The organism is Croceitalea sp. P059 (genome assembly GCF_031846365.1).
GTDB classification, from domain to species: Bacteria; Bacteroidota; Bacteroidia; order Flavobacteriales; family Flavobacteriaceae; genus Croceitalea; species Croceitalea vernalis.
Genome location: NZ_JAVRHW010000005.1, coordinates 115,344 through 162,832 on the forward strand (window position 1 = coordinate 115,344; position 47,489 = coordinate 162,832).

At 33.3% G+C, this 47,489-nt stretch carries 36 protein-coding genes (1 of these 36 only partly in view); 18 read left to right on the top strand and 18 right to left on the bottom strand.

What is annotated here, in order from left to right; translation table 11 throughout:
• The 3 genes in view from RM542_RS13970 to RM542_RS13980 are tightly spaced (at most 7 nt apart) and all read right to left on the bottom strand, a layout consistent with a single transcriptional unit that may run on beyond the window.
• Positions 1-532, bottom strand: partial view of a class I SAM-dependent methyltransferase gene (locus RM542_RS13970; protein ID WP_311386365.1) — the 5' end (the start) only. Its footprint begins 647 nt before the window's first position; 532 of the gene's 1,179 nt are visible here — the first part of the coding sequence; the start codon lies at positions 530-532; the stop codon falls past the left edge of the window.
• Between the two features lie 7 nt (positions 533-539).
• Complete coding sequence (locus tag RM542_RS13975; RefSeq protein WP_311386366.1) at positions 540-1,640, bottom strand: AI-2E family transporter; 1,101 nt, start codon at positions 1,638-1,640, stop codon at positions 540-542.
• Between the two features lie 3 nt (positions 1,641-1,643).
• Entirely contained in the window at positions 1,644-2,249 is a 606-nt protein-coding gene (locus RM542_RS13980; protein ID WP_409220567.1) for a DUF4159 domain-containing protein, read from the bottom strand.
• An 87-nt stretch (positions 2,250-2,336) separates the two neighbouring features.
• On the opposite strand from RM542_RS13980, the gene RM542_RS13985 reads away from it, so the two are divergent.
• Positions 2,337-3,110, top strand: a complete 774-nt coding sequence (locus tag RM542_RS13985) for a DUF1223 domain-containing protein (RefSeq protein WP_311386368.1) — start codon at positions 2,337-2,339, stop codon at positions 3,108-3,110.
• Here the strand turns inward: RM542_RS13985 and RM542_RS13990 are convergent.
• From RM542_RS13990 to tsaD, 3 genes are read right to left on the bottom strand one after another with little or no spacing between them, the layout of a single operon-like run.
• Positions 3,107-3,811 carry a 16S rRNA (uracil(1498)-N(3))-methyltransferase gene (locus tag RM542_RS13990; RefSeq protein WP_311386369.1) on the bottom strand — a complete coding sequence of 235 codons (705 nt, stop codon included), beginning with the start codon at positions 3,809-3,811 and terminating at the stop codon, positions 3,107-3,109. The two genes, RM542_RS13985 and RM542_RS13990, sit on opposite strands and share 4 nt — an antisense overlap.
• Before the next feature lies 1 nt (position 3,812).
• Entirely contained in the window at positions 3,813-4,145 is a 333-nt protein-coding gene (locus RM542_RS13995; protein WP_311386370.1) for a TfoX/Sxy family protein, read from the bottom strand.
• A 3-nt stretch (positions 4,146-4,148) separates the two neighbouring features.
• Entirely contained in the window at positions 4,149-5,171 is a 1,023-nt protein-coding gene (tsaD, locus tag RM542_RS14000) for a tRNA (adenosine(37)-N6)-threonylcarbamoyltransferase complex transferase subunit TsaD (RefSeq protein ID WP_311386371.1), read from the bottom strand.
• A gap of 81 nt (positions 5,172-5,252) precedes the next feature.
• Here tsaD and RM542_RS14005 point away from each other — a divergent pair, with 81 nt between their 5' ends.
• The 4 genes from RM542_RS14005 (at position 5,253) to RM542_RS14020 (ending at position 12,759) form a co-directional block, all read left to right on the top strand.
• Positions 5,253-9,689, top strand: coding sequence for a translocation/assembly module TamB domain-containing protein (locus RM542_RS14005; protein WP_311386372.1), 4,437 nt, complete (start codon positions 5,253-5,255; stop codon positions 9,687-9,689).
• A 125-nt stretch (positions 9,690-9,814) separates the two neighbouring features.
• A complete protein-coding gene (gene pfkA, locus RM542_RS14010) occupies positions 9,815-10,801 on the top strand; it encodes a 6-phosphofructokinase (protein WP_311386373.1) in 987 nt (328 codons plus the stop codon).
• A gap of 29 nt (positions 10,802-10,830) precedes the next feature.
• Positions 10,831-11,832, top strand: a complete 1,002-nt coding sequence (gene gap / locus RM542_RS14015) for a type I glyceraldehyde-3-phosphate dehydrogenase (protein ID WP_311386374.1) — start codon at positions 10,831-10,833, stop codon at positions 11,830-11,832.
• A 75-nt stretch (positions 11,833-11,907) separates the two neighbouring features.
• Positions 11,908-12,759, top strand: a complete 852-nt coding sequence (locus RM542_RS14020; RefSeq protein ID WP_311386375.1) for an N-acetylglucosamine kinase — start codon at positions 11,908-11,910, stop codon at positions 12,757-12,759.
• On the opposite strand, the gene RM542_RS14025 is transcribed toward RM542_RS14020, so the two are convergent.
• Positions 12,752-13,132, bottom strand: coding sequence for a RidA family protein (locus RM542_RS14025; protein WP_311386376.1), 381 nt, complete (start codon positions 13,130-13,132; stop codon positions 12,752-12,754). The genes RM542_RS14020 and RM542_RS14025 overlap by 8 nt on opposite strands.
• A gap of 40 nt (positions 13,133-13,172) precedes the next feature.
• A complete protein-coding gene (locus RM542_RS14030; RefSeq protein ID WP_311386377.1) occupies positions 13,173-15,875 on the bottom strand; it encodes a putative LPS assembly protein LptD in 2,703 nt (900 codons plus the stop codon).
• Between the two features lie 131 nt (positions 15,876-16,006).
• Between RM542_RS14030 and RM542_RS14035 the strand changes: the two genes are divergently transcribed.
• The 12 genes from RM542_RS14035 to RM542_RS14865 all read left to right on the top strand — a co-directional run bounded on the left by RM542_RS14035 (position 16,007) and on the right by RM542_RS14865 (position 32,389).
• On the top strand, positions 16,007-17,257 hold the full coding sequence (locus tag RM542_RS14035; RefSeq protein ID WP_311386378.1) for an N-acetylmuramoyl-L-alanine amidase: 1,251 nt from the start codon (positions 16,007-16,009) through the stop codon (positions 17,255-17,257).
• 65 nt (positions 17,258-17,322) lie between these two features.
• A complete protein-coding gene (locus tag RM542_RS14040) occupies positions 17,323-18,288 on the top strand; it encodes an MlaD family protein (RefSeq protein ID WP_311386379.1) in 966 nt (321 codons plus the stop codon).
• A gap of 3 nt (positions 18,289-18,291) precedes the next feature.
• Entirely contained in the window at positions 18,292-19,617 is a 1,326-nt protein-coding gene (locus RM542_RS14045) for a (Fe-S)-binding protein (RefSeq protein WP_311386380.1), read from the top strand.
• 9 nt (positions 19,618-19,626) lie between these two features.
• The gene (locus RM542_RS14050; protein WP_311386381.1) at positions 19,627-20,418 is read left to right on the top strand and encodes a (Fe-S)-binding protein; all 792 of its coding nucleotides are present in this window, start codon (positions 19,627-19,629) and stop codon (positions 20,416-20,418) included.
• A gap of 41 nt (positions 20,419-20,459) precedes the next feature.
• Complete coding sequence (locus tag RM542_RS14055; RefSeq protein WP_311386382.1) at positions 20,460-20,942, top strand: ABC transporter ATPase; 483 nt, start codon at positions 20,460-20,462, stop codon at positions 20,940-20,942.
• A 101-nt stretch (positions 20,943-21,043) separates the two neighbouring features.
• A complete protein-coding gene (locus RM542_RS14060) occupies positions 21,044-23,956 on the top strand; it encodes a glycoside hydrolase family 3 N-terminal domain-containing protein (protein WP_311386383.1) in 2,913 nt (970 codons plus the stop codon).
• 29 nt (positions 23,957-23,985) lie between these two features.
• A complete protein-coding gene (bshA, locus tag RM542_RS14065) occupies positions 23,986-25,128 on the top strand; it encodes an N-acetyl-alpha-D-glucosaminyl L-malate synthase BshA (RefSeq protein ID WP_311386384.1) in 1,143 nt (380 codons plus the stop codon).
• A gap of 3 nt (positions 25,129-25,131) precedes the next feature.
• The gene (locus RM542_RS14070; protein ID WP_311386385.1) at positions 25,132-25,572 is read left to right on the top strand and encodes a hypothetical protein; all 441 of its coding nucleotides are present in this window, start codon (positions 25,132-25,134) and stop codon (positions 25,570-25,572) included.
• A gap of 120 nt (positions 25,573-25,692) precedes the next feature.
• Positions 25,693-26,877: an OmpA family protein gene (locus RM542_RS14075; protein ID WP_311386386.1), complete on the top strand. Its 1,185-nt coding sequence runs from the start codon at positions 25,693-25,695 to the stop codon at positions 26,875-26,877.
• Positions 26,878-27,022: 145 nt separating this feature from the next.
• Positions 27,023-30,694: an efflux RND transporter permease subunit gene (locus RM542_RS14080; RefSeq protein ID WP_311386387.1), complete on the top strand. Its 3,672-nt coding sequence runs from the start codon at positions 27,023-27,025 to the stop codon at positions 30,692-30,694.
• Positions 30,695-30,716: 22 nt separating this feature from the next.
• Positions 30,717-32,033 (top strand): efflux RND transporter periplasmic adaptor subunit, encoded by a 1,317-nt coding sequence (locus RM542_RS14085; RefSeq protein ID WP_311386388.1) that lies wholly within the window; start codon positions 30,717-30,719, stop codon positions 32,031-32,033.
• Positions 32,034-32,149: 116 nt separating this feature from the next.
• Positions 32,150-32,389 carry a DUF3347 domain-containing protein gene (locus RM542_RS14865; RefSeq protein WP_409220568.1) on the top strand — a complete coding sequence of 80 codons (240 nt, stop codon included), beginning with the start codon at positions 32,150-32,152 and terminating at the stop codon, positions 32,387-32,389.
• A gap of 54 nt (positions 32,390-32,443) precedes the next feature.
• Here RM542_RS14865 and RM542_RS14090 read toward each other — a convergent pair whose 3' ends face one another.
• From RM542_RS14090 to RM542_RS14120, 7 genes are all read right to left on the bottom strand, one after another.
• Entirely contained in the window at positions 32,444-33,136 is a 693-nt protein-coding gene (locus RM542_RS14090) for a hypothetical protein (protein ID WP_311386389.1), read from the bottom strand.
• A complete protein-coding gene (locus RM542_RS14095) occupies positions 33,133-38,232 on the bottom strand; it encodes a PQQ-dependent sugar dehydrogenase (RefSeq protein ID WP_311386390.1) in 5,100 nt (1,699 codons plus the stop codon). The genes RM542_RS14090 and RM542_RS14095 overlap by 4 nt, the downstream gene beginning before the upstream one ends.
• Before the next feature lie 127 nt (positions 38,233-38,359).
• Positions 38,360-39,112, bottom strand: coding sequence for a glycosyltransferase family 2 protein (locus tag RM542_RS14100; protein ID WP_311386391.1), 753 nt, complete (start codon positions 39,110-39,112; stop codon positions 38,360-38,362).
• 37 nt (positions 39,113-39,149) lie between these two features.
• Complete coding sequence (locus tag RM542_RS14105; protein WP_311386392.1) at positions 39,150-40,100, bottom strand: GDP-L-fucose synthase; 951 nt, start codon at positions 40,098-40,100, stop codon at positions 39,150-39,152.
• Between the two features lie 2 nt (positions 40,101-40,102).
• Positions 40,103-41,221, bottom strand: coding sequence for a GDP-mannose 4,6-dehydratase (gmd, locus tag RM542_RS14110; RefSeq protein WP_311386393.1), 1,119 nt, complete (start codon positions 41,219-41,221; stop codon positions 40,103-40,105).
• 80 nt (positions 41,222-41,301) lie between these two features.
• Positions 41,302-42,552: a glycosyltransferase gene (locus RM542_RS14115; RefSeq protein WP_311386394.1), complete on the bottom strand. Its 1,251-nt coding sequence runs from the start codon at positions 42,550-42,552 to the stop codon at positions 41,302-41,304.
• A gap of 4 nt (positions 42,553-42,556) precedes the next feature.
• On the bottom strand, positions 42,557-43,711 hold the full coding sequence (locus RM542_RS14120; RefSeq protein ID WP_311386395.1) for a glycosyltransferase: 1,155 nt from the start codon (positions 43,709-43,711) through the stop codon (positions 42,557-42,559).
• 114 nt (positions 43,712-43,825) lie between these two features.
• Here RM542_RS14120 and RM542_RS14125 point away from each other — a divergent pair, with 114 nt between their 5' ends.
• Positions 43,826-44,590, top strand: a complete 765-nt coding sequence (locus RM542_RS14125) for a ChbG/HpnK family deacetylase (RefSeq protein WP_311386396.1) — start codon at positions 43,826-43,828, stop codon at positions 44,588-44,590.
• Here the strand turns inward: RM542_RS14125 and RM542_RS14130 are convergent.
• The 3 genes from RM542_RS14130 to RM542_RS14140 form a co-directional block, all read right to left on the bottom strand.
• The gene (locus RM542_RS14130) at positions 44,587-45,687 is read right to left on the bottom strand and encodes a glycosyltransferase family 4 protein (protein WP_311386397.1); all 1,101 of its coding nucleotides are present in this window, start codon (positions 45,685-45,687) and stop codon (positions 44,587-44,589) included. The two genes, RM542_RS14125 and RM542_RS14130, sit on opposite strands and share 4 nt — an antisense overlap.
• A gap of 4 nt (positions 45,688-45,691) precedes the next feature.
• Positions 45,692-46,906, bottom strand: a complete 1,215-nt coding sequence (locus RM542_RS14135) for an O-antigen ligase family protein (protein WP_311386398.1) — start codon at positions 46,904-46,906, stop codon at positions 45,692-45,694.
• Between the two features lie 90 nt (positions 46,907-46,996).
• Positions 46,997-47,489: T9SS type A sorting domain-containing protein (locus RM542_RS14140; protein ID WP_311386399.1), on the bottom strand; the 493-nt coding region annotated here is incomplete at its 5' end.

Consider the following 47,489-nt stretch of genomic DNA (forward strand, 5'->3'; position numbering starts at 1 on the left):
CTTGTAATAAAAACACTTTTCCTTTTACCTCATTACGTCGTGATGGATCAATAAAAATCCAATCAAAACTAAGCTCAGTTTTATTTAAAAAATCCAATCCATCTTCATTATTAAGAATAATGTTTTTAGCACCTAATACTTCAAAATTATAACTAGCTATTTTGGATAGTTTTTGGTTCAGTTCACAGTGGTAAACTTGATCTATTTTTTTTGAAAAAAAGTAGTCATCTACACCGAAGCCACCGGTAATATCGAGTAGTAATTTTCCAGTTATTAAATCCGCTTTGTATTCAGCAGTTTGTTCTGAACTGGTTTGTTCAATATGTAGCTTTTCTGGGTAGTATATTTTAGGGGTTTTGAACCAGGTGGGTAGTTTGTGCTTACATTTTTTTTTGGCTTCAAGCTGCTCAACAAGCTCTTTTTGAGTAATATCTTGAAATAATTGTTTTTTTAATAAAACTGACACGATGTCAGTACTCCAATTATTTTTTATAAACTCCTGAACACCAGTTTTTAAAATAGCTTTATTCAAATTAACACTATAGATTTTTAGTTAGCTTCTTTACAATGCTATTATCGCTTAAAAATTCTTTTAAAATTACCTTAATAGCGGTGTACCCGGGTACCGCAATTACCATTCCCACCACACCAAAAAGTAATCCTGCTATAATGATGACCAAGAAAATTTCTAAGGGATGAGACTTTACAGAATTAGAAAATATGAAGGGTTGTGAAAAGAAATTATCAACCAATTGACCGATCAATAAACCAATCAAAACATAAGAAGTTTTAGGTAAAATAATGGTGCTAAAATCAGCCCCAAGGAAGCTTGTCATTGTAAGTGTAATCATGATGACTCCACCGATGATTGGACCCACATAAGGAATGATGTTAAATAGTGAACATAGAAAGGCAATAACAATGGCATTTTCGACACCCACAATAAGCAAGGTAATTGTATAGATTACAAACAAAATAAATAGTTGTAAAAGTATTCCGCCAAAGTATCTAGATAATAAATTATTGATTTTATCAATTGATTTCACCATGCTTCCTTCTTTTGTATTTGGAACAAAAGTTAAAAGTCCGTTTTGAAATAATTTGCTGTCTTTTAAAAAGAAGAATGAGATAAATAAAACGGAGAATAATCCAATACTAAAATTGCTAAGTACGTTTAGAAATGAATTTAAAAAGTTGGGTATAAAATTTAAATTCAAACCTTCTAGAACATTTTTTTCTAAATCAGAATCTTCAATCATTTCATTAACATTCGATGTTGTGATTCCGAAATAATCAACAATTTCTAAGTAAAGCGTATTTAGGTTGTTTTTTAAATCGTCAATATCTAATAATGAAAGATTTCTACTTTGTTCGTTTATTAGCGGAATGAACAATGCCAAAATACCTATAAAGACACCTAGCATTAAAAGCATAGTTAAAATTACTGCAAGCGTATTTGGAAGTTTTAATTTTCTTCTTAAAAACAGGACAATGGGTCTGCCAAGTAAAGCAATCACAGCGGCAATAGCAAGATAAGCTAAGACAGATTGTATTTTAAGTAAAAAGTAGCCAGTTAAAACAATTGCGGTAATTATAAGAACTGCTCTAAGAATTCCGTTAGATATGGTTTTTGATTCCATTGGTTAGGTTTTAAAAACGTAAGCTATAATATTTGCCCCCATTTGTAGGGCTTTTAAACGAATCTCTTCGGGGTCATTGTGCACTGAGGGATCTTCCCATCCATCACCTAGGTCGCTTTCAAAAGTAAAAAGTAATACTAATCGTCCTTCATGAAAAATACCCAAGGCTTGTGGACGTTGTCCATCATGCTCATGAATTTTGGGCAATCCTTCCGGAAAATCATATTTTTCATTGAATATTGGATGATCACTACCCAGTTCCTCCAATGCTTTGTCAGGGAATACCTTATTCAATTCTCTTCTTATGTAGGGTTCCATCCCGTAATTATCATCAATATGCAAGAAACCACCCGCTAGAAGGTAAGTTCTAAGATTTTGGGCTTCTTCATTTGAAAAGAACACGTTACCATGCCCAGTCATATGAAGTAGTGGAAATTGAAAAATATTGACATCACCAACTTCGATAGTTTGCGGCTTATTTTCAATAGTAGTATCTAAGTTTTCATTGCAAAAACGAATTAGATTTGTTAGGGCTGTTGGATTAGAATACCAATCACCTCCACCCCCATATTTTAGAATTGCAATTTCTTGTGATTGAAGGCTGTTCATCACAAAAAAAGTTAAAAAAACTACTATTTTGGTAAGTTGCTGCATTTAAAAACGAATACTATAAGAGAATCAAAAATACAGAATAAGATGTATAAAAAAATCATAATTCCAATTGTGGTCTTGGTGGGCTTAGCAACAATGGCTTTTTATCAAAATAAAGATGAAGCTACAATTGCAAAAGAGCCTAATAATATTGATGAATTTGAATCAATTGTGGTTTTAGAACTCTTTACTTCTCAAGGATGTTCTAGTTGTCCACCGGCAGATGTTTTGTTAGAAAAGGCAAAGGATGATTTTCCGGATAAAGTTTTTGCATTGTCTTATCATGTTGATTACTGGAATTATATAGGATGGAATGATCCATACAGTAAATCGGCCTATACCTTAAAACAAAGAGCTTATAATCAAAAGTTTAAATCAAGAAATAATTACACTCCGCAAATGGTAATAAATGGTTCCGAGCATTTTGTGGGTTCTGATAGACTTACTTTAAATTCAAAGATTGCGACCTATGGAAAACAACCAGCAATGAACAGAGTGTTAGTATCTAAAATTGAAAGAACTGATTCGTTTATCAAGTTTGATTTTGAAATCGAAGGTAAGTTGACTGGTAAAAAATTAAGAACAGTCTTAGTTTTAAACAACCGAATTACATCTGTAAAAAGAGGAGAGAATAAAAATAGAACTTTGAAAAATTCAAATATTGTTATTGCAGAAAACTATTTAGATATCAAAACTGCTTTGGATGCAGGAAGTATTAATATCCCTAGCGATATAAGTATTAATGAAGAAGTAACATTAATGTTAATTCTAGAAGATGAGAATTTAAATATTACGGGAGCCGTAAAAGCTAAAATTTAATTATTTAAGATACTCACCACGGTGCAGGCATAGATAGCTGCTGTTTCAGTTCTCAGGCGATTACGGCCTAAAGAAACAGGAGAGAAATTACTTTCAATGGCTTGTTTTATCTCTTTTTTTGAAAAATCACCTTCAGGCCCAATAAGGATTACTACATCTTTATCGGCTTGTAATCTTCTTTTTAATTCTACTTTCTCTCCTTTTTCACAATGAGCAATTAGTTTTAAATTGCCTTTGGTTTGTTCTAAAAATTTATCAAATGTTACTAATGGATTCAATTTAGGCAAGACAGTTTGCAAAGACTGTTTCATAGCGGATTGTAGTACTTTTTCAAGCCTTTCTGGTTTGATTATTTTTCGTTCTGAATGTTCACATAAAATTGGTGTTATTTCACTAATTCCTATTTCGGTAGCTTTTTCTAAAAACCATTCAAAACGGTCATTCATCTTTGTGGGTGCCACAGCCAAATGTAGCGAGTAGGATTTTGGTATAGTTTTATCTTCTGAAATAAGTTGGGCTTTACACTTTTTAATATCAGCGGTAATAATTTCTGCTTCAAACAAGACACCTTTGCCATTTGTTATGTACAGTATGTCTCCAGCTTTTTTACGAAGTACTTTTACAATATGCTTACTTTCTTCAGCTGTAAAGTAGAATTGTTTAAAACTGTTATCTAATGATGGATTGTAAAAGAGCTGCATATTATTTCTTTAATTTATTCTTGGCATGTTCAACACCGAGTTCAATCCAATATTGCAATTGTTCTTCGGTGTGATAACCTTCTACCGTAACAAAGATAAATTCTTTCATAGGTTTACCCGTGAAATCCATTGGTCGGACAAAGTTCTTGCGAAGTTCATGACTAATTTTTTCTGGAATCACACGAACCATTAATTCTTTATTTATAGTTCCAACGGTCATTTTTCCTTCTAATAAAAAGGCTAAGCCACCAAACATTCTTTTTTCTGTAAACTTCTCAGGAAAAATTTTCAATGCTACATTGATTCTTTTGGCTAGGTTTTCATCGTAAGGCATAATCTATAAACTGTATCGGGCTTTAGCTGTTATGTTTTGTTCAGCAAAATCATCTTCTAAAAACTTCAAATATCCAACAATACCAATCATAGCTGCGTTATCGGTGCAATATTCAAATTTTGGAATATAAGTATGCCATCCTAATGTTTTTTCAGCTTCTTTTAATCTAAAACGTATACCAGAATTTGCGGCTACTCCACCCCCAATAGCAATTTCTTTGATTCCAGTTTGATTTACGGCAAGCTTCAACTTTTGCATTAAGATCTCTAAGATTGTAAATTGAATAGAAGCGCAAATATCTTTAAGATTTTCCTCAATAAACTTTGGATTCTTTTTTACACTTTTCTGAACAAAATAGAGAATACTTGTTTTTAATCCACTGAAACTAAAATTGAGACCCTCAACTTTAGGTTTGGGAAAAATAAAAGCCTGTGCATTTCCTTCTTGAGCATACTTATCAATTAAAGGTCCTCCAGGGTAGGGAAGGCCAAGTAATTTTGCACTTTTATCGAAAGCTTCTCCAACAGCATCATCCAAAGTTTGTCCCAATATTTGCAAGTCAAAATAGTTGTTCACCTGAACAATTTGAGTGTGTCCACCGCTGAGGGTCATGGCTAAGAAAGGAAAAGAGGGTTGAGATTGTTTTTCATCATTTATAAAATGTGCTAAAATATGGGCTTGCATATGATGAACCTCTATTAAAGGAATATCAAGACCCAAAGCTAAAGACTTGGCAAAAGAAGTTCCAACTAGCAGAGATCCCATTAGTCCTGGACCTCTAGTGAAGGCTATTGCCGATAGTTGATTTTTGTCGATATTTGCTTTGGCTAATGCTTGATGTACTACGGGTACAATATTTTGCTGATGCGCTCTTGATGCTAACTCGGGTACAACACCGCCATATTGCTGGTGTATAGCCTGTGTAGCTACAACATTGCTAAGCACTTTATCATTTCGTAGCACTGCTGCAGAAGTATCATCGCATGAAGATTCTATGGCCAGTATAAAGTTTTCTTGACTTTTCACCTATTTTGGAACAAAAGTTGACGATGCAAAGATAAAAGGTAAATCACTATCAAAAAACTTAGAAAAATACTGATTAGAATTGTGCTGGTACTTTTACTGATTCTAGTCATTTCTACCATTGTTTTTTCCTTACCTATTGTTCAAACCAAAATTGCCAAAAAAGCGACCACAAGCCTGAATAAAGAATTTGGAACCAATATCAATATTGATAGGGTTCAATTTTCGCCTTTCACTTTAGGAGCTACCATCAAAGATATTTACGTTGAAGACTACCAAAAGGACACCCTTTTTTATATTCAAAAGCTTTCCACTTCAGTTTTAAGCCTTCGTAATATGGTTAATGGAAGGTTAGAGTTTGGTGATGTTGACGTTGATGGGCTATTCTTTAAGTTGAAGACCTATGAGGGTCAAAGAGATACCAATTTAGATGTGTTTGTTGACAAATTGGATGATGGTAAACCAAGAGCCCCAGGCACTCCTCCATTTTTCATGTCTTCTTCTGAAATAAATCTTTTTGAAAGTCGATTTTCCCTTGTAGATGAAAATCTCGAAAATCAAGAAATATTACAATTTAAAAATTTAAAAGTTAATGCTACTGATTTTCAAATTATTGGCCCGGAAGTAGGAATGATGATTAATGATCTGTCGCTGCTTAGTAAAAGAAACTTAAAAATTGAAAAATTAGCAACTACCTTCAAGTACACCAAACAACAAATGCGTTTTGATTCTTTAGCTATTAAAACAAAAGAATCAACCTTAAAAGGCAATTTGCAATTTGATTATAATAGAGAAGATTTTGGAGATTTTTTAAATAAAGTCAATGTAAAGGCAAATTTTGAAGAATCTACCGTGGCCTTCAACGAAATTAATGCCTATTTCAATGAATTTGGAACGGATAAAATAGCCACCTTTTCAAGTAACGTTTCTGGAGTTTTAAATAATTTAACTGTTACAGATTTGACATTGCTTTCTGATAACACAGGCGTGCGTGGGGACTTTAATTTTAAAAATCTTTTTAAGAAAGAAGAACCTTTTATAATGACTGCCAACATGGATAATGTCACTTCAAGTTATTATCAATTGAGAGGGTTGCTACCAAACATTTTAGGGAAATCAATACCTACATCATTTCAAAAATTTGGTCAATTTACAATTCGTGGTGAGGCTGAAATAACAGATAGTTCCTTAGATGTTCAAGTTAATTTAAACACGGCTATTGGCAGTAGTTATGCTGACCTTCAAATGACGAATATCAACAATATTGACGATGCCTCATACCGCGGTTTTATTTCATTGATTGACTTTGATTTAGGAGACTTTATTGAAAATGAAAAATTTGGAAAAACAACGCTTGATGTTAATGTTGAAGGCCGTGGATTTATTGCAGAGTATTTAAATACAGAAGCGATTGGTGAGATATATAATATTGATTTTAACGGTTATATATATCAAGGTCTTAAAGTCTCTGGTATTATAAAAGAAGAACTTTTTGATGGGTCATTAATCAGCACTGATGAGAATTTTAAATTTAGTTTTAAAGGTCTTGCAGATTTTAGTGAGGCGCGTAATGATTTTAATTTTATCGCCAATGTTGATTATGCTGACTTCAATAAACTAAACTTTATAACGGATCCCGTCTCCGTTTTTAAAGGAAATGTGCGGATGGATATTGCGGGTAATTCATTAGATAATATTACTGGTGATATTCAATTTGAGAATACAATTTATCAAAATGTAAATGACACTTATAATTTTGATGATTTTGCTATTTCATCAACTTTTGAACAAGATTCAATTAGAAACATTCAAATCATTTCTCCTGACATTATAACGGGTTATATGAAAGGGAATTTTAAGGTTGCTGAATTAGGCAAGCTTTTTCAAAATTCGTTAGGAAGTATATATACTAACTATAAACCTTTTGAAATATCTGATGGTCAAGAAATAAACTTCAACTTTAAGATTTACAACAAGATTGTAAGTATATTTTTACCAGAGGTTCGCTTTGGTCCAGATACGTTTATTAGAGGAAACATTGTCGCAGATGAAGGAGATTTTAAACTAACTTTTAAATCACCTGAAATTGCAGCTTATAAGAATGCCTTAGAAAATATTGAACTAAAAATTGACAATAAAAATCCTTTGTTCAACACCTTTTTGTCAGTTGGTAATATGGAGACTGTTTATTATGATTTAAAAGACTTTAATCTAATTAATACGACCTTAAAAGACACTTTGTTTTTTAGGACAGAATTTAAAGGGGGTAGCCAGTTTAATGATAGTTACAATCTAAATTTCTATCATACCTTTAATGAAGAGAACAAATCCGTCATAGGTTTAAAAACTTCAGAGGTAAATTTTAAGGATAACAATTGGGTTCTCAATAAATCTGGAAATAGACAAAACAAGGTAATTGTTAATAGAACTTTAGATAGCATTGAAATTAAGGAAATTGTCATGGATAATGGCAAAGATGAACAGATTCGATTAAAAGGAGAATTAGCGGACTCAACGTATAAGAATCTGGAGCTTCAATTTAAAATCGTATCCCTTAATAAAATAACACCTGCCATAGATAGTTTAAAATTAGATGGTCAGGTCAATGGGTTTCTCAATATACTTCAAAAAGAGGGTAAATATCTACCTTCTTCTAGCCTTGATATCACAGACTTTTCTGTTAATGAAATGAGAATGGGTGATATGGAGGTTGTTGTTTTTGGTAATAATGACCTTACAGAATTTGGAGTGAATTCATGGCTTACAGAAGATGGGCAAGAACGTTTCAGTGTTAGTGGTAAAATTAATAATTCAAAAACCGAGACCAGTTTAGATTTGTTAGCTTCTTTAAACGAGTTTAAACTAGAGCCGTTTGCTCCTTTAGGTGAAGATATAATTTCAAATATCAGAGGCCTCCTTAACGGAAATGTTAGAATAACAGGCAATGCTAATAGTCCCGATTTTAATGGAACATTGACTTTAGATGAAGCAGGAATTGGTATACCTTATTTAGATGTTAATTATGATTTTGCACCGCAATCTAGGGTTAGGTTATATGATCAAACTTTTTATTTTGATAACATTATTTTGAATGATGTTGATTATAATACGAAAGCAACTTTAGATGGGACCATTTCTCACACAGCGTTTAGTGATTGGATTTTAGGTTTAAACATTGATACAAATGATGACCGGTTTCTAATTTTAGATAAAGAATACAATGAAGATGAGCTATACTATGGTACCGGATTTGTTAATGGAACGGGCAGTATATTTGGCTCAACAAATGCCCTTACGATAGAATTTGATGGCGCCTCCGCCAAGGGAACAAAACTAAAAATTCCTTTAAGTGATGTGACCAGCGTCGGTGATTATTCATTTATCAATTTCATAGAAAAAGATGCTACAAATATAATAAAAGGAGAACGTGTATTAGATGACTATCAAGGTCTTGAACTTGCTTTTGATTTGGCTGTTACACCTGATGCAGAGGTCGAAATTGTCGTTGATAGAGAAAGTGGTAGTACTTTAAAGGGAACTGGCGAAGGACTTTTGTTATTTGAGATTAATACAAACGGCAAATTCAACATGTTTGGAGAGTTTGTTGTGGTTACTGGAGAGTATCGTTTTAGACGAGCAGGTCTTATCGACAAAACCTTTGAAGTAAGACCGGGAGGAACCATATTATGGGAGAGAGAACCCTTAGAAGCTCAATTAAAACTGGAAGCAGTATATGCTTTAAATGCTAATCCCGCACCGTTATTAGATAATCCAGGTTTTACAAGAAGAATACCTACAGAAGTTGTGGTTCGTTTAGAGGGGGAATTAGAAAATCCAACGATTGATTTTAATATTGAGTTTCCCGGTACAAATTCTGTGATTAAATCAGAATTGGAATATCGATTATTAGATCCAACGATTGAAAGTAATAATGCTTTTTTCTTATTGGCACAGGGAACATTCTTTAATGATCAGGGGTTAAATCAACAAGCGGTAACGGGTAATTTAATACAAACAGCCTCAGGTCTTTTAAATCAAGTTCTGGGTGGAAATGATGATAGTAAATTCAATTTTGGTTTATCTTATGAGCAGGGCTATGAAGATGTTAATGCTGGTGTAAATACAGAAGATCGTATTGGGGTAACAGTAACCACTCAAATATCAGATCGTGTTTTAGTTAATGGTCGCGTTGGTGTTCCTGTTGGTGGGGCAACGGAGACAGTAATTGCGGGTGATGTTGAAATTCAAGTGCTGTTAAATGATGATGGAACCTTAAGTGCTAAATTTTTTAATAGGCAAGGAGAAATTCAACAGTATTTAAGTGAACAACAAGGCAATACCCAAGGTATTGGCTTGTCTTATCAGGTTGATTTTAATAATTTCAAAGAATTAATGAAGAAAATCTTTAGTTCCAAGAAGAGTGAAGAAGAAGCTGTAGAGAAGCCTCAATTAAATTCTAACTTTATGGGTAAAGACAGTTTAATTAGATTTTATCCAAAGAAAGTAAATCCAAGGCAATAAAATATCCCACAATTCAATAAAAAGATGATACGAAATCGTTTGCGGTATTGAGATAAGTCAAATTAGTCAGCACGTCATTTTTTTATTGGAATAAGTTTGCTAGTTTTGATCTCTCAAAATTAAAAATGACCAATAAAATCAACAAAATTGCAGTATTAACCTCTGGTGGTGATTCTCCAGGGATGAATGCAGCTATTAGATCTGTTGTACGTACCTGTGCCTTCATGAAAATGGAGTGTGTCGCTATTTATCGCGGCTACCAGGGGATGATTGATGGTGATTTTAAACCTATGAATGCTCGTAGTGTTAATAATATCATCAACAAGGGTGGTACTATTTTGAAATCTGCTAGATGTGAAGAGTTTAGAACGCCTGAAGGACGAAAAAAGGCCCATGACCAATTACTAAAAGAAGGTATTGATGCCTTTGTTGTTATTGGTGGTAATGGCAGTTTTGCTGGTGCTCTAAAACTTAATGAAGAGTTTAATTTTCCTGTAATGGGAATCCCCGGTACGATTGATAATGATATATTAGGTACTTCTTACACGATAGGTTTTGATACAGCAATTAATACCGTTGTCGAGGTTATTGATAAGATACGTGATACCGCAAGTTCGCATAACAGATTATTCTTTGTAGAGGTTATGGGGCGTGATGTTGGTCATATTGCACTTAATGCTGGTGTAGGTGCCGGTGCAGAAGAAATTCTTATTCCTGAACAAAATTTAGGTTTAGAACGTCTTCTTGACTCTTTAAAAAGAAGTAAGAAATCAGGAAAGTCTTCTAGTATTGTGATTGTCGCTGAAGGTGATAAGACGGGTAAGAATGTATTTCAATTAAAAGATTACGTAGAAGAACATTTACCTATTTATGATGTTCGAGTTTCCGTATTAGGTCATATGCAAAGGGGAGGTAACCCAACTTGTTTTGACCGCGTATTGGCAAGTAGAATGGGCGTAAAGGCAGTTGAAGCCTTAATGGAAGATAAAACGAACTATATGGTTGGTATTAGAGATAATAAACTAATATTGACGCCTATAAGTGAGGCAATTAAAGCACATACCCCTGTTGATGAAGAGTTAATCAGGGTTTCTGATATTATGACAACTTAAAATAAAAATTAAACCTTAAAAAGAATACGATGTCACAGGTAAAAATTGGTATTAACGGATTTGGAAGAATCGGACGACTGGTCTTCAGAGCTTCAGTAAAAAGAGATAATGTAGAGGTAGTAGCCATAAATGATTTGTTAGATGTTGAACATTTAGCTTATTTATTAAAATATGATTCTGTACATGGAAAATTTGACGGAACTGTTGAGGTAAAAGATGGACATCTTGTAGTAAACGGTAAAACTGTTCGTATTACCGCTGAAAGAGACCCTAAGAATCTAAAATGGGATGAAGTAGGAGCCGATTTGGTAGCTGAATGTACAGGTATCTTTACCACTCTTGAAACTGCTCAATACCATATTGACGGTGGCGCTAAGAAAGTTATTATTTCTGCTCCATCAAAAGATGCTCCAATGTTCGTAATGGGAGTTAACCATATGGACGCGAAAGCGAGTGACACCATTGTATCTAACGCTTCTTGTACAACAAATTGTTTGGCACCGTTAGCTAAGGTTTTAGACGATAATTTTGGAATTGAAGAAGGACTAATGACCACAGTTCATGCAACCACTGCTACTCAATTAACTGTCGATGGACCTTCGAGAAAAGATTATAGAGGAGGTAGAAGTGCAATGTTAAATATTATACCAGCTTCTACAGGAGCTGCAAAAGCAGTAACAAAGGTAATTCCTTCTTTAGTTGGTAAGTTAACTGGTATGGCTTTTAGAGTACCAACTGCAGATGTATCTGTTGTAGACTTGACGGTGCGTTTAGAAAAGGAGACTTCTTACGAAGAGATTAAAAAAGTATTTAAAGAAGCTTCAGAAGGAAAAATGAAAGGTGTTTTAGGGTATACTGAAGATGCCGTTGTTTCTCAAGATTTTGTTTCTGATTCTCATACAAGTATTTTTGATGCTGGAGCAGGTATCGAGTTAAATTCAAAGTTTTTCAAACTAATTTCTTGGTATGATAATGAAGCAGGTTTCTCTAATAAGATGTTAGATTTAGCATCACACGTTTCAAGTCTTTAGAAAATAATATAATTCATATATTCCTGAAAATTTGGGTAATTTCCTTATTTTCAGGAATATTTATTTTAAGTAGTTATGGTTTTAATCGTTGATAGCGGAGCAACAAAATCTGATTGGATAGCATTGGATAAAAATGGCGAGCAGCTATTTGTCACACAAACCTTAGGTTTAAGTCCTGAGGTATTGACTAGAGAGGTTATTGAAGACCGTTTGGCCAATAACTTTGAGCTTTCAAAAAATAAAGAAGAAGTTTCGCAACTCTATTTTTATGGCGCCGGGTGCGGAACCGATAGAATGAAAAAATTTTTGAAAGAAATTTTCAAAGACTTTTTTCCTAATGCGAAAACTGAGGTTCGTGAAGATACGTTTGCGGCGATTTATTCAACTACTAAAATTGGACATCAGGGGATCGTTTGTATTCTTGGGACTGGATCTAATTGTAGTTATTACGATGGGCATCAACTATTTCAAAAAGTCACTTCTTTAGGCTATATTTTAATGGATGATGGCAGTGGTAATTTCTTTGGTAGAAAATTACTTCGTGATTATTATTTTCATAAAATGCCACAAGATTTAGGTATAAAGTTTGCTAAGGAATATGAATTAGAGGCGGATGTTATTAAGCATAACCTATACAAACAACCTAATCCAAATACCTATTTAGCCACTTTTGCTCGTTTCATTATCGAGAATAAGGAACACCCTTACTGTCGAGGGGTTATTGACAAAGGTTTTCAGCAATTTGTGAATAATTATATCATGCAATTTGAACTAGCGACCAAAGTACCTATCAATTTTGTTGGTAGTATAGCTCATTTCTTAAGAGAAGAATTAACAACCGTAATTGAAAGAAATGATTTGATACTGGGTGTAATTCGCCAAAGACCTATTGAAGGTCTAGTAGAATTTCATAAAAGTACTATTTAACAGCAATCATTGAGATTTCTACATTTACGAACATTGGTAAATTAGCAACTTCTACAGTTTCTCTAGCAGGTGCTGTATCGGCATTAAAATGACTGCCATAAACCTCATTTACTTGAGAGAATTGATGCATATCTTTTAAAAAGATTGAAGTCTTTACAACATTCTCAAAATTCATTCCCGCTTCTTCTAAAATAGCTTTTAGATTTTGCATGCATTGTTCTGCTTCTATTTTCACATCACCTTGGACTAACTTACCCGAAGCTGGGTCAATAGGAGTCTGACCGGAAATATATAAGGTGTCTTTGATTAAAATAGCTTGGTTGTAAGGCCCTATTGGCGCAGGAGCTTTACTAGTTGTAATTATTGTTTTCATTTTTTTACGTTACAAATTGGTTAAAGAAAAAATTGAGATTTTAACGTTGACTTCTGTTTTCCCATTTTAAATCTTGTAATAATGAGCTACTTATTCCAATAAAGAAAAACCAGTTTTCATTAGATCCAAAAGGTACCCAATCAAATCTTAAATCAAAACTTTTTAAATTTCTTCTAAAGCCGAGTTGGGTTTGAGCAAAACCATTGTTTATAAAATCATATCCTGAACTTACCCGCACATCCCATCGTGGTGATAATGACACATTACCAGAAAACATTAGGTTAGCTCTATTAATTTCATCTTGACGATTTGTATTGTTATAACTCATTCCAAACCGCATACTTAAATCCCATGGCAGTTTATTTCCATAAAGTGGGTTTTCTATATCTTCTTCTGCTTTTCTATCATTACTTGCCCTATTATCCAATCCAAAACCAAATAAATCGTCTGTACTTCCTCCACTTGTAGCTCTATATTCATCGCTAACGGCTTTTGCTTCGTCAACGTCCTCTTTGTCTTTACCAAATATTGCGCTGGTTAAAGAATAAGAAACATCAATTCTACCAGTTGTAAAACGCAATAAACTACCACCATTTTTAACGTTTAGTGTATTTATTCTGGTGCCATTATTATCAATGGTATAAGGATCCAATGTACCTGCGAAATTGATACTCATTTTATTATCAAATAAGCTGGTAGCACCATTCATTGCTATTGGGCTAAGTTTTAAAGAATCCGCTTGAAAATTATAAGCGGTTGAAAAATTCAAATTCTTCAATATGGATACTTTTTTGGCTTCTGTAGCTGTCGAGTCTTTATCTCTTACTTTAGCTTCTAATGTATTTTGAAGCGAAAAAGTCATCGAGTTGGATTGTGTTAAACTTGGTGCTCCGTTTAAGGTGCCTTCAAATCTGCTATATTGAACTAATTCCCCATCATTGTCCTCATAGGTGTCATAGAATTGCTCAGAAGAGGGTGTATATCCCCATCCGACCTGTGGTCTGATAACGTGGCGGATTGCTTGTATTTTTTTATCCTCTCCAAAATTAAAAGTTCCATAGAGGGTTGTTCCAATACTTGCACTAAGTCCATATCTATTATACCTATCAAAACCTGCTATAGTATCTAAAACAACTTCCGTATTACTGTCAGGATTATCTGGATCAACGCCTCGCTCAAAAGTTTCAAAAGCCCATACATCTTCATAATTACCCCCAACGGTGACACTAAAATATTTTGCAACTTTGAAGTTAGTACTAATTGGTAAGGTATGTCTAGCACCTATTTTCGCGTCCTCAAACATTCTTTTTGTAAAAAATAAAGTGTCAGTTGTAGCTATTCTATTTTCTGCCCTTAAATTATATTGAAAGTTCACATTTTGAATTAGTCCTTTTTTAATCCCATCTCTTTTGGCAAATGGAAAAATACGCTCCATACTAGCGCTCAAAGTAGGTAATGTTAGATTGACTTGTTGAGTCCTAGTATTCTGATTATGAGTTGCAGTCAAACTCATATTCACTGAAGGATAATTGGGAAAAGTTTTTGAATATGAAATTGAAGAGGACAAGTTATTATTCTGGTTATTTTGAACATTAATTTGATTGAAAGAGTTCGTAAAATATTGACTACTCCCAAGGTTTACCGATGCTGAAAAACGAGAATTTGGATTAGCCTTAGCATCTTGTGAATGAGAGATTTGAAGGTTATATAAAGTAGACCGACTAAAGTCATCAAATCCTTTTTGACTCGTAATCTGATTTTCAAATCTAAAGTTTACATTCCCTCTATATTTATATCTTTTAATGTACGTAGATTGTGTTCTGAATCCATAACTTCCATTAGTGAAAAAGTCACCGAGCAAAGTGATATCAACATTGTCGTTAATTGGTAAATAGTAACCCCCGTTTTGCAAAAAGTACCCCCTATTTGGATCATTACCAAATGTAGGAAATATGAGCCCCGCTGTGCGGCCAGTCGTTAAAGGGAAATAAGCAAATGGAAGTGCGATAGGTGTAGGTACATCTACGAGATAAAAATTACTAAAACCTGCTATTATCTTTTTGCCTGGAACAAATTTGGCTTTTCTAATTTTGATGTAGTAATCAGGATCAACGGTATCCTTAGAGGTAGTTAGTCTACCATTTTTCAAAAAATAAACAGAATCATTTTCTTTTTTGGTAACCTCAGCTAATACTTTCATAGCGTCTTGACCACCTAAAGCTCCTAAACCAGCACTTTGTTCGGTTCTTGAATTCCAAATAAGTGCTTTCTGTGTATCAAAATTAAAACGAATTGAATCTGGAATTACAACTTGATCACCTTGTTTAAAATTTGGTAATTGTGAATAAGTCCCAGTTGAGTCCTTAATTCTTCCGGCATAGACTTCGTTTTTAATGTAATCCATAATGATAATACCTGCTTTTAGCTCGGTATCTTGGTAATAGATTTCAGCTTCATTATAAAGGTATATTTTCTTGTCTTTTTGGCTTAGTTTGACGTAATCTTTGGCCTTGTATTTAATCTTTCCTAACAAGAGTTGTTTTTTCCCAGATGTAGAATCTATTGTTGCGGAATCGACTGATATTGAATCTTTTGCCATACTCATGGACAATAAAGGCGCTGTTATAGTATCCTTAATAGCTTTAATAGGTAACGGTACAATAGGGTCTTCTTGAGCTACAACAGTTATCGTCGTGAAAACCAATAGGAATAGGAAAAGATAGAGATGTTTGTTTGCTTGCAACGTGATAAATCCTATTTTTGTAGTAGTTTGGCTCGGTCTTTGGAGTTCAAACTTACATATATTTTTTATTCTGTTAATCTGGCATTACAATAAATTTAACCTTGACAGGGTACTAAAATTAAGCAGTTCTTATGGCTAAAACTCGAATCATTTTCACTATTCTCTTGGGATTCATTTTTCTTAATTATTCATTTATCAAAAATAGTACTGAAGAAAACGCCAAAAATAAGTTCGTCGTTGTTTTAGATGCTGGCCATGGCGGTCATGATCCAGGAAACCTCGGAAATGGATTTCTAGAAAAAAACATTGCACTCGACATTGTTTTAGAAGTTGGTAAGGTTCTAGAGAAGAATCCTGATATTAAAGTGGTCTACACGCGCGATGACGACACTTTTGTTGACTTATTCAAAAGAGGTGAAATAGCTAATCAAGCTAACGCTGATTTATTTGTTTCAGTTCATTGTGATTCGCACAATTCAGATGCCTATGGTGCTGGCACTTTTGTGCTAGGATTACACGCAAACAAACAGAATTTTGAAGTTGCTAAAAAGGAAAACTCGGTTATTTATCTCGAAGATAATTATGAGCAGAAGTACTCTGAATATGATATTAATTCGCCAGAATCTGTTATTGGTTTAACTGTTATGCAAGAGGAGTTTTTGGACCAAAGTATTGAGCTTGCAAAACTTTTACAAACCAGTTTTACTTCTAAGCTTAAAAGAAAAGATAGAAAAGTTAAACAAGCAGGCTTTATTGTATTGCATCAAACTTTTATGCCAAGCGTGCTTATTGAAGCTGGTTTTTTAACTAATAAAAATGAAGGCTCTTATCTGAATTCTACTAAAGGGAAAAAAGAGATGGGAACTGCTATTGCCAATGCAATACTTTCTTATAAGGATGGTGTTGGTGCCAATATAGAACCTTTAACAATTTCAGAAAATACGACCGCTTCAAAAACTAAAGAAGATGGTCTGGAAATATTAACACCGGTTGAGAAAAAGGAAGATGTGGTTGATGCTGATATTTCAGTTGAGAAGATATCAGAAAAATCGGTAACCAAACCTATGATTAAAGAAGTTAAGGAAGAGTCTAAGATAACTTCTTCAACTACCAAAATCCAAGGCGCAGATGGTATAACATTTAAAGTACAATTAATGGCGAGCGCTAAGGTTCTAAATTTAGAAGCGAAAAATTTTAATGGCCTTGATAATATTTCTAAAGAAGCATTTAGCAATTTATATCGATACATGTATGGAAATACAAATTCTTATCATGAAGCAAAAGCTTTAAAATCTAAGGCTGATTCTAAAGGATATACTACTTCGTATATTGTCGCTTATAAGCAAGGTAAACGAATACCACTACAAGAAGCCTTAAAATGATTTTGACATTGTAAGGCTGTCTTAAAATTATTCCTAATTTTGTTTAGAACAGTAAAGCATAACTTTTGAAACTATCTAGAGAAGTTAAGACCGGAATTTTAGTCGTTTTAGGAATTCTAGCCGTCATCTTCGGTTTTAGTTATTTAAAATCTTCTTCGTTTTTTGATGATTCGTCTACCTTCTATGCCGTCTATGATAACGTGGGTGGCTTGCAAAGTGGGACTCAGGTTTCGATTAATGGTCTGGTAGTTGGAAATGTTACTAGTATAAAATTTAAGGACAACAAGTTTCAATCAATCGTTACTTTCAAAGTAAATAAAGGGTACGGCTTTACAAAGAACAGTTTGGCTGAAATTTATGATACCGGAATCATTGGTGGTAAAGGAATTCAAATAATTCCTGTTTTTGATGATAGTCCATTGGCGATATCAGGAGACACCTTAAATTCAGCAGTTAAACCAGGTATTACTGATTTGGTTCAAGAAAAACTCACGCCATTGCAGATGAAAGTTGAAGGAGCAGTAACTAATGCAGATTCCTTATTGATGAATGTGAATGATGTTTTGGATGCTCGGACTAAATTAGAACTTCGTCAAAGTATCGCAGGTTTAAATAAACTTGTGACATCCTTTCAAGTAAGTGCAAATACTTTAAATGATGTACTTGCTTCAAATAAAAAGGAATTGGACAGTTCTATAAAAAATGTGAACACCATAACTGAGAATTTTGCTGAATTATCTGAAGAACTGGCTAAAAGTGATTTAGCAGGAACTATAAAAGGATTACAGGGGACGGTTGATAATTTGAATGAATTATTGAGTAAAATAGAAAGGGGAGAAGGATCTCTTGGAAAGTTAGCTAATGATGATGAATTTTATAATAATCTTTCAAATGCTTCAAGAGAATTAGATTTGTTATTACAAGATTTTAGATTGAATCCTAAAAGGTATGTCAATGTTTCTGTTTTTGGGAAAAAACAAAAGGATTATGAAGTACCAGAGAACGATCCAGCAGCAACTAAAGAAAATTAATATATGGAGTATATTCCGAATATAATATTTGCAATTGCTTTGGCAATTGGCTTTGGTTTCTTTGCCAAAAACGTAAAAAAACTTTCAAGAAATATTAAACTTGGTCGTGATATTGATGCAAGTGATAACAAATCACAGCGATGGAAGAATATGGCCAGAATTGCCCTTGGTCAAACAAAAATGGTTGTTAAACCCGTTGCCGGCTTTTTACATATTATTGTTTATGTTGGTTTTGTTATCATCAATATTGAAGTTTTAGAGATTATTATTGATGGTCTTTTAGGTACCCATAGAATTTTTGCACCATTAGGAGCTTTATATGACTTTTTAATTGGTTCTTTTGAAATTCTTGCATTACTAGTAATTATTGCTGTTGTAGTTTTTTGGCTTCGAAGAAACATTATAAGGCTCAAGCGTTTTATAAAACCGGAAATGGATGGTTGGCCAAAAAAAGATGGCAACCTTATTCTCTACATTGAAGTAGTTTTAATGTTTTTATTTCTAACTATGAACGCAACTGATTTTCAGTTACAACAGCTAGGAGCCGAACATTATCGGCAGGCCGGTTCTTTTCCCGTAAGTCAATTTGTTGCACCACTTTTCGATGGCATGTCAATTTCTACTTTGGTTATTATAGAGAGAAGTGCTTGGTGGCTTCACATCTTAGGAATTTTATTCTTTCTTAATTATCTATATTATTCTAAGCATTTGCACATATTGCTAGCATTTCCTAATACTTACTATGGTAAATTAAAACCACAAGGTGAGTTTGATAATTTGGAAGCTGTAACCAATGAAGTTAAATTAATGTTAGACCCATCGGCTGATCCATTTGCCGCTCCAGCAGATGATGCCGAGGTTCCTGAAAAATTTGGAGCTTCTGATGTTCAAGATTTAAACTGGGTTCAATTATTAAATTCATATACCTGTACTGAGTGCGGAAGATGTACTTCAGAATGTCCTGCCAACCAAACAGGCAAAAAGCTTTCTCCTAGAAAAATCATGATGGATACTCGTGATAGGTTAGAAGAGGTAGGTAAAAACATGGACGCTAACAAAGGAGTTTTCGTTCCAGATGGGAAACAACTTTTAGACGACTATATCTCCAAAGAAGAATTGTGGGCTTGTACGACCTGTAATGCATGTGTAGAAGCATGCCCTGTAAGTATAGACCCCTTATCAATTATTGTGGAGATGCGCAGGTATTTAGTTATGGAACAATCGGCAGCTCCATCTGATTTAAATAATATGATGGGTAATTTAGAAAACAATGGTGCCCCTTGGCCTTTTAATCAAATGGATAGATTGAATTGGGTTCAAGAATCTTAAATTTTTGTAATGGAAAATAATATGAATGTACCAACGATGGCTTCGCTTTTTGCAGAAGGTAAACAACCTGAAGTACTTTTTTGGGTTGGTTGTGCTGGTAGTTTTGATGATAGAGCTAAAAAGATAACTAAGGCATTTGTCAAAATCTTGAATAAAGCTGGCGTTAGTTTTGCGGTATTAGGTACAGAAGAAAGCTGTACTGGAGATCCGGCAAAACGAGCTGGGAATGAATTTCTTTTTCAGATGCAAGCAATGACCAATATTGAGGTTATGAACGGCTATGAAGTAAAGAAAGTAGTCACGGCTTGCCCACATTGTTTTAATACTATTAAGAATGAATACCCCAGTCTTGGAGGTAACTATGAAGTTGTTCATCACACCACTTTTTTAAAACAATTGGTAGACGATGGTAAAATCACTTTGGAGGGTGGAACATACAAAGGAAAAAGAATTACGTATCATGATCCATGTTACTTAGGAAGAGCAAATAGTGTATTTGAGGCTCCTAGAGAACTAATTGCCAAATTAGACGCAGAATTAGTTGAAATGAAAAACTGTCGCAAACGTGGTCTTTGTTGTGGTGCTGGTGGGGCACAAATGTTCAAAGAACCCGAACAAGGTGATAAAGATGTAAATATTGAAAGAACAGAACAGGCTTTAGTTACGCAACCAGAAATTATTGCTGCTGCCTGCCCATTTTGCAATACTATGATGACTGATGGAGTAAAAAACAAAGAGAAAGAGGCTTCTATTGCCGTGCTCGATGTTGCAGAATTAATTGCCAATGTTGAAGATTTATAATTTTGGTAGAGCTGGTTTAAAAGTATTTGAAAAAAAGAATTATGCTAGTGAATTTTAAAGAACTTCCCGGGAGTGCAAGAATCTGGATTTATCAGTGTAATCGTAGTCTTTCTGAACTTGAGCTTAAAGAGATAAATGATTCTTTTTCTAAATTCTTGGAGCAATGGACGGCCCATGGCAGTGATTTGAAGGCTGGTTTTGAAATTAAGTACAAACGATTTATTATTTTAGGTTTAGACCAAACACAATCCAGTGCTTCAGGTTGTTCTATTGATGCTTCGGTTCATTTTATACAGAATTTGGAACAGAAATACAAAGTAGATTTATTAGATAAAATGAACGTTTCTTATAAACAAGGAGAATTTATAGCATATAAGACACTAGTTGATTTTAAGAAAATGGCAAAGCAACGTGCAGTATCCAAAAACACTGTAGTATTTAATAATTTGGTCGCTACAAAACAAGAATATATAGAAAACTGGGAGGTAGCTGCTTCTGACAGTTGGCATGGTCGATTTATGTGAATTTCATCCTAAATACCTTTGATTTCCCCTATTTTCTGCAGTTTCCTCGATGAAATACAATATTTTTAGATGCTATTAGTTGATTCCCTAGACAATTTAGTATGCAGAGAAACTTTTACTTGACCTTTTTTTTATTAGTCTTTTACATTTGTTCCTCACAGGTAAATCCTTTGGTTGTTTCAGATACATTAGCTCAAGAGAGCTGGGTTAATTCAAAATACGAATCTATGACCCTAGAAGAACGCATTGGGCAATTGTTTATGGTTAGTGTTGCTTCAAATCAAAATAAGAATGCTACAGATAAGGTTGAAAAATTAATTCGTGAACATCATATTGGAGGGGTTATTTTTTCAAAGGGAGGTCCAATGCGACAAGCCAAATTAACCAATGCTTATCAAAAGGCTTCAAAAACACCTTTGTTAATTGGTATGGATGCCGAGTGGGGGCTTGCAATGCGCTTAGATTCAACTTATGCCTTTCCGTGGAATATGACCTTAGGTGCTATTCAAAACGATTCAGCCATTTATGAAGTTGGTCGTCAGGTTGGAAAACATGCAAAACGTTTAGGTGTTCATATCAATTTCGCTCCTGATATTGACATCAATATTAATCCGAATAATCCTATTATTGGTAACCGTTCTTTTGGTGAAGATAAGTTGAATGTTGCCAGAAGTGGTATTGCGTTTATGAAAGGAATGGAAAGTATGGGGGTATTATCTTCTGGAAAACACTTCCCAGGACATGGTGATACGGCAACCGATTCACATCATTCTTTGCCTTATTTAGAATTCAGTAAAACACGATTGGATAGTATTGAGCTCTATCCATACAAAGAACTTATCAAAGAAGGTCTTAGCAGTGTTATGGTGGCCCACCTAGATATTCCCAGTTTAGAGAAGAAAAAAGGTTCACCATCCTCCTTATCAAAATCAATAATTACAGATTTACTAAAAACTGAACTTGGTTTCAAAGGTCTTGTATTTACAGATGCTTTGAATATGAAAGCGGTTTCAGAATTTGCTCCAGAGGGTGAAGTGGAGTTATCAGCTTTTAATGCGGGTAATGACATGTTATTAATGCCTGTAGATGTTTTAAATGCAAAAGCAAAGATTTTAAAGGCTTATCAGAAGGGCAAAATAAAAGAGGAACGGTTAAAAGAATCGGTTAAGAAAATTTTGATGGCCAAATATAAATCGGGACTAAATAATTTTACCCCAATCGATTTAAATAATCTTTATCAAGATTTGAATCACAAAGAGAATGACCTGGTTTATGAGAAGGCCATAGAAAATGCTATCACTGTTGTCAAAAATAAGTTTGGCTTATTACCAATTAGAAAACTAGATAATAAGAAAATAGCATATGTCCGTTTTGGAGAAGAATCGGGTGATAGTTTTCTTAATTCTTTAAAAAAGTATGGGGAGGTAACAGAAATTAAGGCAAAGGATATTTCCGGTTATAAAGAAAAATTAAAAGAATATAACCTTGTTATCATAGGATTACATAAAAATAATGAAAGCCCTTGGAAGAGTCATAAATTTTCAAAAAACGAACTTTTTTGGCTTCAAGAAATTTCTAGGCTACGCACTAGTAATACTATTTTAACAGTATTTACTAAACCATATGCATTACTTGATGTTGTTAATTTTGATACCATTGATGGTGTGGTAGTTGGTTATCAAAACAGTAAAATGGCCCAAGAAAAAACTGCTGAAGCCATTTTCGGTGCAATTTCTACCAAGGGTAGATTACCAGTATCTGCCAATTGGATTTTCCCAGTTAATTCAGGCGTTGATATTAAAGAAATTGCTCGTTTAGGGTACAGTTTTCCTGAAAGAGTAGGTATTGATTCTGAAAGATTAGCTGCTGTTGATAGCCTTATGTTAATGGGAATTGATTCTATGATGTATCCCGGAGCGCAAGTAGTGATTGCTAGAAAAGGTAAAGTTATTTATAATAAAAGCTTTGGTAAACCCACTTATGATGCTAAGGATAGTATTACCGATGATTATATGTATGATTTAGCTTCGTTAACTAAAATTTTGGGAACCTTACCAATGATAATGAAAATGGAAGAAGAATCAAAAATAAAACTTAATGATACTTTTCAAGATCTTATACCTGAATACGAAGAATCTGAATTGAAAGATGTCACAGTTTTAAAAGCATTATCTCATTATGGAAGATTACCGTCATGGATAGCATTTTATGTAAGTACTTTGGATAAAAATAGAAAACCATCAATTGAGTTTTATAAGAATGTTCCAACGGAAGATTATTCAATAAAAGTTAGTGATGGATTATACTTGGCCAATGTTTATAAAGATTCTATTTATAATCGAATAGGTAGACAAGAGCTTAAATCAAATCGATATCGTTACAGTGATGTAGCTTACTATGTATTTAAAAAATATATCGAAGACACCTATGATAATTCATTAGATGTTTTAGTCAATAATTTTTTATTTAAGTCAATTGGGGCTAGCAGAACTGGGTACAATCCTATAGAAAATTTTGAAAAAGATAAAATTGTACCATCTGAAGAAGATGACTATTTCCGCTATCAAACTGTTCAGGGTTATGTTCATGATATGGGGGCTGCAATGCAAGGTGGAGTAGGTGGTCATGCAGGCCTTTTTAGTAATGCGAATGATGTAGCTAAAATTATGCAGATGTATTTACAAGGTGGTTATTATGGTGGAGAGCGTTTTCTTGATGAACGAACGGTCAAGAAGTTCAATACCTGTTATTTCTGTCATAAAGATGTAAGAAGGGGAGTAGGTTTTGATAAACCTCAGTTAGAAGATAAAGGTCCTACATGTGGCTGTGTTTCAAGAAAGAGTTTTGGGCATAGCGGTTTTACAGGTACCTATACTTGGGCTGATCCCGATGAAGAAATTGTTTATGTATTTCTTTCGAATAGAACATATCCTAGTATGAGAAATAATCTATTAGTCAAATCAGGCCTTCGAACTCGTATTCAACAAGCTATTTATGATTCTCTTATCAATTAGTCAATAATTAATACCCTAATTTTACACCTATGAAAATAGCGATTGTATGTTACCCCACCTTTGGAGGTAGTGGTGTCGTAGCGACAGAATTAGGAATTGCATTGGCAGAAAGAGGACATGAAGTGCATTTTGTTACTTACCGTCAACCAGTTCGATTAGAATTATTAAACAACAATATTCACTTTCATGAGGTGCATGTTCCTGATTATCCACTTTTCAGGTATCAACCTTATGAGTTAGCTTTATCAAGTAAGCTTGTAGATACGATTAAACTTTATGGTATCGAATTATTGCATGTGCATTATGCTATTCCTCATGCATATGCAGGTTATATGGCTAAAAAAATGTTGAAAGAAGATGGAATCTACATACCAATGATTACCACGTTGCATGGTACGGATATCACTTTAGTTGGTAACCATCCTTTTTATAAGTCCGCCGTCACTTTTAGTATTAACAAATCTGATGTGGTCACCTCCGTTTCTGAAGATCTAAAACAAAAAACGTTAAACATTTTTGATGTTGAACAAGAGATTAACGTTATTCCAAACTTTATAGACCGAAAAAAGTATAGTGCTGGTTATACTGATTGTCAACGCACGTTAATGGCCAATGAAGATGAGAAGATAATCACACACATTAGTAATTTTAGAAAAGTAAAGAGAATACCAGATGTAATTAATGTATTCAATAAGGTTTTAAAAGAAGTGCCTTCTAAGTTAATTATGGTTGGTGAGGGACCAGAAAAGGAAAACGCAGAGAAATTATGTGAAGAACTAGGCATATCAGATAATGTACTTTTCTTAGGTAATAGTAATGAAATAGATAGAATTCTGTGCTTTTCAGATTTGTTCTTGCTGCCTTCTGAAACTGAGAGTTTTGGCCTTGCTGCACTAGAAGCAATGATTAATAAGGTCGCTATAATTTCTAGCAATACCGGAGGAATTCCAGAAGTGAACAAACATGGTGAAACAGGTTTTTTAAGTGATGTTGGAGCAGTAGATGATATGGCACAAAATGCAGTTTACTTATTAAGTGACGATAAAATCTTAGAAAAATTTAAAGATAAGGCTCAGAAAACGGCTTCAGAGTTTGATATTTTAAATATACTACCCTTATATGAAGATGTTTATGAAAGGGCCTATAAGTCTCGATTCAAAAATTCATATTAATCTATGTTCCGCTATGTTGTAATTTTAGGTATTCTTATTTTATCTTGTAAGAGTAAACAAAAAGCCTTGCCCGAATCAAATAATAACGATGCTCAGGACATGATTGTGATTATAGAGGATAGTTACTTTCCAACAGAAGAACCCTTCAATCTAAAGATAGATGACCAAAAATCTTTAAATAATTTTTTTTCAAAACTTAATAGGACCCGTAAGCCTGGAATTTCTGTACCCATTGTAGATTTTAAAGAATATTCAATTATAATTTCTTGTGTAGGAGAACAAAAAGATGTGGATAGAATTGAACTTTTGCGAAAAAGTGAAACTGATAATAGTATTGAAATTGAGATAGTTTTTTTTGAAAATAAGGACTCTCAGGATTTCCTTTTTTACCCTTTTGCTATTTATAAATTAGCTAAAACCAATAAGAAAATTATCTTTAAATGATTGCCATTATAGGTATTGATGCGTTTATGGTCGATGTTTTTTAACCTTTGAAAGTTTTATTGTTAGTCTTTTATTGATTTTGCCTTACATTTGCGCCCGTAATCCCCAAATTACTATATCATGAAGTCTTTTAGACTAATTCTATTTGTTTTTTTATCTACATGCGCGCAATTCATTTGGTCGCAAGGCCAGGATATTCAGCTAACAAAAAAAGATAGTATCGTTGTTAATTCATGGGTCTTTGGCTTAGGTTTTAATGCTGTTGATGATGCTGGTTCTGAGTTTGAGAACGTATTTAATTTTAGCGATAATTGGAATGCAGTACCATATCCTTCTAGAATCAGTATTGGAAGATATTTTAAAAATGGTCTCGGACTAGAGGCTGTTGGATCATACAATGTCTATAAAGAAGGTAAAATGGTTGATGGTCTTTTGAACATGGAAGATATTGATTACTATGCCTTAGACTTAAGGGTAAACTACGATTTGAATAAAATTATAGGTGAGACCGGTTTTTTTGACCCATATGTGGGAGTTGGTTTAGGGTATACTGACGCTAATAATCAAGGTAGAGGTACTTATAATGCAAGTGTCGGATTTAGAACATGGATTTCAGAAAATTGGGGTTTAGATTTTAGTTCTACCGGGAAATGGACTATGAATTCTGAAAACTCTACTAATCATATACAACATGCAGCAGGAGCGGTTTATCGTTTTGGTATAGAAAAAGGTTTGTCTACCAGAGGTTTAGAAAAGTTAGCACTGCTTGAAGAACTTGAAAAAGAAAATCAAAGAGTTCAGGATTCTATTGCAGCTGCTGATGAAGCAGAAAGAAGAGCCAAAGAACTTGCGGATCGTTTAAAAAGGGAGGAAGAAGCTGCTAAATTGGCCGCTTTAGAAAAAGAAAAATTAGAAAAAGAGAATTCTAAACGTAATTTGGTTGAAAATGAAATAAAAGAATTAGGCAATGTTTATTTTGATTTAAACTCATCTTATTTAAGCGATAATGACAAAACTCTTTTAGATAAATTGGTTGATATCTTAAACAATAATCCAACTTTAGTCATTAAAATAACATCTCACACCGATTCTAGAGGAGCAGACAAATATAATTTGTGGCTTTCCGCTCGCAGATTGGAACGAACTTTAAATTATTTAAGCGAAAAAGGAATAGCTTCAAGCAGAATTCAGAGTGAGGCTAAAGGCGAGGTTGAATTAACTAATGAATGTGACGACGATGTTTATTGTTCGGAAGAAAAGCACAGTCGAAACAGACGTTCTGAATTTTCAATAATCAAAATCTAAATGACGATTATTAATATTTGTGTAGAACCATAGGCATATGCCTATGGTTTTAATTTTTATAAAACTTTTTAAGATTGGGTTTTATCAAAAAATTGCAATTAAATAAGTCTTTTTAAGTTAATTATAAGGTGATTAACTTCATTAAATGCTGAATAGAAGTATTTCGTTTTTTGTAGACAATAAGTTTGTCGTATTTGTGACCATTCTTTTGGTCATCATCTTTGGTGTCGTGACATCACCTTTTGGGTTTGGCCTAGATTTCATACCAAAAAATCCAGTATCTGTTGACGCAATACCGAATATCGGGGAGAACCAACAGGTTGTTTTTACGGAATGGACTGGACAATCACCACAAGATATTGAGGACCAAATCACATACCCACTTTCATCTCACTTATTAGGAGTCCCTGGTGTAAAGTCAGTTAGAGGTAGTTCAATGTTTGGGTTTTCCAGTATATATATAATATTTCAAGATGACATTGATTTTTACTGGTCTCGGTCAAGGATACTAGAAAAATTAAGTGCATTACCAAAAAATCTTTTACCTAGTAATGTCCAGCCCAGATTAGGTCCGGATGCAACTGCTTTGGGTCAAATTTTTTGGTACACACTTGAAGGTAGAAATGAAAATGGCGAAGTAACTGGTGGCTGGAATCTTCAAGAGTTAAGAAGTATTCAAGACTTTTATGTAAAAAATGCATTGGCTTCCACTGAGGGTGTTTCAGAAGTTGCTTCTGTAGGAGGATATGTCAAAGAGTACCAGATTGATGTGAATCCTGAATTAATGAAACAATACGGAATTTCATTAAACCAAGTGGTTCAAGCTGTAAAAGATAGTAATCAAGATATTGGAGCACAAACAATTGAAATTAATAAAGCTGAATATTTTGTCCGAGGTTTAGGCTATATTAAGTCTTTAAGTGATATTGAAAATACTAGTGTCATTTCAAAGGATTTTACGAGTATAAATATCAGAGATATTGCAAATGTCTCAATGGGTCCTGCCGAACGACGGGGTATTTTAGATAAGGGAGGAGCAGAAGTTGTTGGTGGTGTTGTCACGGCAAGATTTGGTGAAAACCCAATGGAGGTTTCAATAAATTTAAAAAATCAAATTAAAGATATTAGTCATGGATTACCCAAAAAACAACTGGCTAACGGAACGATATCTCAATTGACAATCGTTCCTTTTTATGATCGTTCCATCTTTATTGATGAAAGTTTGAAAACGTTAGGTAGCGCATTGTATTATGAAATCTTAATAGCCATATTAGTAGTTCTGATTGTTCTTCGAAGTATAAGGGTGTCTTTTTTGGTTTCCATATTAATTCCTCTAGTAGTTTTATCAGTTTTTATTACGATGAGACTTTTTGCGATTGACGCTAACATTGTTGCCTTATCAGGTATAGCTATTGCCATAGGTACTATAGTTGATATGAGTATTATTCTTACAGAAAATATGATTAGACATAGAGATGAAAACCCTAATCAAAAGTTTAGTCATAATATTCTTAATGCGACTAAAGAAGTTTCAGGTGCTATTTTAACTGCGGGTTTAACCACAATAATAAGTTTTATTCCTGTATTCAGTCTAACAGGACCTGAGGGCAAACTGTTTATGCCTTTGGCTTTTACAAAGAGTATAGCATTGTTTTCCTCAATGATTATAGCTCTTTTTCTAATTCCCCCAATTGCAACATTTTTTCTTAAACCAAATCAAAAGGCCGATAGAAAATCCTTACTTCCATTTATTGTAACGCTTATTGGAATCTTAAGTATATATTATAATTCCCTTTTTGGTTTTGTTTTACTTGTTTTAGGTTTGATAGGTATCGCATATTACTTTGATAAAATAGATTCGAAAATTTTAAAGACTTCAAACTTAGTAGTAATCATCTTTTTTATTGCATTGCTATTAGGAATATATTGGCGTCCTCTAGGTTTTAAAATTCACCTATTAAATAATATCATCTTTGTTATTGTAGTCGTTGCACTAGTGATTTTACCTTTTTATTATTTTGTGAGATACTATGAAAACATTTTAAGTTGGGTTTTATCGAACAAAAAAGTCAGTGTTTCAATACCTATTGTTGTAGTAATTCTTGGTTTTTTGACTTTTTCTAGTGCAGAGAAAGAGTTTATGCCAAAGATGGACGAGGGCCAGTTTCTTCTAATGCCAACATCATTACCGCATTCAGGTATTGAAGAGAATAATAGGGTTCTAAAAAGTTTAGATATAGCTGTAAATGCCATACCCGAAGTGGATTATGTTATTGGTAAGGCAGGTCGTGTTGAATCTGCATTAGATCCTGCTCCGTTATCAATGTATGAGAATATGATTTCGTACAAAACTGAATATATTGAAAATGAAGAAGGGGAATTAGTCCGTTTTTCTGTTGATGAGAAAGGTAATTTTAAAACGAAATCAGGTAATTCCATTAGCTCAGGTTCTTCAGTAAATTTTAATGATTTAATTCCTGACAAGAACGGAAAATACTATCGAAATTGGAGGAATCATATTAAAAATCCAAACGACATTTGGGATGAAATTATAAAAGCTACAAAATTACCTGGAATAACTTCAGCACCTAAATTACAGCCTATTGAAACGAGATTGGTAATGTTACAAACCGGTATGCGTAGTAATTTAGGCATCAAAATAAATGGTAAAAACTTGGCTGATATCGAAAACTTTTGTCGAAGTTTAGAGGAAAAGGTGAAGACTATACCTGGTATTTTACCTGAATCAGTTTTTGCGGACAGAATAACCGGAAAACCTTATCTTTTATTAGAAATTGATAGAGAAAAAGCATCAAGATATGGATTAAGTATCGCTACTATACAACAAACTTTAGCAGTAGCAATAGGAGGAAAACTGATATCAGAAACCATTGAAGGAAGAGAGCGCTATAATATACGAGTTCGATACCCAAGAGAGCTAAGAGGAAGTCCTGAAGATATTGAATCAGTTTATCTAAATCTTGTCGATGGAGGTCAATTACCCTTAAACGAAATAGTAAATGTAAAGTACCAAAAGGGCCCTCAAAGTATTAAGAGTGAGGATGGATTTTTAGTTGGATATTTAATTTTTGATAAAGAAGATAAAATCTCTGAAGTAACAGCTGTAAAACGAGTTGAAGCGTACTTAACTAATGAGATTAAAAATGATAATTTAAAGATTCCTACTGGAGTAAATTACCAATTTAGTGGGACTTATGAAAGTCATATAAGAGCTCAAAATACCTTAAGCCTAGTAATACCGGTAGTGTTATTAATTATTTTTTTAGTCTTATATCTACAATTTAGGTCAATTTCTGTATCGTTAATGGTTTTCTCAGGAATTACAGTTGCTTTTGCTGGCGGATTCTTTTTGTTGTGGTTATATGGTCAGTCTTGGTTTTTTGACTTTTCGATTTTTGGAATAAATCTTAGAGATTTGTTTAATATTCAAACGGTAAATTTGAGTGTAGCTGTATGGGTTGGATTTATTGCACTTTTTGGAATCTCAACTGACGATGGAGTAGTAATGGCTACCTATTTAAACCAGTCATTTAATTCAAATAAACCTAAGACAACCATAGCGATTAGAGCAAGTGTTATCGAAGCTGGAAAAAAGAGAATACGCCCTTGCTTAATGACAACAGCGACGACAATTTTAGCTTTAATCCCAATTCTAACTTCATCAGGCAAAGGGTCTAGTATCATGATTCCTATGGCAATACCTTGCCTGGGTGGTATGTTAATGGCATTAATAACGCTATTTATCGTCCCATTGCTTTATTGTTGGAGAAAAGAAGTAATTTTAAATAAGGTTTAGCGAACTAAATTTTAACTCTTATATGTTAAAAAAATTAATTACATATTTTGTGTTTGCGATCATCGGGTTACTCTTGGGTTACTTCATTTTTGGGACAACTTCCGAGGTTAGTGACCTCGAAATTAATGAATCAGTAAATCCTATTGGAAAATGGTCCTGTTCTATGCATCCACAAATTGATGATGAAGAGAACGGCGTTTGTCCTTTATGTAATATGGATTTAGTATTTACTTCAGATGTTAAAGAAAAATTATCGTCTTACCAATTTAGAATGAGCGATGATGCTATTACTTTGGCCAATATTCAAACAATTAGAGTAGGCATTGAGCCCCCTAATAATAGTATTTTAAAACTATCAGGGGTAATTACAACCAATAAAGAGAATGATGCCGTACAAACTACCCTTTTTGATGGTAGAATAGACAAGTTATATCAAAACTCTATTGGGGAAAAAATAAGAAAAGGGCAAGAAATTGGTCTTATATATTCTCCTGAACTTTATGCTGCACAAGATAAATTGTTGACTTCAATATCGTATAGAGATACACATAAAAAATTATTTAACTCAGCCCGAAATACACTTGGATTATGGAAACTGAATGATAAACAAATTGAGGAAATTCTTGAGGCAGGAAAACCAATTGTTAATTTTCCTTTATTTGCTGATGTAACAGGCACAATAACTGAAATATTAGCTTCTGAAGGTGGTTATTATTCTCAAGGAGATCCACTATTTAAAACTTCTGATTTACGAACTCTTTGGGGTGAATTTGATGCCTATGAAAGTCAACTTAGTTTTTTGAAAATAGGACAAGAAATAGATATTCAATTGACTAGTTTCCCTAACGAAAAAATTAATGCTAAAATAACGTATATAGAACCTTTGGTAAACAAAGAAAAGCGAACTGTTTTGGTAAGAGTATTCATAAAAAATCAAAAGGGTATTTTAAAGCCTGGAATGTTTGCTAAAGCCCTTGTGAATCAAGTGAACTTAAACAAAGAACTGCCGATTTTGCCTAAATCAGCCGTTTTGTGGACTGGAAAAAGATCCGTTGTTTATAAAAAACCATTTTCTGATAAATCAATTTTTGAAATGGTTGAAGTTGAATTAGGTCGACGATTGGGAGATTTTTATGAAATTCAAAGTGGAATTCGAGAAGGGGACGTAATTGTCAATGAAGGAGCCTTTACTATTGATGCTGCTGCGCAGTTGAAAGGAAAAAAATCTATGATGTCGAACAAAACTATTGACTCAGAAATTCATCATCACGAGAATATGAAGATGGAATTAAAAGATGTTCCAGAAAAAAAAGATTTAAGCGCTCATTATAATAGGTAGATATTGATTTCATCATTAAAAATTATTTTAGGCTAAAAGAGTTATTTGTTAGTGGAGGTGCCGTAAAGTAAGGTTATCTTCAGTTTTAATTTTAAGGGATTTGAAAAAAATTCAAATTGACTACTTCATTTGATTCGATAGAGACTCACTTAGCTCAAATAACGAAAAAACTGGCCAGTATAAAGTCACTAAATGAAATCGAGCATCAAAGAGAAGAATTTAAGTTTCTTTCGGATTCAATGATTAATCTTATGTTTTCTTTCAAAAATTTTGGCCATCCTTTATATGTTCAATATTGTCATTGTGTTGATGATTTTAAAGGGGCTAGTTGGCTGGTTATAAATGATAAAGTATAATCCTTACTTTGGTGTGGCAAGGCATAATTGCGGTAGAGTAGCATTAATTCTAAACTAATCTGCAACATTAAAAGTAAATGTATCTGAAATGGATTCATTGCCATTTTGGTCGCGAGTTACCACTTTCCAAAAATATTCGGTTCCAGACATAATCGTTATATTAGATAATGACGTTGTATTCAAATCAGTAGCAAACAGTTCAGGAGGGTTATTAGAACTGAAATAAACATCATAAGCAACAATATCATTGTCTAAATCTTCCGCAGTCCATTGAAGTGTAATTGCCGTCGTTGTAGATTCAAATACCTCGCCATTAATTGGAGAAACATTAGTGGCAGGAAAGGGAATAAAAGATTCTATTCCAGGACCAGCATTGTAAAACACTTCGGTATTGCTCTGTATTGTTTCGTCTGAATTATTTAAAAAAGTGGCCACATACCATTCATAGGGTGTTCCTCTTAATAATCTGATAGGTAAGGAATTTTCTGTAGCGTCAAAGAAAACTTCTTCACCAGAAGTTAAATTTACGAGTGATACTCGATAACCATCGGTTACTTCTGCAGCACTCCATTCAAAAATCACCTCACTTTCTGTTTCTGAAATAATAATACCTGCCGTACATTCTGAATTATTTTCTGGAAAAATGAGTTCGACCTCTGAAGGAAGAACTAAAATCGTTTGTAAGATATCTACATCAGGTCCACAACTAATCAAAAAAATCACCATTAAAAGGAATAGTCTCTTCATCGCTTCACTAATTTAAATATTTGTTGCGAATCTTTTAGCGTCAATTTTAGAATAAAAACCCCAGAAGGTAAATTTTCAAATTGTAACTCAATTTCGTTTTTATTTTCAATATCTACTGTGTTTTCTATTAACTGTTTCCCTGAAATAGAGTAAATTATATAACTAATGCTAGTTTCATTAATTCGAGAAGTATTTAATAAAATTGAATTATTAAATGGATTTGGATATAACCATGCATCATTAGAAATTACAATATTTTCTTCAAAAACACCTTGACATTCTTGGCCAGTACTTACTTTAAGCTCATTGATTTTTTCTGGTAAATCAAGCGTAATTTCATTTGCTGTAGTTGTAAAACTTTTTGAGTTTAATGATATCACAAATTGTTCACTACCAGCCATTTGTAATGTAACGGACTGTTCTTCCTGATTGATTATGCTAAATACGCTTAATGGCTGAGGTGCTTCAATAACAACTGTAAAGCAAACCTCATAATTTTCAAGGTCCTCGGCAGTAAGACATAATTCATAAGTATCGGCGGGTAATTCATTAATTAATACGGATTCATTAAAGTTTCTTGTTACCGCAAATGAGGTACTGGTCAAACTTGCTGTATATTCATTTACTAAATTGGAATTAATCAAAAGTTCTCCGTCAAAGACACCTCGACAAGTGGTACTTGTTGTACTTATTGTAAAATTGTCATTTGGTAAAACAGTCACGCAACCATCAGTATCTACTAATGAATTGGGTAAAGTGTTTGGACATAAATCATCAATATTTGGAACCCCATCGTTATCATCATCAGGTAGTATTTCACAACCATCGGAATCTACCGTAATTCCGGGTTCAGTATTAGGACACAAATCTGTGTTGTTGAAAACCCCATCATTGTCGTCATCCAATTGCGATTCTGAGCACCCATTTAAATCAGTGGATTCACCTGTTGGAGTATTTGGGCAAATATCATTCATATCAACCACTCCATCACTATCACTATCCAATTGAGATGATGAACAACCAGTAGAATTAACTGACTCTCCAAATGGAGTGTTATCACAAATATCATCTAAGTTGGAAACACCGTCATTATCATCATCTAATTGAGATTCTGCACAGCCATTTTCATCTAGAGCCTGACCGTCTGGTGTATTTGCGCATAAATCATCTGCATCGGTTATCCCATCAAAATCAGAATCGGGTAAAATGATTAACACAAAATCTTCAGTACAGCCTTCGTCTGTTGTGAATGTATAAGTTCCTTGATTTGTTACTCTTAAAATTCCAAAATCATAAGGTCCATTTTCAATGGAGTTATCCGGAAACTGTATTGTAAATGTATTAGATTGTCTAATGCCCAGCTGAAAAGCAGTTCCTTCTATTAACGTTAATTCATTCTCCCCAATAAATTCTTCCTCATTGATTAGGTACTTTGGGGTAATACTGAACTGGTCACAGGTTTCTACGGGCAAAACAATCAACTCAAAATTTTCGATGCAATTATTTTCGTCTGTAATTTGATAATTACCCGAATCAGAGGTTGTTAATGTTCCAAAATCATAAACTCCACTTATTATTGAATTATCGAGTAGTGTTATTTCAAAGTTATTGTTTTGTAAAATACCAAGTTCAAATGTGGTGCCTTCATCTAGGGTTATTTGGTTTAAACCAAATGATGTTGCTCCGTTTATGGTGTATTCTGGAGTAATGCTAGCGCTAGTGCATGTAATACTGGGGAGAACGTTAAGTGTAAAAGTTTCTTCACAACCTTCATCAGTGGTAATGTTGTAAATACCGTCCTCATCTATTGTTAAGGCCCCAAAATCATAAGGACCGCTAACTACACTACTATCTAAAAGGGTTATAGTGAAAGTATTTGACTGCAAAATTCCTAATATAAATTCATCTCCCTCATTTACTTCTATCTCATTAAGTCCGTTTGATGTTGTTCCATTAACTGAATACTCAGGTGTAATACTTTCAGCAGTACAGGTTGAACTATTTGTTACATTCAGTAAAAATTCCTCAACACATCCGGCTAAGGTTTCAAAGGTATAAGTACCAGAATCTGAAATTTCAAGAAGCCCAAAATCATAGGAACCATTAACTATGCTATTGTCAGGTAAAGTTGTAGTGAAAGTTGTTGATTGTCTAATGCCTAAAACAAATGATGTTCCAACCTCCAGTGTAATTTCATTCAGTCCAGAAGAAGTTTCTCCATTGATAACATATTCAGGTGTTATGCTAAATTTATCACAACCAGCTGGTGGGTTTATGATAAGATTAAAATCTTCAATACAACCATTTTCCGTTGTAAAAGTATAAATACCTCCCTGAGACGTATTAACAACACCGAAATTTAGTTCTCCATCAACAACTACATTGTCGGGTTTAGTTATAGTAAAACCTGTAGATTGTACTATTCTTAAAACAAAACTATCTCCTTCTTCAATAGTTAATTCATTAGAACCACTATTTATGACTCCATTAATGTCGTATTCAGGTGTTATACTAAATGCATTACATACTTCTGGAGCCGTTACATTAATAATTAAACTTAATGTGCAACCTTGCGTTGTCATTATACTATAGGTTCCAGTATCTGATTCCCCTGCACTACTTATGTTTAGTATACCTTGGTTAAAAGAACCATTTGGTAGTCTTATCTGAAAGTCAAAATCCTGTTCAATTGAAATACTTAATATGTCTCCTTCAGTTAAATCTAAAGAAGTAGCATTGGTTAAATTACCATTAACTAATATTTCAGGGGTAACAAAACCGTTTGAACAACTATTTGATTCTTGCCATGCTGCGATATTGTCAAAACTAATATTACCTGCATTGTTGAAATTACCTCCGGCCAACAAAATGGAACTATTAGTGTTGAAAGCAAGGGAATTTATCCCTGTGGATACTCCAACTGTTTTATTTGGACCTAGTGCCTGCCAGCCATTTGAACTGCTCCAGCGAGCGATATTGTTCATAATTTTATTTACATCTTCAATATCTGAGGCTGTTTCAAAACTACCCCCAGCATAAATGTAAGTTCCATCATATGCCAGAGCACTTACATTTCCACTTAATCCATTTCCTAGAGCTTCCCAATTCTCATTATTTCTATTCCATTTAGCAATTCTATTAGCGTTTATATTTCCTGCAATTGAAAAGTTCCCGCCAGCATAGATATAATTTGGAGTTACATATATTGATTCAACGAAGCCACTTGTTCCATTACCTAAAGTCCCCCAGAAATTTCCATCCCATGTTGCAATTCGCAATGCTGTTTTACCACCAGCGGTGCTAAAATTACCACCAACAATTAAGTTGTCATTTTCATCAAAAGCAATGGACCTAATTTCATTATTTGTACCTATTGTACTGGTACTGGAATCGATAAGATTACTCCAATTGCTTCCGTCCCATTTTGCAATGTTATTCGCAGTTATACTATTATCTACGTTAATGAAGACTCCGCCAACGAATAAATTATCCTGACTATCTAGACCTAATTTTGCAACTGTACCGCTTGTCCCTCCCTTAAGAGCCGACCAGATACTCCCGTTCCAAACAGCAATGTTAGAAGCTGTAACACCATTTACTTCAGAAAAACTACCTCCAATGTATACATTACCCTGTGAATCAGAGATAATGGCATTTACGGTACCATTTGTTCCATTTCCTAATGAATTCCAGCCATTTTCAACAGAATAGTAGGCTATGTTGTTGGCAGAAATATTTTCAACTGAGCTAAAATCACCACCAACATAATAATTATCTGATCCATCATTATGAATAGTCTGAACGATGCCGTTAGTGCCTTCAAAGCCAGTTTTTAACCAATCTCCTATACCATCAACTGCAGTTGTAGTAGGGCCTGAACTATCCCCAGTTATTTTATATATATGAACATCATATCCATAATCTAAAAAATAAATATTTTGAGCTTCATCAAGACCAAAACTGGCAACTTTTTGTCCATTTGTTCTAAAAAGGAATTCGGTAGTTGCATTACCAGTTGTTGAATCATAATCTAATGCCCAAACTCTTCCCGAGATATAATCACCATAAATGTATTTATTGGAAATAGAAGAATTGTTTATTGGTCCGCGATACACGTATCCTCCGGTGATTGATTTATCATTGTCACTATGGTCATATTCAAGAATTGGCTTGGTGTCGGGCGAAGTTATTAGACTAACGTTATTGTCATAAGTTGTAAGACCTTCGTATTTACCCCAGCCATAATTAGCTCCTTTAGTAATGATGTTGATTTCTTCTCTACGACCTTGTCCTACATCGGCACCCCACATGATATTATTGACATTATCAAAAGAAAATTTCCATGTATTTCTGATACCCCAAACATAAAGCTCGTCTAAACCTGACAAACCTACTCTCGGGTTGTCAGAAGGTATTTCATATCGCCCATTGGGCTCTTCTGGATTTGATTCAACCGGATTATCGCCGTTTAGATCTACATCTATTCGTAAAATGCTTCCAAAAACTGTGTTCAAATCTTGACCATTACCAGCTGGGTCTCCACCGCCACCGCCATCGCCAATAGAAACATACAGATATCCATCAGGACCAAATGCGATTTTACCGCCATTATGATTTCCTTGGTCAAGATTTTTGATATACTGAAAAAGTTCTAATTCAGAGGAGGGGTCAACCTGATTTGGATTATTAGAATCCACTGTGAATCTCGCAAGATTCATATTCACCAGTCCATTTATAAAGTCTGTATAATAAACATAAACATAACCATTACTTGTATAATCTGGATGAAAGGCCATTCCTAGTAGACCAACTTCTTGTCCAACGCTGATATTAATTTTTGAAGAAATATCTAAAAAGACATCAACATCGGAACCCACAATTGATTGGTCATTTGGGATTACTCTAACTTTACCTAATTGTTCTACGATAAAAAGTCTATCTGTTCCGTCGTTGGCATTTAAAAGTTCTATTGGTAAATCAAAATCAACATCAGTAAATACTTTCTCATAAGATATTTGACCAAATAATGATGAAAAACTTAGTAGCAAGGAAAGATATAGGAAACGAGTTCCGTTTACAATATTCTTGGGGCGCATGTAGTAGTTTATATAGATACGATACTTAGGGCATGTAAGGATTACGTAACTCTACAAAGATATAGATAAATAGTATATCTGTTAGGATTAAAAAGGTATGTGGAGGTAATAAATCGTTGAAATAAAGCTATTTGGTAATAAATTGTTTTAATTTGGGTAAAATACGATATATAGGATATAACGCACTAACCTTTAAGTCATTAACTTTAAATGCCTTCATGCATTCTTTGTTTCCACGAATAATATTTTTAATGCTTTTATTACTTTCTCCTCCTAATCGCATCCTTACTATAGGGCTATCTAGATAAAAACCATTTATATTATTTTTCTGTAGTAGCCTTAGCATTATCTCAAAATCAGCGGCTATTTTAAAGTCCAAATTGAAATAACCATACTTTTTGTAGACTCGATTCTTTGCAAAAAATGTCGGGTGAGCGGGATGCCAACCATATTGAAATCCTTTTTGTTTGTTGTATTCACCAGTTGCCCAGTTCCTTACTATGATATCAGGATTTTGTTGGTTGACATAATATAAATTACCATAAAGGCAATCAAGATTATGTTCTTTAAACTTTTTTACCACAGTACTAACAACATCATTTGAATTATAAAAATCATCTGAATTTAGAATAGCTACAATTTCACCAGTCGCCATTTTCAATCCTTTATTCATAGCATCATAAATTCCTTTATCTGGTTCTGAAACTATTTTCACAACCCTGCTATCACTATTTTTTATTAACTCTAGGGTATTATCTTTTGAAACGCCATCAATGATTATATGCTCAATGTCTAAATAATCCTGATTGTTGACACTTTGAATGCATGATTCAATAAATTCAGCACTGTTATATGTACCCGTGATAATACTAACTTTCATTATGTGAGTTTTAAATCAAATGGTTTTGAAATCGATTTTAAATTTTGACTTCTTTAAAATCACCGATGTTATCTAAAAACCATTTGTAAGTGGTTGAAATACCAGAATGTAACTCAACTTTAGCATTCCAACCCAAAGAATTCATTTTTGAACTATCCATAAGCTTTCTAGGAGTGCCATCTGGTTTTGTGCTATCCCAGAGTATTTCACCTTGATGACCAACCTCTTTTTGTATTGTCAAAGCCAATTCTTTTATTGTTACATCTGTTCCTGTACCAACATTATATAAGTGTTCGGGTAATTTGTTTTCAACAGCAAATAGAACGGCTTGAGCCATATCATCTACGTGTAAAAACTCTCTCATTGGTGTGCCACTTCCCCATAAGGTTACGGGAGCATTATTATCTTCTTTTGCTTCATGAAATTTACGAATCATAGCGGGTAAAACATGAGACGATTTTAAATCAAAATTGTCAAATGGCCCATAAAGATTCGTTGGCATAAGACTAACAAAGTCTTTATTAAATTGATTTCTTATAGCTTCACATAACTTAACTCCTGATATTTTAGCAATTGCGTACCATTGATTCGTCGGTTCTAAATCAGAAGTTAATAAATAAGATTCCTTAATGGGTTGAGGTGCTAATTTTGGATAAATACAAGAACTACCAAGAAATACAAATTTGGTAATATTATTTTCGTGAGCAGCTTTAATTAGGTTGTTTTGAATCTCCATATTCTCCATTAAAAACTGATACGGATAATCATTATTCGCTAAAATTCCTCCTACTCGAGCAGCCGCATCAATAATAATAGAGGGTTTTTCATTTTTAATAAAATCAAAAACTTCTGATTTATTGCGTAAGTCTAATTCTTTGCTAGTTTTACCAATAATGTTGTTATATCCGGCTTTTGAAAACGCTCGCCAAACTGCAGAGCCAACCATACCTCTATGACCAGCAATGTATATCTTGTTATTCTTTTGCATTCTTATTCAAAATAATTAAATGTGGTAAAACCTCCATCTTTTAAATGCTGATCTTTTTGCATAACCTTAAGATCACCTTGCATCATATCTTTAACTAAGGCCGGTAGATCATAAGTGGCTTCCCAATTTAATTTCTCTTTAGCTTTTTTTGGGTCACCAATTAAAAGCTCAACCTCGGTTGGTCTAAAATACTTAGGATCAACTGAAAGAATTTCTTTTCCAATTTCTATTTGATAATCAGGATTATTACAAGCTTTTACAAATGCTTTTTCTTCAACTCCTTCACCTTTGAATTCTAGTTCAACTCCGACTTCATTGAAGGCTAACCTAACAAAATCTCTAACAGGAGTTGTTTTACCAGTCGCAATTACCCAATCCTCAGCCTCTTCAGCTTGCAAAATCATCCACATCATTTTAACATAGTCTTTAGCATGACCCCAATCTCTTCGAGCATCCAAATTGCCTAGATAAAATTTATCTTGCAAACCTAAGGCAATTCTTGAAACTGCTCTAGTGATTTTCCGTGTCACAAAAGTCTCTCCCCGAATTGGAGATTCGTGATTAAATAATATACCATTACATGCATACATGCCATATGCTTCTCTATAGTTTACAGTAATCCAATAAGCATACATTTTTGCAACTGCATATGGGCTTCTTGGGTAAAATGGAGTGGTCTCAGATTGCGGTACTTCTTGAACTTTACCATACAATTCTGAAGTAGATGCTTGATATATTCTTGTTTTCTTTTCAAGACCTAAAAGTCTAACGGCATCCAATATTCTAAGTGTGCCAATGCCATCGGCATTCGCTGTATATTCCGGAGTTTCAAAAGATACTTGAACGTGAGACATTGCAGCTAAATTATAAATCTCATCCGGCTGAATTTCTTGAATTAACCTAATTAAATTAGTACTATCAGTCATGTCACCATAATGCAGTACAAAATTTCTATTTTCAATATGTGGATCTTGATACAAATGGTCAATTCTATCCGTATTAAATAATGAAGATCTTCGTTTTAGACCGTGCACGGTATACCCTTTCTTTAAAAGAAGTTCACTTAGATATGCTCCATCTTGCCCGGTAACTCCAGTAATAAATGCTACTTTATTTTTCAAAATTGTCTTGATTTTCTAGTTTAAATTGATAAACGATTATAGATGTATATTATTGTTAAAAATGACAAACAATGTTAAGTCTAAATTATATTCTTTTTGCCCATTTTTTTTCTAGTTACTTTTTTTGATAAAATTTTCTCGTACAGATCAAAATATTTTTCAAACTGTTTGTTCATTTCGTAATTAGAACTAATATTATCACGGCACTTTGAAGTAGTAGCGATTTTGTTTTTATTAACTAGCAATTCAATTTTTTCCAAAGCTAACCTTAGATCACCCTTAGTGATAATGAACCCTGTTTCGTCAGTAATTGATTCGGGACTACCCCCTGTATCGTAAGTAATCACAGGTGTACCACAAGCCATTGCTTCCAAGTTTGTTGTTGGAAAATTATCCTCATAAGTGGGGTTAAAGAAAACATCAGCTCTAGAATATATCTGAGCCAATTCCTCTTGTGATTCCGTGCGTTCGATACCAATAATATTTGCAGGTAAAGAATTTATTTGTTTTTTGTCTAAACCAACAAGCATTATTTTAAAACGGTCTTTTAATAAGTCATTTAATTTTACAAAATCTTGTAATCCCTTTCTCTGCTCCCAAACACTTGCAACTCCTAAAATTAAGTGCTCATTTACTATATTAAATTTCCTATCAATGTCTGTTGTGTCGGAGTAAGGTTTAAATTTTTCAAGATTAACACCGTTGTGTATAACCTTCTTCTGTAAATTCTTTAAAACAGATTTAGTAAGCAGATTTTTTAGCCAAAATGAAACAGGAACTAAAGTCAAATTTTTATTAGCGGCAAACAATTTTGATTTTAAATTGAAATTAGCTTTAGAATTATCAACATAACTTTTTGGATAAGCAGCTAATTGGGGGCATGAGTGACAACCCGAAATCCACTTACTACAATTTACAAAATCAAAATATGCACAATGCCCTGTAAATGACCAGCAATCATGTAAGGTCCAAACAATGGGAATTTGAATTTCATTTAAATATTCAAATAATAGTTTATAATTTAAATAATAGCCATGAATATTATGTAAATGAATTATATCGGGCTCAATTTCATTAATTATTGAAATAAATTTTTTTGTAGCACCTACTGATCCCAGTCCATGTTTGTCGGTTATTCTGGTTTTCGCTACATGCGTATAATTGTCAAATTTAGTGCCAATTCTAATTAATTCAGAATGGCTATTTCCATTTTTTCTACCATAAGCAATGTAACTTTTAAATCCTTTTTCTAATGCCAAATCACCAATCTGTTCGGCAATTCTGCCTGTTGACCCATAATTAACAACAGTATTTATTTGTAACAATTTCATTTTGTTATGACTCAGGTTTTATTTGTTCTGCCAGTAATCTTTTAAATATTTTGAGTTGATTGTCTGGGTTATATCTTGTTTCAATAATATTGAAACATTTTTTTCTTATTGCCTCGCGGTTTATGGAAGAATGATTAATCCATTCCTTTGTTTTTTGGGCTAAGTCCTCCAAGTTATGTTGTTCGAAGAAAAAACCAGTATCACCTTCTTGTATCGCTTCAACCTCAGGGCCTTGTTCAAAAATATTAGAATGAGTAGCAACTGGTGTTCCATAGGTCAAGGCATGTATGGCGGTCAAACCAACGTTGCCAGGTGAAATACATAAGTCGCTATTAAATAATAATTCGCCTAATTCAGATTCATCATAACAAGCACCATAAAAGTGGTAGCTTTTATCTTTTAAATCATTTTTTGCTTTATTTTTTAGAGATTCCATTACTGGTCCTTTCCCAATAAATAAGAGATTAATTGGCGTGTCATGTTCAAGTCTTTTTGAAATTTCTATCAAATAGTGTAATTTTTTTTCTTCTGTTAATCGGCCGATAAAAACAACTACTGGTCTGCTTTTATCTTCAAAAAAATCCTTTGATTTCTTAGTTTCAGTTAAGAGTTCATTTCTTTGTTTTATTTGAGTATCGTAGTCCAATGAGTTATAAAAAACATAAATATCTTTTGCATTGAAACCATATTGGATCATTACGTTTTTCGCATGATTCTCATAAACTAGATGAGCGTCAGCAGTTTTTAAATATAGTTTTCTTAAAAGAGCCTTTACCCCTTTTTCATTCCCATACATTCCGTGGCCATAAATTACTACCGGTATTCTCCTTACCTTGTAAATTAATGCTAAAATCCAATTACTCAGAACAGCAAATTCACCTAGTAGTATTGTAAGATCAGGTTTTTGAGAAAAACTATTTGCAATCACCTTACTTTGCCAAACTAAAATTTTACTCTTAAACCAGTAATTCTTTAATTCAAAAAAAGAAGACTGATAGTTTTTGTATTCTTCATCAGTAGTATCTATTTCTTTGATTCCACTTTTGCCCTTTCCAAAAAAGAATTTAATGTCAATATCTTTATTGTGGAGTAACCTATTCCAAAGGTTTTTTCTATATAAAGGAGCAATATTTGTAATGTAATGCACGGTTGTACGCATTCAGAATATTATTTGATAATTAAAAAAATGACAGTGTTATCTTTTATTTTTAGTTTAACGTTTAATAATCGGGAATATTCTTCGTTACAGGTATATAAATAGGTAGTTAAGATTATGATAATAATTAATAGTGATGATTTTGGTTATTCATCTTCTGTGAATAAGGCAATTTATAATTCTTACCAACAAAATTTAATTAGTAGTACAACTACCTTGGTTAATTTTAATGAAGGATTTGAAGATGCAATTAACTATGTTCATAAAGGGTTAATTGATATTAATACAATCGGAATCCATTTTAATTTGACGGAAGGAATGCCTTTAACCGAAGCTATAAAAAACAACAATACTTTTGCAGATATCAATGGATTTAATGGTAATGCTAGAAAATCTTCGTTGTTTGTCCTGGGTAAAATAAGTCAAGAAATGGTTTATAATGAGTTAAAAGCTCAATTATTAAAATTTATAAAAGCTTTTGGCCAAAAACCAACACATATAGATAGTCATCATCATGTACATACAGAGTGGGCCATAGGAACTATTGTTACTTTAATAGCAGAAGAATTTGACATAGAAAAAATAAGAATAACCCGAAATACAGGGGAAGAAAATAGTTTTGTTAAAAAGTATTACAGACGAATTTATAATTTAAGAAACAGGCTTAAAGGGATAAAAACAACAAATTATTTTGGAGATATAGATAATATGAAAGGTGTGGTTTTTTCATCAGAAAAGAACTATGAAATTATGGTACATTCAAAATATATAAATAGTGATGAATCTCTTGTAGTAGATATGGACAATGTCTGCTTGAAAACTAAACTTGAAAAGTTATTTGATATCTCCTCGCAGGCGTTTAATTCCTTTAGTGATATTTAACCAATTAAATTACTAAACAAAGAATCCCATTGCCCAACTATTTGTTCTAGTTTGAAATTATTGACTATCGATTTTTGATTTTCAGACATCTTAATTCTAGTAGACGTGTCGTCTAATAATGAAATAATTCGATTAGCCATTTCCTCTTTATTTTCAAAATCAATAAGATAACCATTTTCCTCTTCTTTAATTATTTCATTGGGCCCAGTAGAAATGTCATAACTAACTAAAGGAAGACATTTAGCCATTCCTTCCAATAAGCTCATAGGAAATCCTTCATACTTAGATGTCATTACAAGTAAAGAGTATTCATTATAGGCTTCATAGAGATTTGAATGATGTCCTTTTAAAAAAAGTTTTTCATTAAGATTGAATTTATTAATCTTTTCTTGAATTTTTTCCTCTTGTTCTCCCTTTCCGAATATGTGCCATTCCCATTCGGGTCTTTCGCTAAGTACAATTTTAGCTACATCCACAAGACCTAAAAAATTCTTTTGTTTACCTAAGCGTCCAACGCTAATTATTTTTTTGGATGAGCTTCTATATACTATCTCTTGATTGAACAAGTTCGCATCAACCGGATTGTATATTTGTGTAACTGTTTTAGCTTTCGAAAATTTCTCGTAATTTACCTTATCTGTCTTAGTTAGCGGAACGACGACATCTGCAAACTTTGCTGTAATTCTTTTTCCTTGGCGTTCAAAATTATGATCAGTATCTTGAAAAAAGTTCGAATGATCCCAATAAACATGTTTAGTATTACTAAAAAGCGTTCCTAAAAGTCCCAAAGGACCAAATAAAGCACCACAACTGACTAAAACATCAATTTGATTATGTTTAATTATTCTATTCAACTTATACGCTCCATTAACAATGCGTTTTTTTAAAGGCTTTCTTTCTTTAAAAAGCGAGTGAAAGGTAAGGTCAGAACTCCATCCATAACCTTCATTATTAGTATTTACGTAACTAATGATATGAATTTCATAGTTTGACAGATTTTGTAGTTGCTCCGCTATAATGGAGGTTACTCGCGCAATTCCGCCTTCATTAGATGCTGCACCAAGTAGAAAGCCTATAGACCGTTTTTTATTTTTCATTTGGTTAGGTTTCGTCTTTAATTTGAAGATTTCTTAGAGTCTGTTGTTGATAGCCAATCATTATAAAATGAAATATCATTGCAAATGAAAACTTATAAAAAACATAAAAATTATTAAAAAGAGCAAAAACTATAAAAAATAAAAATTGAACTTTTACTTCCGGGTTTTGTCTATGCTTTTTAAATAAACTAAATGAGATTATAAGTGGTCTTATGAATATAATTAACACCAAGATTCCTGCTATGAATCCCTGCTCTGCAAAAGCTTCAATAAACGAATTATGTGTAAAAAGGCCATACTTACTATAAATAGGATACTGCCCAATGCCAACTCCTGTAAAAGGATATTCAAGAAAGTAATTTATACCTTCAATCATGATGTTAGTTCTTTCTTGACTACTATCTTCTTTTACACTTAATCTTTTACTAAAATCGGATTGAAGTAGCAAAATGGTAAATTGATAAATTGCAAAAACTATAGCAACCAGCGTAATAAAGGATGTAGCTAATTTTTTGAACGGATTTTTATTATTGGTCTTAAAAATGAATAACCAAAAAACCAAATTAGATAATACAATAAAAAGTAGTCCAGATCTTGATTGAGTGGCAAATGATATTAAAATGAATAAAATTGGAAATAATCCTAAGGCAATTTTGGTAATTAAGTTTTTATACTGCAGAAAGAGGATGAAGAGAGAAATATTCGCAAAAAATGAGTAATAGGAGTATGAATTTGCGTTTAACATAAATACATCTCTTAATAATTTTGAACTGCTCAAACCTATACCTAGAACAAAATTTCCATTCGTAACCATAACTATAAAAAGACCAGCAATTAATAGAACATAAGCTACGTGAAATGGAACTTGGAAGTTGTTCTTTGCCTGCGATAAACTTAAGGCACAATATGCTCCTAGAATGGCTCCAAGCAAACGAGTCATATTTGCTATCATCTCAGGAAGGTCTTCATAATAAAAAAGACCTGTAAGAGATAAAAAAAACAAAAATATCAAACAGTAAAACTCATGTTTTCTTGTTAAATATTGACCTTTTTTAATACTTAAAGATAGTCCGATAACACTAAGTAAAGGAAGTAATCCATAGGTGCCTATTTTTGTTATTCCAAATCGAGGACCTAAAACGAAGAGCACTAAAATGGTTATGATAATATAACCACCCAATGCTCTTTTTGAAACTTTCTGCTGACGCGTATAATTCATTAAGTATATGAGTTCATATAAAAACAAAAGTAAATGAATAACGCATTAAATAAAAAGTGATTGTTCAAATTACATTTTTATCTAGCCGTTTTATTTGTTCACAGTGAACGTTACATCACTTCGGTAACCCATGGAATCAAATAATAAATGATAAATGCCACTTGATAAATAACTTAAATCTATGGTTTCTACTTGTAAATGATTTTCATTAAATACTTGTTCAAAAACTACTCTAGAAGAGGCATCTACAATTCTAACCTGAACAAGTTCATTCATGTAATTTTCAAGATTAATATTTAAATCTCCATCAGTTGGTACAGGGTATATTATGAATCCATTTACATCTTCAAATGGCTCAAGACCTGGTTCAACAATAATTTCCATAGAGCCTTCAGCAACACATCCTGTTTCTTCATCTGTGTATGTGTATGTAACTGTATACGTTCCAACTCCTCTCGAAGGATCAAAATTTCCGATTTTATTTGCATCACCACTCCACATACCACCGATAGGCGTTGCAGTTAATAGTTGTATTGGATCATCTGTTGTAAACGGACCAGCAGGGTCTAAAGTAACACTAAGG

Excerpts from the sequence above, each read along its gene's own strand:
- RM542_RS13975 (WP_311386366.1), bottom strand. The coding sequence starts at position 1,640 with ATGGAATCAAAAACCATATCTAACGGAATTCTTAGAGCAGTTCTTATA.
- RM542_RS13980 (WP_409220567.1), bottom strand. The coding sequence starts at position 2,249 with ATGAACAGCCTTCAATCACAAGAAATTGCAATTCTAAAATATGGGGGT.
- RM542_RS13985 (WP_311386368.1), top strand. The coding sequence starts at position 2,337 with ATGTATAAAAAAATCATAATTCCAATTGTGGTCTTGGTGGGCTTAGCA.
- RM542_RS13990 (WP_311386369.1), bottom strand. The coding sequence starts at position 3,811 with ATGCAGCTCTTTTACAATCCATCATTAGATAACAGTTTTAAACAATTC.
- RM542_RS13995 (WP_311386370.1), bottom strand. The coding sequence starts at position 4,145 with ATGCCTTACGATGAAAACCTAGCCAAAAGAATCAATGTAGCATTGAAA.
- pfkA (WP_311386373.1), top strand. The coding sequence starts at position 9,815 with ATGACCAATAAAATCAACAAAATTGCAGTATTAACCTCTGGTGGTGAT.
- gap (WP_311386374.1), top strand. The coding sequence starts at position 10,831 with ATGTCACAGGTAAAAATTGGTATTAACGGATTTGGAAGAATCGGACGA.
- RM542_RS14020 (WP_311386375.1), top strand. The coding sequence starts at position 11,908 with ATGGTTTTAATCGTTGATAGCGGAGCAACAAAATCTGATTGGATAGCA.
- RM542_RS14025 (WP_311386376.1), bottom strand. The coding sequence starts at position 13,132 with ATGAAAACAATAATTACAACTAGTAAAGCTCCTGCGCCAATAGGGCCT.
- RM542_RS14035 (WP_311386378.1), top strand. The coding sequence starts at position 16,007 with ATGGCTAAAACTCGAATCATTTTCACTATTCTCTTGGGATTCATTTTT.
- RM542_RS14045 (WP_311386380.1), top strand. The coding sequence starts at position 18,292 with ATGGAGTATATTCCGAATATAATATTTGCAATTGCTTTGGCAATTGGC.
- RM542_RS14050 (WP_311386381.1), top strand. The coding sequence starts at position 19,627 with ATGGAAAATAATATGAATGTACCAACGATGGCTTCGCTTTTTGCAGAA.
- RM542_RS14055 (WP_311386382.1), top strand. The coding sequence starts at position 20,460 with ATGCTAGTGAATTTTAAAGAACTTCCCGGGAGTGCAAGAATCTGGATT.
- RM542_RS14060 (WP_311386383.1), top strand. The coding sequence starts at position 21,044 with ATGCAGAGAAACTTTTACTTGACCTTTTTTTTATTAGTCTTTTACATT.
- bshA (WP_311386384.1), top strand. The coding sequence starts at position 23,986 with ATGAAAATAGCGATTGTATGTTACCCCACCTTTGGAGGTAGTGGTGTC.
- RM542_RS14070 (WP_311386385.1), top strand. The coding sequence starts at position 25,132 with ATGTTCCGCTATGTTGTAATTTTAGGTATTCTTATTTTATCTTGTAAG.
- RM542_RS14075 (WP_311386386.1), top strand. The coding sequence starts at position 25,693 with ATGAAGTCTTTTAGACTAATTCTATTTGTTTTTTTATCTACATGCGCG.
- RM542_RS14080 (WP_311386387.1), top strand. The coding sequence starts at position 27,023 with ATGCTGAATAGAAGTATTTCGTTTTTTGTAGACAATAAGTTTGTCGTA.
- RM542_RS14085 (WP_311386388.1), top strand. The coding sequence starts at position 30,717 with ATGTTAAAAAAATTAATTACATATTTTGTGTTTGCGATCATCGGGTTA.
- RM542_RS14090 (WP_311386389.1), bottom strand. The coding sequence starts at position 33,136 with ATGAAGAGACTATTCCTTTTAATGGTGATTTTTTTGATTAGTTGTGGA.
- RM542_RS14095 (WP_311386390.1), bottom strand. The coding sequence starts at position 38,232 with ATGCGCCCCAAGAATATTGTAAACGGAACTCGTTTCCTATATCTTTCC.
- RM542_RS14100 (WP_311386391.1), bottom strand. The coding sequence starts at position 39,112 with ATGAAAGTTAGTATTATCACGGGTACATATAACAGTGCTGAATTTATT.
- RM542_RS14105 (WP_311386392.1), bottom strand. The coding sequence starts at position 40,100 with ATGCAAAAGAATAACAAGATATACATTGCTGGTCATAGAGGTATGGTT.
- RM542_RS14115 (WP_311386394.1), bottom strand. The coding sequence starts at position 42,552 with ATGAAATTGTTACAAATAAATACTGTTGTTAATTATGGGTCAACAGGC.
- RM542_RS14120 (WP_311386395.1), bottom strand. The coding sequence starts at position 43,711 with ATGCGTACAACCGTGCATTACATTACAAATATTGCTCCTTTATATAGA.
- RM542_RS14125 (WP_311386396.1), top strand. The coding sequence starts at position 43,826 with ATGATAATAATTAATAGTGATGATTTTGGTTATTCATCTTCTGTGAAT.
- RM542_RS14130 (WP_311386397.1), bottom strand. The coding sequence starts at position 45,687 with ATGAAAAATAAAAAACGGTCTATAGGCTTTCTACTTGGTGCAGCATCT.
- RM542_RS14135 (WP_311386398.1), bottom strand. The coding sequence starts at position 46,906 with ATGAATTATACGCGTCAGCAGAAAGTTTCAAAAAGAGCATTGGGTGGT.